Source organism: Pseudomonas sp. R3-57 (assembly GCF_051132065.1).
Lineage (GTDB): Bacteria > Pseudomonadota > Gammaproteobacteria > Pseudomonadales > Pseudomonadaceae > Aquipseudomonas.
The window spans coordinates 4348912-4405079 of the sequence record NZ_CP071655.1; the positions used below are offsets into that span (position 1 = coordinate 4348912).

Below are 56168 nucleotides of genomic sequence, written 5' to 3' on the forward strand. Positions count from 1 at the left end.
TCAATTACCCGCTGGGTATTCTGATGGATTTGCAGGGGCCGAAATTGCGGGTCGGCAAGTTCGCCGACGGCAAGGTGCAGTTGCATCGCGGTCAGGCGTTCCGTCTCGATCTCGACGCGACACCGGGCGATGAGCGCCGGGTGAATCTGCCACATGCCGAGATCATCGCCGCGCTGGAAGCCGGTATGGATTTGCTGCTCGACGACGGCAAGCTGCGTCTGCGCGTGGTCACCAAGTACGCCGATGCGATCGACACCACCGTGCTCAATGGCGGCGAACTGTCCGACCGCAAAGGCGTCAACGTGCCGCAAGCGGTGCTCGACCTCAGCCCGCTGACCGCCAAGGATCGCCGCGACTTGAGCTTCGGTCTGGAGTTGGGTGTGGACTGGGTCGCGCTGTCGTTCGTGCAACGTCCACAAGACATCGTCGAGGCACGTGCGCTGATCGGCGACAAAGCCTTTCTGATGGCGAAGATCGAGAAGCCGTCGGCGGTTGAGCAATTGCGTGAAATCGCTGCGCTGAGCGACGCGATCATGGTCGCGCGCGGTGACCTCGGCGTTGAAGTGCCGGCCGAGAGCGTGCCGCAGATTCAGAAGAACATCATCACCACCTGCCGCGAACTTGGCAAACCGGTGGTGGTAGCGACGCAAATGCTCGAATCGATGCGCTTCTCCCCGGCGCCGACCCGCGCCGAAGTCACCGACGTCGCCAACGCCGTGGCCGAAGGCGCCGATGCAGTGATGCTCTCGGCGGAAACCGCCTCTGGCGAGTACCCGCTGGAAGCGGTGCAGATGATGAGCAAGATCATCCGCCAGGTGGAGAACGGCCCGGATTACCAGACCCAGCTCGACGTCAGCCGGCCAAAAGCCGAGGCAACGGTGTCCGATGCGATCAGCTGCGCGATCCGCCGGATCAGCAACGTGCTGCCGGTGGCGGTGCTGGTCAACTACAGCGAGTCGGGCGCCTCGACGCTGCGCGCATCACGGGAACGGCCGAAAGCGCCGATCCTCAACCTGACGCCGAACCTGCAGACGGCCCGGCGCTTGAGTGTGGCGTGGGGGATTCATTCGGTGGTCAACGATCGCCTGCGCCAGGTCGATGAAGTCTGCTCGACCGCGCTGGAGATTGCTCAGGCGCAAGGCATGGCCGAGCGTGGCGACACGTTGCTGATCACTGCTGGCGTGCCGTTTGGCCAGCCGGGTTCGACCAACTCGTTGCGCATTGAGACGTTGATCTAGCCCCCCACTATGATCGTTCCCACGCTCTGCGTGGGAATGCCTCAATGGACGCTCTGCGTCTGCTCTTGGGACGCGGAGCGTCCCGGGCTGCATTCCCACGCGGAGCGTGGGAACGATCAGTACGATCAACTGCCCAGATTTTCTCAACATGCCTGCCAATCACTTCAACACCCACTGCCCCGACTGGGCCGAGGCTTTGCTCAACGGTTTCAGTCAGATTTTTCTTCAGCGCCACCCGCTGTGCGGTCTGCTGTGCCTGTTGGCGATCCTGCTGACAGCGCCGGTGCTGTTCGCCGGGGCACTGCTCGGTGGCGTCGCCGGTTTGCTCACCGCGCAACGGCGCAATTACGCCAAAGCTGATCGTCAGGCCGGCTTGTTCAGCTACAACGGCGTGTTGCTCGGTTTGCTGCTGAGCCTGTATTTCCCTTGGTCGCCACTGTTGCCGCCGCTGATTCTGGCTGCCGGCGGCCTCAGTGCGATGATCACCCAGCAATGGCTCAAACGCGTCTACCGCAGCCGGGCGATACCCGCGTATACCTCGCCGTTCGTTGCCTTGAGTTGGCTGTTGCTGCTGTTCGCCGAGCCGTCCGCGGCCGTCGCCTCTATCGATTTGCATACGGCGAATGTGCTGGCCGCGGAGTTGAGAGGATTCGGCCAGGTCATGTTTCTTGATCATCCATTGGCCGGTGGTTTGATTGCCTGCGGCTTGCTGCTTGCCGATCGCCGTGCGTTCTGCTGGGCGCTGCTCGCTTCGGCGCTCGGCCTCGCTTCCAGCCTGCTGCAGCATGAGCCCGCCACCGCACTGCTGGGCCTGGGCAGTTACAACGCGGTGCTCGCCGCCCTCGCCTTCTCTGCGCAACGCCAATATCCGTGGCTGCCGCTGGTTGGCATCGTCCTGGCGCTGCTGGTGACGCCGCTGTTTGCCGCCGCCGGGCTCGCGACGCTGACTGCGCCGTTCATCCTCGCCGGCTGGCTGATCCACGCCGGCATGCAGATGTTTGGTAAAGCGTCGTTTGCGCAGGAGCCTTGCGCTCACCGGGAGAATCACCCTAGGCTGCGCTGATCTTCGATTCAGGCGTTATCCATGGACAGCAGCAACAATTGGCGCGAACGGCTTTACGTGATGATTTTCCAGAGCGACACCCCGGCCGGGCGTCGCTTCGACGGCATCCTGTTGTTGATCATCCTCGCCAGTCTAGTGATCGTGATGCTCGACAGCATCGACAGCGTTCACCGTAACTACGCGGACCTGCTGGCCTACATCGAGTGGGGCTTCACGGCGATTTTTCTCGGCGAATACATCCTGCGTCTGTACTGCTCGCCGAAACCGCTGCGCTATGCGTTCAGCTTTTACGGGCTGGTGGATCTGCTGGCGATCGTGCCGGGGATTCTCGCGCTGTATTACAGCGATGCGCAGTATCTGCTGATCATCCGCATCATTCGGATGCTGCGGATTTTCCGCGTGCTCAAGCTCAGCCCGTACCTCAAGCAAGCCAATTACCTGATGTCGGCGCTGCGCGGCAGCAAACAGAAAATCGTCGTGTTTCTGGTCAGCGTCTGCACGTTGGTCACGGTGTTCGGCACGCTGATGTATGTGATCGAAGGCCCGGAACACGGTTTTACCAGCATCCCCAAAGGTATCTATTGGGCAATCGTCACGCTGACCACCGTCGGCTTCGGCGACATCGTGCCGAAGACGCCGCTGGGCCAGGTGATTTCGTCGCTGGTGATGATTACCGGTTATTCGATCATTGCCGTGCCCACCGGGATTTTCACTGCGGAACTGGCCAACGCCATGCGCGGCGAACAGCTGCAACATGACTGCCCGGGGTGTCAGAAAAAGAACCATGAGCAAAGCGCGGCGTTTTGTTCGCGATGCGGCAGTCAGCTATTCAAGAAACTGGAATAAGCACAGAGCTTTTTAATCTTTAAGCGACTATCTCGACACCGTTATAGTCGCTGGCAAATCGCCCACTATTGACTCGACACCCCCATAGAACAAGGAATGCGCAGTGAAAAAACTCTTTGGCGCCTCACTTCTCGCCGCCGGCCTGGCCTTGGCCAACATCGCTCAGGCAGCGCCGACGTTGCTTAACGTTTCCTATGACGTGATGCGCGATTTCTACAAGGACTACAACACTGCGTTCCAGAAACACTGGCAGGCCGAGCACAACGAGAACATCACCGTGCAGATGTCTTTCGGTGGTTCGAGCAAGCAGGCGCGTTCGGTGATCGACGGCCTGCCGGCCGATGTCATCACCATGAACATGGCGACCGACATCAACGCCCTCGCCGACAACGGCAAACTGGTGCCGGAGAACTGGGTCACGCGTCTGCCGAACAACAGCGCACCGTTCACCTCGGCCACGGTGTTCATCGTCCGCAAGGGCAACCCGAAAGCCTTGAAAGACTGGCCGGACCTGCTCAAGGACGGCGTGCAGGTGATCGTGCCGAACCCGAAAACCTCGGGCAACGGCCGCTACACCTACCTGTCGGCCTGGGGCTATGTGCTGAAAAACGGCGGTGACGAAAACAAGGCCAAGGACTTCGTCGGCAAACTGTTCAAACAAGCCCCGGTGCTCGACACCGGTGGCCGCGCCGCCACCACCACGTTCATGACCAACCAGATCGGCGACGTGCTGGTGACCTTTGAAAACGAAGCGGAAATGATCGCCCGCGAATTTGGACGCGATCAGTTTGAAGTGGTCTACCCGAGCGTGTCCGCCGAAGCCGAACCACCGGTGTCGGTGGTGGATAAAGTCGTCGACAAGAAAGGTTCGCGGGCGGCGGCGGATGAATATCTGAAGTACCTGTGGTCGCCGCAGGGTCAGGAGATTGCAGCAGCCAACTACCTGCGCCCGCGTGATCCGGCGGTGCTGGCGAAGTACACCGATCGCTTCCCGAAAGTGGATTTCCTTTCGGTGGAGAAGACGTTTGGTGACTGGCGCACGGTGCAGAAGACACACTTCAATGATGGTGGGGTCTTTGATCAGATTTACACCGGGCAGTGAGGCTTGATCTGATAAACCAAGAGGCGACCCACTGAGGTCGCCTTTTTGTTGAGCCCGGATACCCTCACCCCAGCCCTCCCGAAACGTCGGACCGCCCATAGGGAGAGGGGGCCGACCGAGGTGTCTTGCGTCAGACATCGACCCGCGAGACCGAGTCGATTATGGATCGAAGCGATTTTCTTGGTTCGAACCCATTCCGGATTCACAGAAGCACGTTCAGGTCGACGTAGCTCCCAAGCATCCCCCAATCGGTCCCCTCTCCCTTTGGGAGTGTATGTACCGGACACATGGTAGAGGGCTAGGGTGAGGGGCTTTTAGGCCGGACCAGTAATCAGCCTTTACCCACCCAGCCGGCGCGCAAGACCCAGTCATTACACAACGTAATAAGCGTTATCATCCGAAACTGTCTTCTGCCAACCCGCGTTGTCCATTAGCCTTCACCGCTTTCCCGTGCCCGACCCGAGTATTCCTATGCCCACCACTCACGCAATGACCCGAGGCATGGTGCTGCTGTTCGCCTTCTGCTGCGGCGCCATCGTTGCCAATATCTATTACGCACAGCCGATCATCGGCCTGATCGCGCCGGACATCGGCTTGTCCGACACCATGGCCAGTTTCATCGTCTCGTTGACGCAGATCGGTTATGCGCTGGGCCTGTTCTTCCTGGTGCCGCTGGCCGATCTGCTGGAAAACCGGCGGTTGATGATCGTCACCACCCTCGTGGCAATCGCCAGCCTGCTGGCGGCGGCGTTTACCGATCAGCCGAATGTGTTTTTACTGATTTCGTTGCTGGTGGGGTTCAGCTCGGTATCGGTGCAAGTCCTGATTCCGCTGGCCGCGCACCTGGCGCCAGAAGAATCCCGAGGCCGCGTGGTCGGCGGGATCATGGGCGGTTTGTTGCTGGGCATTCTGTTGGCCCGACCGGTGTCGAGCGTGGTCGCCGACCATCTCGGCTGGCGCGCGATGTTCATGATTGCCGCCGGGTTGATGGCAGCGATCAGCGTGGTGCTGGCGCTGACCGTGCCCAAGCGCCAACCGGATCACAGCGCCACCTACGGGCAACTGATCGGCTCGCTGTGGACCTTGCTGCGTCAGCAACCGGTGCTGCGTCAGCGTGCGTTATATCAGGGCTGCATGTTTGCCACGTTCAGCCTGTTCTGGACCGCCGTGCCGCTGGAACTGGCGCGCAATCATGGCCTGTCGCAAAGCGAAATCGCGATCTTCGCCCTGGTCGGCGCCATCGGTGCCATCGCCGCGCCGATCAGCGGGCGCTTGGCCGACGCCGGCCACACCCGCATCGCCTCGCTGCTGGCCATGCTGTTTGCCAGTCTGAGTTTCCTGCCCGCTTTCATCCACCCGGTGTACAGCGTCATCGGCCTGGCGGTCACTGGCGTAGTGCTGGATTTCTGCGTGCAGATGAACATGGTCCTCGGCCAACGCGCGGTGTATTCGCTGGACGCCAAAAGCCGTGGCCGTTTGAACGCGTTGTACATGACCAGCATCTTCATCGGCGGCGCGTTCGGCTCGTCGGTGGCCAGCGCCGTGTACGAACATGGCGGCTGGTTGTGGATCGTGATTGTCGGCAGTGTGTTTCCGCTGTTGGCGTTGTTGCGGTTCTTGAGCGCATCGCAAAACGCTTCACTGGCGCAACGAAAAATCGCGTCGTGAGCTGATTCAGTGTGGGAGCGAGCCTGCTCGCGAAGGCGTCAGTTCAAACGAGATTTGCGCTGACTGACACAGCGCTTTCGCGAGCAGGCTCGCTCTCACAATTGGCCGAGCCTTAGTATCGAACCAGTTTCTCCATCGCCGCATCCGCCAGAAACGAAGAGCGGCTTTTGACGTTATGTTCACGCACATAGCGGTCAATGCGCTGTATCACATAACCGGGCAGCGTGACGTTGACCTTCTCGGTCTTGCCCAGGTACGGCGAGATATCCAGCTCCAGCATGCCCCAGCCCATCTCGGCAAAATCCGCATTGCTGCGATGAGCCGACGCCGACGTCGGCAGCGGAATCGGCTCTCCTGCCGCGGCAATCTCCTGCAGCAGGATGTGGGCGACTTCAACGGCAGCGTTGTAGGCATCCTCAAACGTGTCCCCTGCCGTCACGGCCCCCGGAATATCGGGGATCTGAATACCGATCGCAGTATTTTCATCACCCCACTCGATGCAGATTGGATATTGCATTACGGATCTCCTTCATAACGGGCTGGCGGGTTGTACAACCCAGCCTGCGTCTTCAAGCTCCTTGATCAATAACCTGCTCTGCGCCCGGCGCCTCCTTGCCTTGGCTTGTCAAAAGTAACCCTAGAGTTATCTTTACTCAAGCACAGGATGGCGTGGAGTGACGGTTGGTTGTTTTACAAGATTCGTGGCGGCTGTTTCGTTTATTGCGATTTTCGTTTAATTCGAATACCGTTCGTGCATCGTCCATCAAATGCTGGAACAGTCTTATGTCCATCGCTATCCCCTCTGCCATCAACCTCCCGGTAGAACGTGAAGTCAAAGCTGCAATCGCAGGCCAGCGTGCTTTGACCGCTTTTCTCGCAACAGGCTTTGAAACTCAAAAAATCCAGATTTTTGATGATCAGAACGAAGCCCATGTCGTCGAGCTGCCTACATCCGCGCTGCGCTTGCTGAGCGATATCCTCGCGGCGCTGGCGCAGGGCAACGCTGTGAAGGTCGTACCGATCCACGCTGAGCTGACCACTCAGGATGCCGCCGACCTGCTCAATGTCTCACGTCCGCACATGATCAAACTGCTGGAGAGCGGTGAGATTTCCTACCACAAAACCGGCAAGCACCGACGTGTGCGTTTTGCCGATCTGATGGAATATAAAGCCCGGCGAGACACCGCCAGCGAGCAGGCAATGAAGCTTCTCGCAGAGCAGGCACAGGCGCTAAGGACAGGATACGAGTGAGGCACTCCTCTTTCACCGCTGTATACGATGCATGTGTTCTATACCCCGCCCCACTGAGAGACTTCCTGATGTGGCTCGCGTTGTCCGGACTCTATCGGGCGCGCTGGACTGAAGAAATTCACTGCGAATGGAAGCGCAATTTGTTAAAAAACCGGCCTGACCTGAGCATCGAGCAACTGGACCGGACATCGCAATTGATGGACCTCGCCATTCCGGATGCATGTGTTGATAGCTATGAAGATCTGATTGTCGGACTGAGCCTGCCCGACGAGGATGATCGCCATGTTCTTGCAGCAGCTATCCGGTGTGGCGCGGACGTCATCGTGACCTTCAACCTGAAGGATTTCCCCACTCGCTCTCTCGAACCCTATGGCATCGAAGCCCAACATCCGGATGAGTTTGTCGAAAACCTTTTTCATCTGGATTCATCCGCGGTCATTGCGGCTGCCCAAAGACAGCGCCAGCAGCTGAAGACGCCACCAATGGATGCGGATTGTTTTTCTTGTTCTCTTGCAACGCCAACGCCTGGACCAGTCAGTAAGTTCACTGAGCAGGTATCGTGCGATTCTCTGAAAACTCGGAAAAAACACGGCGATCCAAAGATCGCCGTTTTTCTTACTGACCGAACTGCTTGCCCAACCCCGGTGGCACGCCGTGGATGTCGGTGTCTTCCCATGGGCCGTTGGGGCTGACGGCGCGGCTCCAGCCGTTGTTCCAGCGGTAGTAGGTGCGCTGGCGGTAGAAGGTGTTGGACTGGTCGTCGAGCACGTAGACGCCGAGCTTCTGGTCCCAGTGGCTGTTGCCGCCCGGTGGTGGGGCGAAGCTGGCTGAGGTGCGGGGCACCGGTTTCGACGGTTTGGCCGGGATGCTCTTGCCCGGGGTCGGTGAGGTCGACGGGGTCGGGCTCGGTTGCGACGGCGGGATCGGCGGCAGGCTGGTGGTCGGTTCCGGTCGCTGGACCGCACATGCACTCAAGCCCAGGGCCAGTGTGAGGACTGTGATACGGGCGATGGTGTGCATGGCGGTGCTTTCCTGTGGTTCCGGTTATTGGTCCGGGCTGTCGATGGTCAGTTTTTGTGGCGCGGTGGTGCTGCTGGCCAGTGGGCCGCTGCGACCGATCCATTCACCGGCAGTGGGCTGGCCGGCGCGGGAAATGCGCGCAACCAGTTGGACTTCGGGAAAGTTGGACAGTTTCAACTGCGGCATCATCGCATCGGCATCGCCCAGTTCTACGGTCACCGGCAGATCGGCCACGGTCAGGCGTTTGGCCGCCAGCGGGGCCGGAGGGCCGGAGGTGGCGCGAGCAAAGATGAATACGCTGTCGCCCGGCTGCACTTTGCTTTTGAGCTCGCTGGCCAGATCGACGCTGACTTTCAGCAGCGCGCCTTTCGCCGCTGCGGGGGCCTGCGCGACTGTGCCGCCACTGGCTTGCAGGCGTTCGGCGGCGCGCTGGATGCCGCCTTGCAGCGCGGCGCGAGAGTTATCCTCCGGTGGCAGTTGCGCGAGCAGGCGGTTCCAATAATCGATGGCTTCCTGATAACGCTCGCCTTCAAACGCAGCGATGCCGAGCAGACCGAGGCTGGTGACTTCCTTCGGATCAGCTTTGAGCGCTTCGTCGGTCAGCGCCTGGATCTTCGGCGACCATTTTTTGCCATCGGCAAAATACTGCGCCTGCGCCCACTGGCCGAGCAGTTCCGGTTGGCGACCGGCAAGGCCCGCGGCGCGTTCGAACATCTTCGCCGCGTCCGCCGGGCGCTCCTGCGCCATGTAAGTACGACCGAGAAAATACAGCCCTTCGGCGGAGTCCGGTTGCGCGGCAACCGCACGTTCCAGGCGCTGGGTCATCTCTTCCATCGACTGCGGCGCCTGGGCGAATTCGCGGGTCAGCTCAACCTTGTCGGCAGCGCCGAAATGCAAGTACAAGCCCAAGCCCAGCAGCGGTACCAGCACGGCCGCGAGTAACGGCAACGGCTTGCCCAGCTTCGACACACGCGGCGCGGCAACCCCTTCGGTATCCGCCAGCAACTCCCGCGCCGCCTCGGCGCGACCGCTGTCCATTTGCGCCGCGTCGAGCACGCCTTCAGCCTGCTGCGCTTGCAACTCGGCGACACGTTCCTGATACAGGGCCACGTTAAGGGCGGTGCGATCCTCCTCGCGTTGGGCGCGACGACCACGCAACACCGGGATCAGCAGAAAACTCAGGGCGACCAGAAGCAGCAGCCCTGCGGCAAGCCAGAAATCAATCATTCTTGGGTTTTATCCAACAGTTGGTCGAGGCGCTGACGTTCTTCGATGGACAGCGATGACGGCGTTGCGGCGCGTTGCCCGCGACGTCGGCGGACGATCACCGCGATCACCACCAAACCGCCCAGCAGCAGGCCGGCCGGGCCGAACCAGAGCAGTGCGGTCTTGGCGTTGAGCGCCGGTTTGTAGCGAACGAAATCACCGTAGCGGTCGACCATGAAGTCGATGATCTGCTGGTTGTCCTTGCCCTCGCCGAGCATGCGGAAAATCTCTTTACGCAGGTCAGCGGCGATTGGCGCGTTGGAGTCGGCAATGTCCTGGTTCTGGCATTTGGGGCAGCGCAGTTCCTTGGTCAGTTCGCGGAAACGCTCGCGATCACCTTCTTTGGCGAATTCATAGGTGTCAATGGCCGCATGCGCGACACCGACCAGACTCAAGCCCAACACCACCGCAGCGAGAAAACGCTTCATGGCTTGGCCTCGTCGACCAGCGCCTGATATTTGGCCGCAAGTTTTTCGCGCCAGACCTGCTCGTCGATCACCCCGACAAACTTGTCGCGGATGATACCCTTTGCGTCGATGAAGAAGGTTTCCGGGGCGCCATAAACGCCTAGATTCAGGCCCAGCGAACCTTCGTCGTCGCGGATATCCAGCGCGTAGGGGTTGTGAAATTCCTTCAGCCATTTCAGCGCGTCGGCGTTGGTGTCCTTGTAGTTGATGCCGTAGATCACTACGCCGCGCTCGGCCAGTTTGTTCAGTACCGGATGCTCGACCCGGCAGGAGATGCACCAGGTGCCCCAGACATTGACCAGTGCCGGTTTGCCGAGAATGTCAGCCTTGGTCAGGGTCTTGTCGCCCTGCACGCTCGGCAGGGAAAACTCCGGGAACGGCTTGTTGATCATCGCCGACGGTAGCTCCGCCGGGTCGAGGTACAGCCCGCGATACAGAAACACCGCCACCAGCAGGAAAATCGCCAGCGGCACCAACATCAACCAACGTCTCATGCCGCGGCTCCCGTCATGCCCAGCGCTTCGCGCACTTTGCTTTTCACCTTGACCCGATAGCGCCGATCCAGCGCCGCCAGCAAACCACCGAAGCCGGTCAGCAAGCCGCCGAACCAGATCCAGCGCACGAACGGTTTGACGTGCACGCGCACTGCCCAGGCGCCGTTATCCAGCGGCTCGCCGAGGGCGACATAAATGTCGCGGGTGAAACCGGCGTCGATCCCGGCTTCGGTCATCACCGAGTTCTGCACGGTGTACAAACGTTTTTCCGGGTGCAGCACGCTGATTTCCTTGCCGTCGCGAATGACCCGAATCGTGCCTTTGTCCGACGTGAAGTTCGGCCCTTCGAAGTGCTTGGCACCTTCGAAAACAAAGTGGTAACCGGCCAGGTCCATCGACTCGCCCGGCGCCAGACGCAGGTCGCGTTCGGCACTGTTCTGGCTCGACAACACCACGCCGAGTGCGCACACGGCGATGCCCAGGTGCGCGATCTGCATGCCCCAATAACTGCGGGTCAGCGTCGGCAGCCCTTTGATCAGGCCTTTGTGGCGAGTCTTGTCGAACAAGTCACGAACACCGGCGAGCAACACCCACGCCGCCAGCAGGAACGTCGCGATCACCGCCCAGTTGAAATCGCCGTAAGCGACACCGGCAATTACCGCCAGCGCGACGCTGCCGAGCAACACCGGGGTGAGCATGCTCGCCAGCCATTTCACCGGGGTATCCTTCCAGCGCACGATCACGCCGACCGCCATGACCAGCATCAGCAACGCCATCAACGGAATGAACAGCGCATTGAAATACGGCGGGCCGACCGACATTTTCGCGCCGCTGAGGGCGTCGAGAATCAACGGGTACAGCGTGCCGAGCAGAATCATCGACGCGGCCACGACCAGCACCAGGTTGTTGCCCAGCAGCAGGGTTTCCCGCGACCACAGATTGAAGCCAACCTGACTTTTCACCACCGGCGCGCGCAGGGCGAACAGCGTCAGCGAACCACCGACGACGAACAGCAGGAAGATCAGAATGAACACGCCGCGCTCAGGATCGGAAGCGAACGCGTGGACCGACGTCAGTACGCCGGAACGCACAAGGAACGTGCCCAGCAGGCTCAGCGAGAAGGCGGCTATCGCCAGCAACACCGTCCAGCTTTTGAACACGCCGCGTTTTTCCGTCACCGCCAGCGAGTGAATCAGTGCGGTGCCGACCAGCCACGGCATGAACGAGGCGTTTTCCACCGGGTCCCAGAACCACCAGCCGCCCCAGCCGAGTTCGTAATACGCCCACCACGAACCGAGGGTGATGCCGATACCGAGGAACGCCCAGGCGACGATGGTCCATGGACGCGACCAGCGTGCCCAGGCAGCGTCAAGACGCCCGCCGAGCAACGCCGCGATGGCGAAGGCGAAAGCCACCGAGAAGCCGACATAGCCCATATAGAGCATCGGCGGATGCACGATCAGGCCGATGTCCTGCAGCAGCGGATTGAGGTCGCGACCGTCGGCCGGAATCTGCGGCAGGATCCGCGCGAACGGGTTCGAGGTCAGAATCAGGAACAACAGGAAACCGGTGCTGATCATGCCCATCACCGCCAGTACGCGGGCAAGCATGACTTGCGGCAACTGCCGCGAGAACACCGACACCGCGAAGGTCCAGCCGCCGAGAATCAACGCCCACAGCAGCAGCGAACCTTCGTGGGCGCCCCACACGGCGCTGAATTTGTAATACCACGGCAGCGCGCTGTTGGAGTTCATCGCCACATAGGCCACCGAGAAATCGTCGGTCATGAACGCGTAAGTGAGGATGCCGAAGGCAAACAGCAGAAAGGCAAACTGGCCCCACGCCGCCGGTTGCGCCAGGCCCATCCATAAACGGTCGCCGCGCCAGGCGCCGAGCAACGGCACCACGGCCTGCACCAAGGCAAAACACAGGGCCAGAATCATCGCCAGATGACCCAGCTCAGGAATGAATATCGCCGAGGTCATGTCAGCCCTCCTTGGCAGGGGTTGGCGCGGATTGACCGCTGTCTTTCAGCGCTTTGGTCACTTCTGGCGGCATGTACTTCTCGTCGTGCTTGGCCAGCACTTCATCGGCCACCACCACCCCGTCGGCGTTGAGTTTGCCGAGGGCAACGATGCCCTGCCCTTCGCGGAACAGGTCCGGGAGGATGCCGCGATAGGCGATGGTCACGGACTTGTTGAAATCGGTGACGACGAATTTGACGTCCAGCGAGTCCTTCGAGCGTTGCAGCGAACCCTTCTCGACCATGCCGCCAGCGCGGATGCGCGTGTCTTGCGGCGCTTCGCCGTTGGCGATCTGTGTCGGCGTATAGAACAGGTTGATGTTCTGCTGCAGGGCACTGAGGGCCAGGCCGACGGCAGCGCCGACCCCGACCAGAATGGCCAGAATGATGATCAGACGTTTCTTGCGCAGCGGATTCACTGGCCGTTCTCCCGGCGCAGACGACGCGCCTCTTGTTGCAGATAGCGCTTGCGGGCCAGGATCGGCGCCGCCACGTTGAGAGCCAGCACCGCCAGACAGATGCCGTAGGCCGACCAGACATACAGGCCGTGATGGCCCATGGCGAGAAAGTCGCCGAATGACGCGAAACTCATCGAGCGACCTCCAGACTGTGCTGCACTTCGGCTTTGACCCAACTGGCGCGGGCTTCGCGCTTGAGCACTTCGAGGCGCATGCGCAGCAACAGCACGGCGCCGAAGAAGCAGTAGAAACCCAGCACCGTCAGCAGCAGCGGCAGCCACATCTCCGCCGGCATCGCCGGTTTTTCGGTCAGGGTGAATGTCGCGCCCTGATGCAGGGTGTTCCACCACTCCACCGAGTATTTGATGATCGGGATGTTGATCACGCCGACGATGGCCAGCACGGCGCAGGCCTTGGCGGCGCTGTCGCGGTTGCTGATGGCATTGCCCAGCGCGATCACGCCGAAATACAGGAACAGCAAAATCAGCATCGAAGTCAGGCGCGCATCCCAGACCCACCACGAACCCCAGGTCGGTTTGCCCCAGATCGCCCCGGTGACCAGCGCCACGGCGGTCATCCACGCACCGATCGGGGCGGCGCATTGCAGGGCGACATCGGCCAGTTTCATTTTCCACACCAGCCCGACCACGCCGCACACCGCCAGCATCACGTAGATCGACTGAGCGAGCATCGCCGCAGGGACGTGGATGTAGATGATGCGGAAGCTGTTGCCTTGCTGATAGTCCGGCGGCGCGAAGGCCAAGCCCCAGACGACGCCGACCGCGATCAGCAGCAACGCGGCGATGCTCAGCCACGGCAGGAACTTGCTGCTGATGCCGTAAAACCATTTGGGCGAGCCGAGCTTGTGAAACCAGGTCCAGTTCATGTTGTTTCCATCACGGGTGCCGCTCCTCGATGTGAGCTGGCGCGGGTCATTCTTTTCGACAAAGTGGTTAAATTTTAACCAGACCTCATTATTATTCGCCGACGCTGATCTTCAGGCCAGCCGCTATTGCAAACGGTGTCAGGGTGATCGCCAGGGCGGTCAGGCTACCCAGCCACAGCAGATACCCGGTCGCCGGCATACCCTGCAAGGCGGCCTGCAAGGCGCCACTGCCGAGGATCAACACCGGGATGTACAACGGCAGAATCAGCAGCGCCAGCAACAGGCCGCCGCGTTTCAATCCCACCGTCAACGCCGCGCCCACCGCGCCGAGCAAGCTCAGTACCGGTGTGCCCAGCAGCAACGACAACAGCAAAACCGGCAGGCAGGCGGTCGGCAAACCGAGCATCAGCGCCAGCAACGGCGAGAGCAGCACCAGTGCCAGACCGGAGAAAAGCCAGTGTGCCAGCACCTTGGCCAGGACCAGAAGCGGCAACGGGTGCGACGAAAGGACCCACTGTTCCAGCGAGCCGTCTTCGAAGTCACTGCGGAACAGTCCGTCCAGCGACAGCAGGACCGACAATAACGCCGCCACCCAGACTAACCCCGGGGACAGGTTTTGCAAGACCTGAGTTTCCGGGCCGACGGCCAGCGGGAACAACGCAATGACGATGGCGAAGAAAATCAGCGGATTGGCCAGCTCCGCCGGACGGCGAAACAGCAGTCGGGACTCACGGGCGAGCAGCAGGCCGAAGACACTCATACGGCCCATTTCCCCAGATCGATATCGCGATAACCGGCCGGCATCCGGCTCAGCGTGTGGTGCGTGGTCAGCACCACCAGACCACCGCGTTCGCAGTGTCCCGCCAAGTGCTCTTCGAGTTGCGCGACGCCCTGTTTGTCGAGGGCGGTGAACGGCTCATCGAGAATCCACAGCGGCGGGCTGTCCAGATACAACCGCGCCAATGCCACGCGACGTTGCTGACCGGCCGACAGATTGTGGCAGGGAACATCTTCAAAACCGCGCAATCCTACTGCTGCCAGTGCTTGCCAGATCGCCTCGCGCTCGGCGGGCTGATGCAGGGCGCAGAGCCAGGACAGGTTTTCTTCCGCCGTCAGCAGATCCTTGATCCCGGCGGCGTGGCCGATCCACAGCAGGTTGCGGTCGAGTTCGTGGCGTTGTTCGGTCAGTGGCTGACCGTTGAGCAGGACCTGGCCGTCAGTCGGTTGCATCAGACCGGCCAGCAGACGTAAAAGACTGGTTTTGCCGCTGCCGTTGGGGCCGCTGATCTGCACCATATCGCCACCGGCCAGGCGCAATTCGAGGTTCTCGAAAAGCAGCCGCAGATCACGTTCACACGCCAGGGCAATGGTTTGCAGGACAGGACTGGTCAAGGGATCACGGGCCTTATACGGTTCAAGTCGGCTCTGGCGCGGCCGTTAAAGAGAGGCAGCATAGCTGCATTGACGGCTCGAACTGGCGAGCTGGATCAAACAATTGCTATGTTTTTTCAACGAAGCGCACGACGCGCGGCATTATACATGCCGTGCCTTACTCTCAAGAGCGCAATTTCCTCAGGTTGTGTCCGCGTATGACAGGCGAAATCAACATCCTCCCGCTGCCGCCCGCCTCTGCGGCGAGCGTGCGCCCGCAGGTCGGCGAACTGCTCAAGCTGCTGACTCCGGTTGAAGGCTTGATCGGCAGCGGCCAAAGCGCCAAGGCCGAGGTGTTGTCGCTCAAGCAGGCCGATCAGACCTTTGAATTGCTGCTCAAGGTGACCGTCGACGGCGGCCGCCAGACCACCGTGCAAGCGACCAGCAATCTGCCCTTGCCGCAAGGCACCAACCTGGCGATCACCCAGCCCTCGGCGGGCAATCTGGCGATCACCGTGCAACAGGCGATCGCCAGCAACGTCGCCGCCCTCACCCGCCTCGATACCGCGCAGTTGCCGGTCGGCACGCTGCTGCAGGGCAAGGTGCTGACCTCGCAGATTCTGCCGCAAACGCCGGGACAAGCGACGGTGTTTCGCTCGATGGTCAGCCTGCTCAACACCGCGTTGAGCGGCAGCACGTTGACCATCGACAGCCCGCAGCCGCTGCGCATCGGCACCTTGCTTTCAGCCATCGTTGAAGATGCGCAAAGCCTGAAATTCCTGCCGCTGAGCAACCGTCAGGAACAACTGGCGGTGAGCCAGCAACTGCTCGGCCAGCAAAGTCGCCAGGCCTCGTTGAGCGGCCTGCTGAACGCGCTGCAAAACCTGCCGCCGGCCACCGGTCAGACCTCCGGCGATTTGCGCGCGGTGGTCGACAAGCTGCTTGCCAGCCTGCCGGATGTGCAACAACTGAGCACCGCCAAAGGCGTGGCGCTGGCCCTGGCCAACAGCGGCGTGTTTCTTGAGACCAAACTGCTGACCGGACAAAACCCGAGCCTTGCGCCGGACATGAAAGCCGATCTGCTCAAGCTCATCGCGCAATTGACCCCGGGCCTGCCGAGCAGCACCAGTTTCAACGCGATCATTGCCGCCAACACCCTGGCGCAAGCGCTGCCGAGTTTCGTGCGCAACGCCCTCGGCATGCTCGGCCAGGTCAGCGCCAAACCGGTGCCGAGCAGCTTCCCGCTGCCCGAACGCTTGCTGCAAAGCCAGGACGGCGAAGGCGATCTGGAGCAGTTGCTGCGCCTCGCCGCTGCTGCGGTGTCGCGCCTGCAAAGCCATCAGCTGTCGAGCCTGGAACAGACCGGCGTCACTGACGACGGCCGCCTGCTCAGTACCTGGCAACTGGAAATCCCCATGCGCAACCTGCAGGACATCGTGCCGTTGCAGGTCAAGTTCCAGCGCGAAGAAGCGCCGGAACGCGAGCCGCAACCCAACGAGCGCCGCGACGAGCGCGAACCCAAACAGCAACTGTGGCGGGTCGATCTGGCCTTCGACATGGAACCGCTCGGACCCTTGCAGATTCAGGCGCAACTGGTGGCCGGCAGCCTGTCCGGGCAGCTGTGGGCCGAGCGCCCGTACACCGCCGACCTGATCGAAAACAACCTGTTCGCCCTGCGTCAGCGCCTGCTCGATCGCGGCCTGAATGTCGGCGACATCGACTGCCACCACGGCACCCCGCCGCAAGGCAACCAAACCCGCCTCGAACACCGCTGGGTCGACGAAACCGCATGAACGATTCCACTGCCCCACGCCAGGCCATCGCCCTCAAATACGACGGCAATCACGCCCCGACCCTCACCGCCAAGGGCGACGAAGAACTGGCCGAAGAGATTCTGCGCATCGCCCGCGATTGCGAAGTGCCGATTTACGAGAATGCCGAACTGGTGCGCCTGCTGGCGCGCATGGAACTGGGCGACAGCATTCCTGAAGAGCTTTATCGCACGATCGCCGAGATCATCGCGTTTGCGTGGAATCTGAAGGGGAAATTCCCCGAGGGACACGACCCGGACGCACCGATGGTCGAGAAGGATGTGACCGATCGCGGGGATGATTACTGATTCGTCAGGCCAACAAAGAGCAATTTCGTACCGTTTATCGCCACTGTCAGATCTGACAGTTGCGCGCCAGGTCGCCGCGGTCGCCAGATAGAAGGACCGCGCACATCAGTGTGATCGTTGCGCCCCTTTTGAAAGGAATGCTCCGATGACGACGGATCAGGCCGGTGACGATAGCCCCGAGGGCAGCGAACCACGGACCCTTTACCCCCCTTATATTCCCGCGATGATCACGCCCATCGACGGAGACGAAGGCTACGATGGTGGAGTTGGCGTTGCAGGCCTTGAAAACGACTTGCTCATTACAATTGATCCCTGGCTCGGTAATGCGCTCGACCAAAAGTGCCTGCTTTACTGGAATGACGAAACGACCCACGTACTCTCTGAAATCGTCGATACGCCCGAAGAACTTACCGAGCCTCTGCGGTTTCATTTACCCGCGAGCCAGATTCTCGATGGGCGCGCCTTCCCGGTTTACTACCGAATAGTATCGCCCAGCGGCAATGAAAGTTGTTCTCGCAAGCTCAACGTGCTGATCAAGCGCGCGTTACCGGGCGGCGTCCTCGACAATCCTGAACCGCTCGGCCATCCGGGTCTGCGCTACAGCCTTTCACCGGATATCAGCGGGGGAGTCGATGGGGAAATGGCGAAGCAAGGCATAGCCATGCTGATCAAGCCCTACGAGAACATGACCATCTTCGACCGCATCGTTGCGACATGGGGCGATGAGCAGGTCATGCATTATCCCGTCACAGCCGAACAGATCAGTGATCCAGACAAACATCCGATCACGTTGATCTTCGATGAACAACTGATTCACCGCGCGGGTAATGGGCCGCATGCAATCACCTATCAGGTCATCGATCGTTGCGGCAACCGCCCGCATGTTCATGCGCCTTGGGCAATTGCCACTAGAACCGTCGTCAATCTTGACCGGATACCGGCGCCCACCGTTTCAGGTGAGCAGGATGGCGTACTGGATCCCGCCTTCGTTACCTACATTCAAGCCGAGGCTTCAGGTACAGGTCTGATAGCCGGTGACGAAGTAAGAGTCCGCTGGCAGGGCCGAGTCGAACATGCGACAGCAGCCCAACGCTTCACGGCAAGTGCACTGCAATTCGCCATCCCGCTCATGTGGGCCAATGAAAGCGATCAAAGCACGGTCACCCTCACCTTGATCGTGACACGCGCAGGAGCCGACCTGACGTCCGATCCGAAATCCCTGGACATCAAAACGACAATCCGCTTATCCCCGCCCAAGATTCTGGAAGCCTACGGTGAGCGAGGTGATCGCCTGAAAATGTCCGACATTTATTATGCAAGGCACGTAACGATTCAGGTCCAGCAATATACGGGGATGGCCATAGGTCAAACCATCCGTGCCCGCTGGGCCGGGCCACGAAACACTTTTGACAGCGCAATCACGCCAGTAACAACTGTCGGCGCGATGAATCTTGAAGTGCCACGTATGGAAGTCGTGGATGCCATCGGTAGCACCGTACCCGTCGACTTCACGGTACGCACTTACATTGACGGCCCATTGCATCGCGCTGATCCGTTGCAGCTGACAGTAGATGCGCAGACGTTCGAATTACCCCCACCGAGACTTTCTTCTGATCGGACCATGGTCACCGTGCGTTATCCGGCAATGACTACCGGATACCAGGCCCGAGTGCGCTGGGGCGGGATCATCACACGCAGAACAGAATGGAAAAACGTGTTCCCCAATACCACCGCGGAGTTTTCGATCCCGATCGATTGGCTGAATGAGAACAAAGGAACAACCGTGCTGATCAACTACAGCGTGCATTTAACCGGGTCCAACGAACAGAGCCAGTTCTCACAGGTATTGAGAGTGGAGCTGTAAACAGTGCAATCCTCGATTGCGTGAACATTGATCAAGGGAGTCGCAAACATGGAAATTGAACAAGTGTCATGGGACCTGCGTCGGCCCACAGTAATCGAAGCGCCGACCAACCAGTTGAATTTCAACGCTGTCTACGGCAAACATTACATCTACGTGCAAATCCCGTACTACATCGGCATGCTCGCTGGTCATACAGTGAAAGTACGCTATGCCTCTGGCCGAAATACCCATCACACCGAGACATTGAAGGTCACTAAACCGTCCCCGTTAAATGTTGCCATTCCGATTTTAGAGGTCGTTGACTCAATCGACAGCAGCGTGTCGGTCAGTTATAGCGTTCGACCATATCCCGGAGCTCCGTTGCAGAACTCGGAAATACTGGATCTGACCGTAATGGAACAGACGTTTGACCTGCCCAGACCGAGACTTTCCAGCGACCGAAAAAACGTGACGGTAAAGTTTCTCAACATGGTGCCCGGCTACACCGTCAGGGTCAGATGGCACGGCGTGGTTGTGCGAGATACCGAAAGCCGCCCCATCCAGAATGACTCCTCAATGAGCTTCAGCATCCCGACGGGATGGGTCACGGAGAACTGGGGAAAACAGGTCATTATCAATTACAGTGTTCATCGATCAGGCTCTGACGACAATCTGATGTTCTCCAGATTGTTGCGAGTCATGCTTTGAAAAATTGTCGGACCATCCAGCGTGAAGCGCCAAGGATTGCGCTTCGCGCTTTTAAACCCGTGCGGTAAAAGTCAACCAGGCGATATTGTATAAATTTCTACTGCACCACCTGATCCACCGGGTGGTAACTGAATACTGCATCTTCGCCGGCAAAAGTTAATTTGATGACTGGAAGAAAATCTCCGGTTTGATTGAAATAATCACTTTGCATGAACTGCACACCTGCTTTAGCCGCGGCGGGCGCCGTGGCAACATAAACGAATGCTTCGATAGGCAGCATTTCGGGTATACCGCGCGGCCACGCAGCAATGACGACTTCGTTGGCCCAGTCCAGATTGTTTGCATTCTGAAAATTATTCCGGCCCTTCAGAAATATCGAAAACTGCTGTGTTTCAGCACCTAATGAACATTGCCGGGCATACCGCGTGCCATCATTCGGCGTCTGATGAAAATGGATCTTCCATTTATCCAGCGTATCGACACCGATCGCGAGACACGACTCTCCATCATCAGGGTAGTAAATATGGTGACCGCATGACTGTTCTCGGTTGACCGTTGCTCCATCTGTAGGGAACGCACACCGTACAGGCGGAACGTGAGCAGCGGCTTTAATCGCAGAATCATAATTCTTGAATATGAAAGCCTGTCCCTCACCAATGTAGAGACTGTCCATGCGAAGGTCTTTGCGCAAATAGGAAAAAGAAACCCCATTGCGCGCAACTGAACTGTCGCTAGGGTCCCATACGTGATAACTCGGCGTTCCTCTGGCAGACCGGATCAAGACACCATTGCAAAAATAGGCTGCCCTACCGGCGCAGTCATCAGATGTGGCTGCGTATCGCGCGTTCAAGCTTTGTGCTACCTGTGCTCCGAAAACCTGATCAGTATTCGAGAAGCTGAACGGCTGAGCGACACCAGCGCTCATGTTCAGCTTTACGATGGGTACATATAGCGATGTCGCCTGATGATAATCACGCTGAAAATTCTGCGCGTCTGCCAGTTTGGCGGGTGTTGACGCATCGTAAAAAACCGCTTCCAAAGGCAACTTCTCGGGTTTGCTTTCATCCCAGGTCTGCACCAATACTTCCATGGGTTTCGCTGTCCAGTCGGCGTCGACCAGTTCATGCGCCTCCAGGCTCGCTTTGAACTGACTCGCCACAAGCGTACTCAAAGAGCATTGGTTTTTCGGCAGCGAATCATGCTCACGGAAGTTCTTCAGCCACGCCGCTGCTGTGGTCGCGGGCACCGCCAACCTGGCGCAATTGGCCAGATCCACGCTGTCCTCTTCGACCTTGGGTGCAAACCCGCAGCCGTGGTCAGCGCGAACATCCAGCGACTCGGTGGGAAAAGGATAAATACAGCGCACATCAAGCGCCTTGTCTTGCGCCAGCGCCGATGTTTGATCCTTGAGAATAAAACCGCTTTTCCTGCCACCATTCAATGCACGACTACCGATATCCGAACGAATATAGGTAAACGCGACTGATCCTAACTCTGTGGCTTTCGAGCCGTAGTCCCAGAATTTGAAAAATGTGCTGTAGTCGACTGCGCGCAAAAGCACGCCTGAACAGTAATACGCTGGCGTGCCGTTGGAACAATTGGCGACATTGCTGCTGTATTTATTATTCAGATCCAGCACTAATGCTTCCCCGGACATGGCATTGGCACTGGACGTAAATAAACAAATCAAGGAAAGAAGGTATCTCATATTCATATCTGCCTGGAATTGAACTCCATGCTGAGTATGTTTTTAAGTAATTAGTGCTTGCCACTGTCAGATCTGACAGTCCCGACCAACGGCTATCCCTATACTTCAGTCGCTTAATCTTCTACGCCCTGCCATACACCGTTCGTCGTTACTGTCAGGTCTGACAGTAGCGCATGGCCGATGCCGCAGCGCTTGATGACGGACCAGACCTGACCCAGGTCGCGCACAGGTCCACCATCTCGAGTGATTGATTCCATGCCAAACGAAAAAGATGATTTGCCGCTGAACAGAAACGCTGAAGGCGAACTGCTGGTCATGGGCGCACGCGGCAATCGAGGTGGTCTGGGCAATTTCTACACGCGCAGCTGGCGACTTGTAGCGCTGGACGCCTCAACGCTCAACCCCTTGAACGTTACGTGGCAGTACGTCGCAGACAAGCAGTCCGTCACCGGTAGCGCGTTTTTTGATGTTCGGCCTTATGAGGAGCTGATCGTCTCGTCAGGCCAGAAACGCATAACCCTCAACCCATCGAATATCATCGGTACCTCATTTGCCCTGTGCGCTCGGCTGGACAGCGGAAAAGTCCATGCGTGGGGCTATGCCGACGCCGGCGGCACCTTGCCGGAACCGATAAAAGAAGTTCACGACGTCGTCGAGCTGTCGGCGGCGATGGGAGCCTTTGCGATCAGGCGCGCACAAGGCAACGTCCTCGCGTGGGGACATTACCCTAACGGCACCGTCCCCGAAGACATCGCACAGCTGGATACGATTGTCGCGGTCTCGGGCAGCACTTATGTGTTCGTGGCGCTGCTTGAGTCGGGCAGGATTGTCGCGTGGGGCAGGCCTGATACGGGAGGTGAACTTCCGGCGGAAATCGCCGATTTGACCGATATCACGCAGGCTTCGGGCGGGCAGTATGGTTTCGCGGCGTTGCGACGCAGCGGCAACGTCGTCTGTTGGGGCTATGAAGACCAATCACCGCAGCTGCCTGACGACATCGCATTGCTCACCGACATCACCAGACTGGCCTGCTCGACTCATGCTTTCGCAGTACTGAGCAACAATGGCCAGGTGCGGGCATGGGGAAGTGATTATGCCGGAGGCAAGGTCCCCTCGGACATCGAAGGACTGCGAGACATCGTCGATGTGGCCAGCTGCGGCTCAGCTTTTGCAGCACGCCGAAGCAATGGGACGCTGGTCGCATGGGGACACGTTCCACCCATGCCAGACGAAATTGCCAGTCGCAACGACATCGCCCACGTCATAGGCTCCGCGACTGGATTCGTCGTGCTGTGCAGGGATGGCGCAGTGCTCGCCTGGGCTGACACTTCCAGCGAAATCAATGACATTCCGTCCGACATTCGCGAGCTGAGGGATATTGTCGCCATTAACGCCAACCAACACGCGGCCGTGGCATTGCGCAGTAACGGCGTGGCAGTGGCGTGGGGAAGAGAGGCCGACGGCGGCGACACCAGCGCTGTTGCCGATTTGCTTACCAACGTACGTGCCGTGTACGGCGGAGGCGATACGTTCGTGGCACTCAGGGCCGATCGTCGAGTGGTAGCGTGGGGCAACGCCGCCTATGGCGGTAACGGTGAGCAGAAAGCCCTGCATCAATCGATCAGCTACACAAAAGCTCCGGCGAGCTGATCCGGACAACTGCAGATCGCGACGCCCTGCGATGCCATCAAGAAAAAAAAACGCAGCCTTCGCCAGCGCTTACATGAGATTCATGTAGGCGCCGTCGAAGGCTGCGATTTTTTGATCTCGCTTGCCGCTAAAAGCTCAAAGCTCCTAACTGTTTTTGTGCAGCTTGCGCATCAACTCCGCCTCAGCCTGGGTCAACCCACACGACTGCGTCAGTTCGTCAACGCTGGCGCCCATGCCCACCAGTTTCGCCGCTTGGGCGAATGACAGGCTCGACGGGTCGCGCTGTTCCAGGGCAACGATTTTGTCCGGCAAGGGGCCGACCACCGCGCGCAGCTCGTGCAGGGCTTCGCCCATGCGCACATTGCCGTTCTGGTAATCGTCGACACGCTTGGCCAGGTCCTTGATGCGCTGATCACGCAGCGCATCGCCCTGGGCCTGCTGCGCTGCGATCACCCGCTGCGCCTTGATGTACGAGACGAACATCGCCAGCGTGCCTGCCCAGAACAGGAACAGGACAATGACTGCAACCTCGAGAATCAAATCAGATGCTCTCCAGTTCCGACCACTCTTCTTCGCTCATCATCTTGTCCAGCTCGACCAGGATCAGCAACTCGTTGTTCTTGTTGCACACGCCCTGGATGAACTTGGCCGATTCTTCGTTACCGACGTTCGGTGCGGTTTCGATTTCCGACTGACGCAAGTAAACCACTTCGGCCACGCTGTCGACCATGATCCCGACCACCTGCTTGTCGGCTTCGATGATGACGATACGGGTGTTGTCGCTGATCTCACCGGTGCTCAGGCCGAAGCGCTGACGGGTGTCGATCACGGTGACCACGTTACCGCGCAGGTTGATGATGCCAAGCACGTAGCTTGGCGCACCCGGCACTGGCGCGATCTCGGTGTAGCGCAACACTTCCTGCACGCGCATCACGTTGATGCCGTAGGTTTCGTTATCCAGTTTGAAGGTCACCCATTGCAGGATCGGATCTTCAGAACCTTTTGCATTCGACGCCTGACTACTCATACCCTGACCCCTCGAAAAAACCGCCCCGGGCGGTGTGTGTTCTGTGTGGTGGCATTGAACAATGCCATCGCCTGATAGTTATGTCGGCTGCTAAGTCGGTTTATGTAGCGGCTTGTTGCCGCTCATGTGCTTCGCCCCGCCACTGGCGATCAACTCGGCCAGCGCGGAGACATCAAGCAATGCACACATGTGCTCGATCACGGTGCCGGCGAGCCATGGCCGCTGACCCCGGTGACTTCTCCATTTGATTTCATTCGGGTCCAGGCGCAACGAGCGGCTGACCTGATGCACCGCCAGGCCCCACTCGTAACCCTGCACCGAAATCACATATTGCAAGCCCTGGCGGAAATCATCGCGATAACGATCCGGCATGACCCAGCGCGCGGTGTCGAGCACCTTCAGGTTGCCGGCCTGGCTCGGCAGAATGCCGAGGAACCATTCCGGCTGCCCGAACAGCGGCGTCAGCTCGTGGCCGGCCAGCGAATAGATCGAACCGAGGCACACCAGCGGCACCGCCAAGGTCAGCCCGGCGACGTCGAACAGCAGGCATTCGAAGGCTTCGGCGGCCCACGCCGGGCGCCCGTCGGCTTCCACCGGCGGCGGTGGGTTGTTCGGCGGCAGGTGCACTTCGACCAGCGGCGGCACCAGCACCTGTGGTTCTTCTGGTTCTTCGACAACCGGGGCCGGCGCCGCAATCTGCTGCTCTGGCACTGTCAGTAATTGGGTTTGCAGCAGCGGCGCCAGGGTCGAGACCACGGCGCGCGGCTCTTCGAGCAAGGCCACCGGTGCCTTGGCCACTGGCGTGACAACGGGCGCAGCGGCAGGTCGGGCGGCTTTCTGCGCATCGCGGGCCTGCTCTTCCAGCACGGCGGCCTGGAACTCGTCCATGACCTCGGTGCTTTCGACGATTTCAGGCTGGGTCTGCTGCGCGACTGGCGCCGGCAACTCTTCGGGCACGTCGAGCAGCAAGTCTTCCAGATAAGACTGCAAGGCGCGTTGCGGACGTGAAGTGAGTTTCACTGGGCGGTTCATCGGTGATCAGCGCCTGGCAGGGAAACCGCGTTGCCTGCTTCGCGAGCAGGCTCGCTCCCACAGGGTTCGGGCAAGCGAATGGAGATCATGTTCACGCCACCTGCGCGACGAGTTGCTGCGCGAGCAGATGCTTGAGCAACGCGCGGTAAGCCAGGACGCCACGGCTCTTGCCGTCGAACTGCGAAGGCGTGACACCGGCGCGGCTGGCGTCGCGCAGACGCGTGTCGACCGGGATGTAACCCTGCCAGATCTCCTCGGGGAATTTGTCACGCAGCACACGCAAGGTGTGCATTGAGGCTTGCGTACGACGGTCAAACAACGTCGGCACGATGCTGAACGGCAACGCCTGTTTGCGCGAGCGGTTGATCATCGCCAGGGTGTTGACCATGCGTTCCAGGCCTTTGACGGCCAGGTGTTCGGTCTGCACCGGGATCACCAGTTGCTGGCTCGCCGCGAGGGCGTTGACCATCAACACGCCGAGCAACGGCGGGCTGTCGATGATGGCGTAATCGAAGTCCTGCCACAGTTGCGCCAGACTCTTGGCGATCACCAGCCCCAGACCACTTTGCCCCGGCGACTGGCGCTCGAGGGTGGCCAGTGCGGTGCTCGACGGCAACAGGGAAATGCGTTCGTCGCTGGTCGACAGCAGCAACTGCCCAGGCAGGCCTTGCGGCACGCTGCCCTTGTGCAGAAACAGGTCGTAGTTGCTGTGTTCCAGACTGTCGGGATCGTAGCCGAAATAGCTGGTCATCGAGCCGTGCGGGTCGAGATCGACCACAACCACGCGCTTGCCCGCCTCGGCCAGCAACCCGGCTAAAGCGATGGAGGATGTGGTTTTACCGACACCACCCTTTTGATTGGCGACTGCCCAGACTCTCATTCAGTTCGTTCCTCCCGGCCCATTGGCTCGGCCGAGACATGCTTCAGCGTGTTAATGCGGGCGACGGAGAATTGACGACACTCTCGCGTCCCGGCGTCTTGACCGGGGTCGGTGCAGTTTGTGTGCCAGCCCGCTTGAGTGCGGCATCCGGTTGCGCATTCGCCGTGCCGGTGCCCGTCAGGCTGCGGCGCACATCAAGATTGCGCGACACCACCAGCACCACGCGACGGTTCTTCGCCCGGCCTTCGACCGTGGCGTTATTGGCCACCGGCTGGAATTCACCGTAACCCACCGAAGCGAGCCGGCCAGGGTTTACGCCCTGCATCGCCAGCATGCGCACGATGCTCGCCGAACGCGCCGAGGACAGCTCCCAGTTGGTCGGGTACTGCGCGGTGCGGATCGGTTGGTCATCGGTGAAGCCTTCGACGTGGATCGGGTTGTCGAACGGTTTCAGAATCGCCGCGACCTTGTCGATGATGTTGAACGCGATGTCACTCGGCATCGCATCACCGCTGCCAAACAACAGGCTGGAGTTGAGTTCGATCTCGACCCACAGTTCGTTGCCGCGCACGGTCATCTGATTGGAGCTGATCAAATCGCCGAACGCGGCGCTGATGTCATCGGCGATGCTCTTCAGCGGATCGCTGGCGCCGGCGATACCGGCGTCGACCTGCTCGGCATCCTTGACCAGCGGCTTGGCCGGGGTCACGGTTTTCGGCCGCTCGTCGCCGATCGGGATCGGTTTGAGCGAGCGATCGGAGTCGGTAAACACCCCGATCAGCGCTTCGGAAATGACTTTGTACTTGCCTTCGTTGATCGACGAGATCGAGTACATCACCACGAAGAACGCGAACAGCAATGTGATGAAGTCGGCGTACGACACGAGCCAGCGCTCGTGGTTAACGTGTTCTTCCTGGTGCCTGCGACGAGCCATAGTCCATTACCCCCATCAATCCATGAAGCCCTGAAGCTTCAACTCGATAGAGCGCGGGTTTTCACCTTCGGCGATCGACAGGATTCCTTCCAGCAACATTTCGCGATAACGCGACTGCCGCAACGCGATGGACTTCAGCTTGGCGGCCACCGGCAACAGGATCAGGTTGGCACTGGCCACACCATAGATTGTTGCGACGAACGCCACGGCAATGCCGTTGCCCAGTTGCGACGGATCAGCCAGGTTGCCCATGACGTGAATCAGGCCCATCACCGCACCGATGATGCCGATGGTTGGCGCGTAGCCGCCCATGCTTTCAAAAACCTTGGCCGCTTCGATATCGCGCGATTCCTGGGTGTAGAAATCCACTTCGAGAATGCTGCGAATGGCTTCCGGCTCGGCACCGTCGACCAGCAATTGCAGGCCTTTGCGCGAGTAGGCGTCGGGTTCGGCATCGGCTACGCCTTCGAGCCCGAGCAAGCCTTCCTTGCGCGCGGTGAGGCTCCAGTTGACCACGCGGTCGATGCCGCCAGCCAGATCCACCCGCGGCGGGAAAAAGATCCACGCGAGAATCTGCATGGCGCGTTTGAACGCACTCATGGGCGATTGCAGCAGCGCCGCGCCGACGGTGCCGCCGAGCACGATCAGCGCCGCCGGGCCGTTGGCCAGCGCGCCGAGATGGCCGCCTTCAAGGTAGTTGCCGCCGATGATGGCGACGAACGCCATGATCAGGCCGATAAGGCTGAGAACATCCATCAGAGACACGCCTCGACGATGTGTTTACCCATGTCATCGAGGCTGTACACCGCGTCGGCCAGATCAGCTTTGACGATGGCCATCGGCATGCCGTAGATCACACAACTGGCTTCGTCCTGCGCCCACACCGCGCTGCCGCCCTGCTTGAGCAGACGCGCGCCTTCGCGGCCGTCGGCGCCCATGCCGGTCAAGACCACCGCCAACACTTTGTCGCCGTAGGATTTCGCCGCCGAGCCAAAGGTGATGTCGACACAAGGCTTGTAGTTCAGACGCTCGTCGCCCGGGAGGATTTTCACCGCGCCACGGCCGTCGACCATCATTTGCTTGCCACCCGGCGCCAGCAGAGCCAGGCCTGGACGCAGGATGTCGCCATCCTCGGCTTCCTTGACGCTGATGCGGCAGAGCTTGTCGAGGCGTTCGGCGAACGCCTTGGTGAACGCCGCCGGCATGTGCTGAATAAGCACGATCGGCGCCGGGAAATTCGCCGGCAATTGCGTCAATACACGTTGCAGCGCGACCGGGCCGCCCGTCGATGTACCGATGGCAACCAGTTTGTAGGCTTTGCGTTTCGGTGCCGCAGACGCAGCGCTGGCCGCCGAGGTGCGCGCAGGTGCGGGCGCCGGCGCCGGACGTGTCGGAACAGGGCTGCTGTGACTGCCGTAGCTCGATGCTGCCGGAGCAGGCGTCGGTGCTGGCGCAGCGGCAGGCGCCGGGGCGCTGTAGGCACTGAAACGACGGTTGCTGCGCGAAATGCTGTGAACCTTCTCGCACAGCAGTTGCTTGACCTTCTCGGGATTGCGCGAGATGTCTTCGAAATTCTTCGGCAGGAAATCCACCGCGCCGGCGTCCAGCGCATCGAGGGTTACCCGCGCGCCTTCGTGCGTCAGCGAGGAGAACATCAACACTGGGGTCGGGCAGCGCTGCATGATGTGCCGCACCGCCGTGATGCCGTCCATCATCGGCATCTCATAGTCCATGGTGATCACGTCCGGCTTGAGCGCCAGCGCCTGATCGATCGCCTCTTTACCGTTGGTTGCAGTGCCGACCACCTGAATGCTCGGATCCGCAGAAAGAATTTCCGAGACGCGGCGGCGGAAAAACCCCGAATCGTCCACCACCAGGACTTTGACTGCCATAAACACTCCATTAGGTGCAGCGGGACGTCAGCGCCCCGCCGCCCCGGATTCAAATACGCCGTGCGGCGTAACGCTTGAGCATGCTTGGAACATCGAGAATCAGTGCAATGCGGCCGTCACCGGTGATGGTGGCGCCGGACATGCCCGGAGTGCCCTGCAGCATTTTGCCCAATGGCTTGATGACCACTTCTTCCTGACCGACCAGTTGATCGACGACGAAGCCGATCCGCTGGGTGCCCACCGAAAGGATCACCACATGGCCTTCACGCTGCTCTTCGTGAGCGGCGGAGCTGACCAGCCAGCGCTTGAGGTAGAACAGTGGCAGCGCCTTGTCCCGTACGATCACCACTTCCTGACCGTCGACGACGTTGGTGGTCGACAGGTCGAGGTGAAAGATCTCGTTGACGTTGACCAGCGGGAACGCAAACGCCTGGTTGCCGAGCATGACCATCAGCGTCGGCATAATCGCCAGGGTCAGCGGCACCTTGATGACGATCTTCGAGCCCTGGCCCTTGGTCGAGTAGATGTTGATCGAACCGTTGAGCTGGGAAATCTTGGTCTTCACCACGTCCATGCCGACACCACGGCCGGACACGTCGGAGATCTCGGTCTTGGTCGAGAAACCCGGGGCGAAAATCAGGTTGTAGCACTCGGTATCGCTCAGGCGATCGGCCGCGTCCTTGTCCATCACGCCGCGTTTTACCGCGATCGCACGCAGCACGTTCGGGTCCATGCCTTTGCCGTCATCGGAAATCGACAGCAGGATATGGTCGCCTTCCTGCTCGGCCGCCAGCACCACACGACCGCCACGGGCCTTGCCCGACGCTTCGCGTTCTTCCGGCGACTCGATGCCGTGGTCGACGGCGTTGCGCACCAAGTGGACCAGCGGGTCGGCCAGGGCCTCGACAAGGTTTTTGTCGAGGTCGGTTTCTTCACCCACCAGTTCCAGGTTGATCTCTTTCTTGAGCTGACGCGCGAGGTCGCGAACCAGACGCGGGAAGCGCCCGAAGACCTTCTTGATCGGCTGCATCCGCGTCTTCATCACGGCGGTCTGCAGGTCAGCGGTGACCACGTCGAGGTTCGACACGGCCTTGGACATGGCTTCGTCGCCGCTGTTGAGGCCCAAGCGCACCAGACGGTTACGCACCAGCACCAGCTCGCCGACCATGTTCATGATTTCGTCGAGCCGCGCGGTGTCGACACGTACGGTGGTCTCGGCTTCGCTGGCCGGTTTTTCCGCAGGCGGCGCGGCAGGCGCACGGGCCGGAGCCGGTGCAGCAGCAGCGGCCGGTTTTGGCGCTTCGGCTTTTGGTTCTGGCTTCGGCGCAGCTTTTGGTGCAGCAGCGGCAGCAACCGGAGCCTTGGCGGCCGGCGTGGCCACGCTGGATGCGGAGCCAGCCGTCGCGGCACCGGCGTCGAACTTGCCCTTGCCGTGCAATTCGTCGAGCAGCGATTCGAATTCGTGATCGCTGATCAGGTCGCTGCCGGCTGCGGCGGCGGCCGGAGCGGCCGGAGCAGGTGCCGAGGCGATTGCCGATTCCAGCGCATCGACAGCAAAGTTGCCCTTGCCGTGCAACTGATCAAGCAGCGCTTCGAATTCATCGTCGGTGATGTCGGAGCTGTCGCCCTTGGCCGGTGCGGCGGGCGCCGCGGCGGTCGGTGCGACTGCGTCTACTGCGAACTGGCCTTTGCCGTGTAATTGATCGAGCAACGACTCGAACTCGGCATCGGTGATTTCATCGCTGGCCGGCGTCTCGGCGGCTGGCGCCGGGGCCGCAGCGGCCGGGGCTTCGGCTTCGGCCTTGACGGCGTTCAGCGAGTCCAGCAACTGCTCGAATTCGTTATCGGTGATGTCGCCGGATGCGTCGCCTTCGACGACCAGTTCTTCGATCATCTCGGCCACTGGCGAAGGCGGAGCTTCGTCGGCGGTTTGCGGCTCGGCCAGACGCGCCAGCGCGGCCAGCAGTTCTGGCGTGGCGGCCGTGATCGGTGCACGCTCGCGGACTTCGCTGAACATGCTGTTCACCGCGTCCAGTGCTTCGAGCACGACGTCCATCAGTTCTGCATCAACGCGACGCTCACCCTTACGGAGGATGTCGAACACGTTTTCGGCGATGTGACAGCACTCCACCAGCTCATTGAGCTGAAGGAAGCCGGCGCCCCCTTTTACAGTGTGGAAACCGCGAAAAATTGCGTTGAGCAGGTCTGCGTCATCCGGGCGGCTTTCCAGCTCGACCAGTTGTTCGGACAGTTGCTCAAGAATCTCGCCGGCCTCAACCAGGAAATCCTGAAGGATCTCTTCATCGGCGCCGAAGCTCATTAATGGGGTGCTCCTACAGGTCTAAAAACCCAAAAAACCCGAAATTCCGAAAATCTAGAATCCAAGGCTGGATAACAAATCGTCCACATCGTCCTGACCGGACACAACGTCTTCTCGTTTATCGGCATGAATCTGCGGACCTTCACCCTGCGAGAGATGTTTTTGTGGATCTTTTTCGGCAAGCATCGCGGCACGGTCATGTTCGATGCCCGCAAAGCGGTCGACCTGACTGGCCATGAGGACGAGTTTGAGCAGATTGCTTTCGACTTCGGTGACCAGTTGGGTCACGCGCTTGATCACCTGACCGGTGAGGTCCTGGTAATCCTGGGCCAGCAGGATGTCGTTGAGATTGCTCGACACCGCACGGTTGTCCGTGCTGCTGCGTGACAGAAAACCGTCGACCCGGCGCGCCAGCTCGCGGAACTCTTCAGCCCCGACCTCGCGACGCATGAAGCGACCCCAATCGGCGCTCAACGTCTGGGCTTCATCGGCCAGACTGTTGACCACCGGCGTGGCGCTTTCCACCAGATCCATGGTGCGGTTGGCCGCGGCTTCCGTCAGCTTGACCACATAGCCCAGGCGTTCGGTGGCGTCGGTGATCTGCGACACTTCCTCGGCCTGCGGCATGTGCGGATCGATCTGGAAATTGACGATCGCACTGTGCAGTTCACGCGTGAGCTTGCCCACTTCCTGATACAGGCCACGGTCACGGGTCTGATTGAGCTCATGGATCAGTTGCACCGCGTCGCCGAACCTGCCTTTTTCAAGGCTTTCGACCAGTTCGACCGCGTGTTTTTTCAGGGTCGATTCAAAATCGCCCTGTGAAGATTCGTTATGCTCCATAGCTCCCCCGCGCGTTCTCAGCCGATGCGTTCGAAAATCTTCTCGATTTTGTCTTTCAACGCCTGAGCCGTGAAAGGTTTGACCACGTAGCCGTTCACACCGGCCTGAGCGGCTTCGATGATCTGCTCGCGCTTGGCTTCAGCGGTCACCATCAGCACCGGCAGGTGCTTGAGTTTTTCATCGGCGCGCACGTGGCGCAGCAGGTCGATACCGGTCATGCCCGGCATGTTCCAGTCCGTTACCAGAAAGTCGATGCTGCCGCTGTTGAGGACCGGAATGGCGGTGACGCCATCGTCGGCCTCGACGGTGTTGGTGAACCCAAGATCGCGCAGCAGGTTCTTGATGATCCGCCGCATCGTTGAGAAGTCATCAACGATGAGGATTTTCATGTCTTTGTTCAATTCGACCTCCAAGCAGTCTTAAACGCGCCCAGCACCTGGACGCGCCACTTCAATCAATTGGCGCAACACTTAAAGTTTGTCTGGAGCACAACGGATCGAGACCGGCGCCGCTCATCACCGCACCAGCCTCGTTTCGCAGTGTCCCCACACTGCCTTCAGCGCGCTCGCCACTCCCCCAAACGCCCCCGCAAACGGGCCGCGCACTGGCTGTGTAACTGGCTGACCCGCGATTCACTGACGCCAAGGACTTCACCGATTTCCTTGAGGTTCAGCTCTTCGTCGTAGTACAGCGCCAACACCAGTCGCTCACGCTCCGGCAAATTGGCAATCGCGTCCGCCAGCGCCGTCTGGAAACGTTCATCTTCCAGATCGCGTGACGGCTCCATGTGAGCACTGGCGCCATCTTCGTGCAGCCCTTCGTGTTCGCCGTCCTGCAAGAGGTCGTCGAAACTGAACAGGCGGCTGCCCAAAGTGTCATTCAGAATCCCGTAATAATCGTCGAGACTCAATTGGAGTTCGGCCGCAACCTCGTGATCTTTAGCGTCACGGCCGGTTTTAGCTTCAATCGAGCGAATTGCGTCGCTGACCATCCGGGTATTGCGGTGGACCGAGCGTGGCGCCCAATCCCCTTTGCGCACTTCATCGAGCATCGCGCCGCGGATTCGAATGCCCGCGTACGTTTCGAAACTGGCGCCCTTGCTGGCGTCGTATTTGGTCGACACTTCGAGCAGGCCGATCATCCCGGCCTGGATCAGGTCTTCGACCTGCACACTGGCCGGCAACCGTGCCAGCAAGTGATAGGCAATGCGCTTGACCAGTGGCGCGTAACGCTCGATCAATTCGTACTGCGCGTCACGCGCCGACTTCTTGTAAAGATTCATGCCACTGGCGGTCATATCACAGGCCCTGCGGTTTGCTGCACGAGACGCTCGACGAAAAACTCCAGATGGCCGCGCGGGTTGGCCGGTAGCGGCCAGGTGTCGACCTTCTGCGCGATGGCCTTGAAGGCCAGGGCGCATTTGGAGCGTGGAAAGGCTTCGTAGACGGCGCGTTGTTTCTGCACGGCCTTGCGCACGCTTTCGTCATACGGGACGGCGCCGACGTATTGTAGGGCGACGTCAAGGAAACGGTCCGTGACCTTGGTCAACTTGGCGAACAGGTTGCGCCCTTCCTGCGGGCTCTGCGCCATGTTGGCGAGGACGCGGAAGCGGTTCATGCCGTAATCGCGGTTGAGCAGTTTGATCAGTGCGTAGGCGTCGGTGATCGAGGTCGGCTCGTCACACACCACCAGCAGCACTTCCTGCGCGGCGCGGACGAAACTGACCACCGAGTCACCAATGCCCGCAGCGGTGTCGATCACCAGCACGTCGAGATTGTCGCCGATGTCGCTGAACGCCTGAATCAGGCCGGCATGTTGCGCCGGGCTCAGGTGCACCATGCTCTGGGTGCCGGACGCCGCCGGCACGATGCGAATCCCGCCCGGGCCCTGCAACAGCACGTCGCGCAGTTCACAGCGGCCTTCGATCACGTCGGCCAGTGTGCGTTTGGGGGTCAGCCCCAGCAGAACGTCGACGTTCGCCAGACCGAGGTCGGCGTCCAGCAGCATGACCCGACGGCCAAGCTCTGCCAGCGCCAGCGACAAGTTCACTGACACGTTAGTCTTGCCGACGCCACCTTTGCCGCCGGTCACCGCGATCACCTGTACGGGATGCATGCTGCCCATGTTATTTCTTTACCTTGTCTTGCATAGACGGAGGCCACATTACTGGCTGCGCGTTCCGGATCGGAACAATGCGTGGCAGACCATCGATGTAGGTACAAAAACTGTTCATGATTACCTCAGCCAACCTGCTTGGTCGGGCTGTGATAGATATCAGCGAACATGTCAGCCATGGCTTCTTCGCTGGGTTCTTCCTGCATTTGCACGCTGACGGCGCGGCTGACCAGTTGATGACGGCGCGGCAGATGCAGATCATCCGGAATCCGTGGGCCATCGGTCAGGTACGCGACCGGCAATTCATGACTGATCGCCAGGCTCAACACTTCACCAAGACTGGCTGTTTCATCCAGTTTAGTCAGAATGCAGCCGGCCAGCCCGCAACGCTTGTAACTATGATAAGCGGCGGTTAGAACCTGTTTCTGGCTGGTGGTTGCCAGGACCAGATAATTTTTTGAGCGAATGCCACGCCCGGCGAGACTTTCCAGCTGCATGCGCAACGCCGGATCGCTGGCCTGCAGGCCGGCGGTATCGATCAGCACCACGCGCTTGCGCAGCAGTGGATCGAGCGCCTGCACCAGCGACTGGCCCGGATCGACGTGGGTCACCGGCACATTGAGAATGCGCCCCAGCGTCTTGAGTTGTTCCTGCGCACCGATGCGGAAGCTGTCCATGCTCACCAGCGCGACATTCTGCGCGCCGTACTTGAGCACATAACGCGCCGCCAGTTTCGCCAGCGTGGTGGTCTTGCCCATGCCCGCCGGGCCGACCATCGCAATCACACCGCCCTCTTCCAGCGGCTCGACTTCCGGCACGGCAATCATCCGCGCCAGATGCGCGAGCAACATGCGCCAGGCCTGACGCGGCTCTTCGATGCCAGTGATCATCGCCAACAGATCGCGCGACAGCGGGCCCGACAGGCCAATGCGCTGCAGACGACGATACAGATTGGCTTGCGCCGGGCGGCTGCCCTGCAACTGATTCCACGCCAGCGTGCCGAGCTGGACTTCCATCAGCTCGCGCAGGCTGTTCAATTCAAAACGCATCGAATCCAGCGCACGCGGATCGACGCCCGACGAGGCTTGCGCAGGCGCTGCGGCCGGACGCGCCGGCGCGGCGTAGGTCGGCTCGGTCAACGGCTCGGCGGCGGTCAGCGGCAGGCCGGCCGTCAATGGCAGCCCGGCCGTCAATGGCAGCCCGGCGAACAACTGCTGATTAGTGTTGCCGTCGGCTTCGCCACGCAGGCTCAATTCGGCCTGAGCGGTGACGATGCGCGACTGGGTCTTGCGCAGCTCGTCCTCAAGTTCCATGTTCGGAACCCGTGGCGCCAGCGCCGACAGTTTGTAATCCAGTGCCGCCGTCAACTCGACGCCGCCGGCAATGCGGCGGTTACCGATGATGGCGGCATCAGCGCCCAGCTCATCGCGAACCAGCTTCATGGCCTGACGCATATCGGCGGCGAAAAAACGCTTAACTTGCATAAACCACTACCTCAGCCGTTGGGCCCTACTGTCGCAACGATGGTCACTTGCTTGTTGTCCGGTATTTCCTGGTAGGCCAGCACATGCAGTCCAGGGACGGCGAGGCGACCAAAGCGCGAGAGCATCGCGCGGATCGGGCCGGCAACCAACAGGATCACCGGCTGACCTTGCATTTCCTGACGCTGCGCCGCTTCGATCAACGACCGTTGCAGCTTCTCGGCCATGCTTGGCTCCAGCAGAACGCCCTCTTCCGAGCCTTGTCCTGCCTTCTGCAGACTATTGAGCAATATCTGTTCCAACCTGGGTTCCAAGGTGATCACAGGCAGCTCGGACTCAGTGCCTACAATGCTTTGGACGATTGCACGGGATACGCCGACCCGCACGGCAGCCACCAGCGCGGCGGTATCTTGACTCTTGGCGGCGTTGTTGGCGATGGCTTCGGCGATGCTGCGGATATCGCGCACCGGCACGTGTTCGGCAAGCAACGCCTGCAGCACTTTGAGCAACTGCGACAACGAGACCACGCCCGGCACCAGCTCTTCCGCCAGTTTCGGCGAGCTCTTGGCCAGCAATTGCATGAGTTGCTGGACTTCTTCGTGGCCGATCAGCTCGCTGGAGTGCTTGTACAGAATCTGGTTCAAGTGCGTTGCGACCACAGTGCTGGCGTCGACCACGGTGTAGCCGAGCGATTGCGCCTGGGCGCGCTGGCTGATTTCGATCCACACCGCCTCCAGACCAAAAGCCGGATCTTTGGCGTTGATACCGTTGAGCGTGCCGTAGACCTGGCCCGGGTTGATCGCCAGTTCGCGATCCGGGTAGATCTCGGCTTCCGCCAGAATCACGCCCATCAGGGTCAGGCGATAGGCGCTCGGCGCCAGATCGAGGTTGTCGCGGATGTGCACGGTCGGCATCAGGAAGCCCAGATCCTGCGAGAGCTTCTTGCGCACACCCTTGATCCGCGCCAGCAACTGCCCACCCTGATTGCGATCCACGAGGGGAATCAGGCGATAACCGACTTCCAGGCCGATCATGTCGATGGGCGTCACGTCGTCCCAGCCCAGTTCCTTGGTTTCCATGGCACGGGCCGGCGACGGCAGCAGTTCCTGCTGACGCTTGACCTCTTCCAACGCCACGACCTTAGCGACGTTCTGCTTTTTCCAGAACAGGTAGGCGCCACCCGCGGCCAGCGCGGCCATGCTCAGGAAGGAGAAGTGCGGCATGCCCGGCACCAGGCCCATCACCGCCATCAAACCTGCGGCCACGGCCAGCGCTTTCGGCGAGGCGAACATCTGCCGGTTGATCTGCTTGCCCATGTCTTCCGAACCGGAAGCACGGGTCACCATGATCGCCGCAGCTGTCGATAACAACAGTGATGGCAATTGCGCCACCAAACCGTCACCGATGGTCAACAAGGCATACACCTTGCCGGCGTCAGCAAAACCCATGTTGTGCTGGAAGATACCGACAGCCATGCCGCCGATGAGGTTGATGAACAGAATCAGCAGGCCAGCGATGGCGTCACCGCGCACGAACTTGCTGGCACCGTCCATCGAACCGTAGAACTCGGCCTCTTGCGCGACTTCCTGACGGCGCGCCTTGGCCTGGGCCTGATCGATCAGGCCGGCGTTGAGGTCGGCGTCGATCGCCATTTGTTTGCCGGGCATCGCATCGAGGGTAAAACGCGCGCTCACCTCGGAAATCCGCCCGGCGCCCTTGGTCACCACGACGAAGTTGATGATCATCAAGATCGCGAACACCACGATACCGACCACGTAGTTACCGCCGATCACCACCTCACCGAAGGCCTGAATCACCTTACCGGCGGCGGCGTGGCCGTCCTGACCGTGAAGCATCACCACCCGCGTCGAGGCCACGTTCAGCGCCAGTCGCAACAGCGTCGCCACCAGCAGAATGGTCGGGAATACGGCAAAATCCAGCGGCCGCAGCGCATACACGCAGACCAGCAGGACCACGATCGACAGCGCAATGTTGAAGGTAAAGAACACGTCGAGCAGGAACGGCGGCACCGGCAACATCATCATCGCCAGCATCACTAGCAGCAACAACGGCACACCCAGATTGCCTCGACTGAGGTCGGCAACGTTTGTGCGAGCAGTGTTGAATAACTGAGAGCGATCCACCGGTTTTCCCCGTTCCTTTAAAGCAAACTTTTGACGCCCCGAGTGGGCGCACGGCGGCTATTGCAAGAAGCCTTCCAACTTTTGCCATTGATTGAAACAGAGCGGGAGGTGAACGCGATCAATGTAGGAGTGAGCCTGCTCGCGATAACGGTGTGTCATCCAAAAAATTCGCCAACTGACACGCCGCTATCGCGAGCAGGCTCACTCCTACACTGGTTTGCATTCCATTCCAAAATTGGAATGCGTTCACTTGTAGGAGCGAGCCTGCTCACGAAGAGGCCCTTATGTCCGGCACAAATTTCCTGATTTAAACGAAGCTGTTTAAAAGACACCTCCAGACACGCCTTCAAGGCTACAAATCCTTGCGCCATTGCCTACAGCCAAGCCAGAATCCGCCGGCTTGTGCGCTTTGGGGCCGGGTTCTATTGTGGTCCGGTCGCTGACGAATCAGCGATCGGGTTTAGCGACTCGAACTCATGTCAAAGGTGCATCAGCGTTCCAGGCTTTGTTGCGGATCTGTATGTTCGCGATTTCGTCATGGTGGCTGTATGCGGGAGACCTTCGGGTCTGCCGGGTGCCTTTGACCGGTTCGCTAACCCGCGTACAGCCGCCACCCTCCCTGTTTAGCGACAGGTTGTCGCGGCTCCATTTCAAAGGAGCTTCACCATGACCAAACCAACGCCGAACCCGCCGGAAACCGACCCCACCTCCCCCTACGAATCCCTCGACTCCAACAAACTCCACGACGCCGCCGACCGCGCGCTTGACCACTACCTCTGCCCGCCCGGCTCGCCGCCACCGCCGCGTAAAAAACGCACGATGTACGCCGTCACCGCCGACTTCAAGAACGAAGAACTGCTGGCCAACGCCTGCGAAACCCTCGCCTCGGCCAGAACCATCGCCAATGACTTCGCCAACCTCATCCCCGCGTCGCAACGCAGAACCCTGCTGGGCATCGCGCAATTGATCATGCTCGGCGAGCTGGCGATGAATCGGGTGCTGGATAATCTCGAGTTGCCCCAATAGCCGCGCCCCCATGATCGTTCCCACGCTCCTGCGTGGGAATGCCTCAACGGACGCTCCGCGTTCGGCCTTGGAAGGGACGCGGAGCGTCCCGGGCTGCATTCCCACGCAGAGCGTGGGAACGATCAGAAGACGATCATCAAAAACCGCCGTCCCGTTTTCAGCGGCTTTGTGGTCGAGTGGTCAATACCGGAGATTTTTTACTTTTCCGTTGTTGTTCCGTGGCAAATCAAACTCGACCTCGCCGCCCACTGTGATGTTCGCCTGACGGGCATCTGCCAATGGAATGCTGAACCGGTACTTTTTTGCAGTGAGAAAAAAACCTGTGGCTTCGGCAAAGGAAATACATCGGCCCGAGGGCTTCGGTGTGATGGTGCCTGTGCCGGTTTTTTCATCGTAACTGCTGAAGATACCTTTCATTGCCTTGCTCCCTTGCACTCGCTCGCCTGACCGCGCCAGGTTCGCGGCGCCACCTTGTATCAAACTGCAAAATCAGCGCGAGCGCACCTGTCAGAGTTGACAGTAAAGGGAGGTCTCAGACCGGTGGCTGCACAGTAATTTCCCGATAAGGGGACCAGAAAAGAGGCCGGATTTATCGACCTGAGCACTTGCCTGCGTCAGAACCATCGTCAATGACTTTGCCGATCTCATACTGGCGTCGAAGCGCAGAACGCTGCTGGGGATTGCGCAACTGATCATGCCTGGCGAGCTGGGGGTGAGTCGGGCGGTGAATAATCTGGAGTTGCCGCAGTAGCGGGGATTTTTGACAAGTCCTGGTTAAGTGCTGAGGCGGCTGACGTCTTCGCGGGCAAGCCCGCTCCCACAGGTGATTGGTGTCGATCACAAACCTTGTGTGTAGACGCCGGACCTGAGGGACGCGGAGCGTCCCGGGCTGCATTCCTTTGCTGCGCGTGGGAACGATCACCACGTAAAGCGTGGGAACGATCAACGGGGTGCATTTTGATCGTCATGGGCGATCCTTGGCGGTTAGCCTGGATCACTTCGCGATCAGGACCTGCTTCGCCGTGATTTCGCCGAAATCAAGACCGTTGCGATCAAAATACTGCGTGCCTCGCAAGATCGACTGGCCTTCGACCTCGACGAAGTCTTCGTCCATGTACATCAGAACGACCTTGGTAACAGGCCCGGTGATATCAGGGGTTGTGAGGTCACTTTGCAGCAGGTTCAGCGCCCAGTGAAATTCAATGATCGGTAGATCACCAATTTTGATCATGCCGCTATCATCCAGCAGCTTGAAATCCTTAATGGCTTTCACGCGTAACGTTTGCTCAACAATTTCGAACGCCGGCTTTCCATGACGGACCTTCAAATCAGGCCCGGTCGCCCATTGATCCATGTAGTAGCGTGGCGACGTGAATAGCTGAAACAAGGCGAACTTGTCGCGGATATTTCCTGCCGCATCGAACAGATAATTGTAAGAGTAGTGATAAGCCAGCCCATCCAGCTCAGGCCTGATCGCATTGACCGGGTTGTTCAGGTAACCGTGAATATAGACGTTAGCCATTTGCGCGAAGTGCGTGAAATCGAGATCCAGATCGAATTTCACCGTGTAACGGATAGACTCCTCCTTGATGTTCCTTTCCAACATCCCGGAAACATACTTCAGTGTCATTCCTTCGAGTTTTTTATAGATTCGCTCTGCCATGATCACAATCTCTGGGCGCGGGATTATTCCCATGTGCATAGCAACGCGACCAGTGAACAGCGTCTACTGTCAGAGTTGACAGGTAGCGACGCTTTTCAGACAGACGGCCCCATCAAGAATCCCGCCGTAAATCCGGCGGAATCGGCAAGTCATCCTTGAGCGGATCCGGCCGTTTGCCCTTGCCCGCGCGGTACTGGCGGATCTGGTAGACGTACGCCAACACCTGCGCCACGGCCAGATACAGCCCGCCAGGGATCTCCTGATCCAGCTCGGTGGAGTAATAGATCGAGCGCGCCAGGCCTGGCGATTCGAGAAGCATGACGTTGTTGGCGACGGCGATTTCGCGGATCTTCAGGGCGAGGAAGTCGCTGCCCTTGGCCAGCAGCACCGGTGCGCCGCCCTTCTCCGAGTCGTACTTGAGCGCGACGGCGTAGTGGGTCGGGTTGGTGATGACCACGTCGGCGTCGGGGATCGCGGCCATCATGCGGCGCTGGGACATTTCGCGCTGGGTCTGGCGGATGCGCTGTTTGACTTCCGGGCGGCCCTCCTGATCCTTGTGTTCGTCGCGCACTTCCTGCTTGGTCATCAGCAGTTTCTTGTGCGCTTCCCACAGCTGCACCGGCACGTCGACGGCGGCGATGATGATCAGGCCGCAGGCCAGCCACAAGGTGCTCCAGCCGACCAGCAACACACTGTGAATGATTGCCTGGTCGAGCGGTTCATGGGCAATGCGCAACAGGTCATCGACGTCGGCCGACAGCACCACCAGCGCCACGCCGAGGGTGATCAGAAACTTGGCCAGCGCCTTGAGCAGTTCGACCACGGCCTTGAATGAGAACATTCGCTTGAGGCCGGCGGCGGGGTTCATCCGGCTGAACTTGGGGGCCAGCGAGCCGGCGGCGAACAGCCAGCCACCGAGGGAGATCGGCCCGACGATGGCGGCGATCAACAAGGTGATCATCACCGGCTGAATCGCCAGCAGCGCCATCAGACCCGACTGCATCAAGAAGCGGCCCATGGCGCCCTGATCCATCACCACTTCACGGGACAAAGTGAAGTTCAGGCGCATCAGGTCCATCAGGTCTTCGGCAAGCATGCCGCCGAAGATCAACAGTGCCGCGGCGCCGGCCATCATGACCGCGAGGGTGTTGAGCTCTTTGGAGCGGGCGATCTCGCCCTTCTCACGGGAATCCTTTTTGCGTTTCTCCGTGGGGTCTTCTGTTTTGTCCTGACCGCTTTCGCTCTCTGCCATGACTCAGCGCGCCCGTGCCAGTTCGCGTAGCAACTGCAAGGCCTCGCTGGCCAGCGGTTGATACTGGTTGAGAATGTCCGCCAGCCCGACCCAGACAATGAAGAGACCGAGCACCAGGGTCAGCGGAAAACCGATCGAGAAAATGTTCAGCTGCGGCGCGGCGCGGGTCATCACGCCGAAAGCGATGTTGACCACCAGCAGCGCCGTCACCGCCGGCAACACCAGCAACAACGCCGCGCCGAGCACCCAGCCGAGCTTGCCGGCCAGCTCCCAATAGTGCGCGGTCATCAGACCGCCGCCGACCGGCAGCGTGGTGAAGCTTTCAGTGAGGACTTCGAAGACCACCAGATGGCCGTTCATCGACAGGAACAGCAGCGTCACCAGCATGGTGAAGAACTGCCCGATCACCGCTACCGAGACGCCGTTGGTGGGGTCGATCATCGAGGCGAAGCCCATGCCCATCTGGATCGCGACGATCTGCCCGGCCACGGCGAATGCCTGAAAAAACAGCTGCAGAGAAAAACCCAATACCGCGCCGACCAGAATCTGCTCGGCGATCAGCAGCAGGCCGCTCAGATCCAGCGGGCTGACGGCGGGCATCGGTGGCAGCGCCGGGGTAATCACCACGGTAATCGCTACGGCGAAATACAGGCGCACGCGCCGCGGAATCAGGGTGGTGCCGAAAATCGGCATGACCATCAGCATCGAGGCGACGCGAAACAGCGGCAACATGAACGACGCCACCCAGGTACTGATCTGGGTGTCGGTCAGCTGAAGCAGCGATTGCATGGCTTAGCCGATGACCATCGGAATGTTTTTGTACAGCTGGATGATGTATTCCATGAACGTCTGCACGATCCACGGACCACCGATGATCAACGTCACCAGCATCACCAGCAGACGCGGCAGAAAGCTCAGGGTCTGTTCGTTGATCTGCGTCGCGGCCTGAAACATCGACACCAGCAGACCGACCAGCAGGCTCGGCACCACCAGTATGGCGACCATCATGGTGGTCAGCCACAGCGCTTCACGAAAGATATCGACCGCAACTTCCGGCGTCATGGCGAGACACCTCCAAAACTGCTGGCGAGGGTGCCGATGATCAGCGCCCAGCCATCGACCAGCACGAACAGCATGATCTTGAACGGCAGCGAAATAATCAGCGGCGAGAGCATCATCATACCCATGGCCATCAGCACGCTCGCGACGACGAGGTCGATGATCAGGAACGGGATGAAGATCATGAAGCCGATCTGGAATGCGGTTTTAAGTTCGGAGGTGACAAACGCCGGCACCAGAATGGTCAGCGGCGCCTGATCCGGGCTGGCGATGTCGGTGCGCTTGGACAGGCGCATGAACAGCTCCAGATCGCTGGTGCGGGTCTGGGCGAGCATGAAGTCCTTGATCGGCACCTGGGCCTTCTCCACCGCCTGCTGCGCGGTGAGGGTTTCGGCCAGATACGGTTGCAGCGCGTCCTTGTTCACCCGATCGAACACCGGGGCCATGATGAACAGGGTCAAAAACAGCGCCATGCCGGTGAGGATCTGGTTCGACGGCGTCTGTTGCAGGCCGAGGGCCTGACGCAGGATCGAGAAGACGATGATGATCCGGGTGAAGCTGGTCATCAGGATCACGGCCGCCGGAATGAAACTCAGGGCGGTCATGATCAGCAGGATCTGCAGGCTGACCGAGTATTCCTGCGCGCCGTCGGCATTGGTGCCCAGGGTGATCGCCGGGATCGACAACGGATCGGCAGCCAATGCCAACGGCGCGGCCAGCATCAGGGCCAGCGTCAAGACGATGCGGAGCGCAGCCATTACTTCGTATCCTTTTGATCCTTGCCGAGAATCTTCAGCAGATGCTGGGCAAATTCCGGTGTGGCTTTTTCGCTGGCGGTGGGCACTTCGACCGGCTCCTTGAGCACGTGCAGCGCAGTGATACTGCCAGGGCTGAGGCCAAGCAGAATCTGCTCGTTGCCGACCTGCACCAGCATCAAGCGGTCACGCGGGCCGAGCGCGCGCGAACCGATCAGCTCGATGACCTGGCCCTTGCCCGCCGGACCTGCCTGCTGCACCCGGCGCAACAGCCAGGCAAGGAAGAAGATCAGGCCCAGCACCAGCAGCAAGCCGAACACCAGCTGCGTCAACTGTCCGGCCACGCCGCTGTTGACCATCGGCGCGGTGGCGGCAGGCGCAGCAGTGGTTGCGCCCGGCTCGGCGGCCAGCACGCTCAACGGCAATGCCAGCAGAGTCCAGAGAAACCTTTTCACTCAGCGCAGCTTCTTGATGCGTTCGCTTGGGCTGATCACGTCGGTCAGGCGGATGCCGAATTTCTCGTTGACCACTACCACTTCGCCGTGGGCGATCAGGGTGCCGTTGACCAGCACGTCCAGCGGCTCGCCGGCCAGACGATCGAGCTCGATCACCGAGCCCTGGTTGAGTTGCAGCAGGTTGCGGATGTTGATGTCGGTGCTGCCGACTTCCATCGAGATCGACACCGGAATGTCGAGAATCACGTCCAGGTTCGGGCCGTCGAGGGTTACCGGGTCGTTGTTTTTCGGCACGCTGCCGAACTCTTCCATCGGCAGGCGATTGGAGCTCGCAGCACCGGCATCGGCGGCCAGCAGTGCATCGATGTCAGCCTGGCCAGCGTCACCGGTTTCTTCCAGGGCCGCAGCCCATTCATCGGCCAGTGCCTGATCGTCCTGCGCGTTCATATCGTCGTTCATCATGTGTCCTCGGCGGGCAACAATTCGGTTAAATGCGGGGGTGGAAAGCGCCGCCTCAGCGACGCTCGATCGGCTCGATCACTTGCAACGCGAGGTTGCCTTTGTGCGAGCCCATCTTGACCTTGAAGGCCGGCACGCCGTTGGCGCGCATGATCATGTCTTCCGGCATCTCGACCGGGATCACGTCACCCGGCTGCATGTGCAGGATGTCGCGCAGCTTCAACTGACGGCGGGCCACGGTGGCGTCGATCGGCACGTCGACATCGAGCACGTCCTGGCGCAGGGCATTGACCCAGCGTTCGTCCTGATCGTCGAGGTCGGACTGGAAACCGGCATCGAGCATTTCGCGCACCGGCTCGATCATCGAATACGGCATGGTGACGTGCAGATCACCGCCACCGCCATCGAGTTCGATGTGGAAGGTGGAAACCACGATCGCTTCGCTCGGGCCGACGATGTTGGCCATGGCCGGGTTCACTTCCGAGTTGATGTACTCGAAATTGACTTCCATGATCGCCTGCCAGGCTTCTTTCAGATCGACGAAGGCCTGTTCCAGCACCATGCGCACCACGCGCAGTTCGGTCGGGGTAAATTCACGCCCTTCGATCTTCGCGTGACGGCCGTCGCCGCCGAAGAAGTTGTCGACCAGCTTGAACACCAGTTTGGCGTCGAGGATGAACAGCGCGGTGCCGCGCAACGGTTTGATCTTGACCAGGTTGAGGCTGGTCGGCACGTACAGCGAGTGTACGTATTCGCCGAACTTCATCACCTGCACGCCACCGACGGCAACGTCCGCGGAGCGGCGCAGCATGTTGAACATGCTGATGCGGGTGTAGCGGGCGAAACGCTCGTTGATCATTTCCAGCGTCGGCATGCGTCCACGGACGATGCGATCCTGGCTGGTCAGGTCGTAGCTTTTGACACTGCCGGGTTCGGCAGCGTTATCGGTCTGTACCAGACCATCGTCGACGCCATGCAACAGCGCGTCGATTTCATCCTGGGACAGCAGATCCTGCACGGCCATGTCGTGTTCCTACTGCAGTACGAAATTAGTGAAGAGCAACTGTTCGATGACCACTTTGCCCAGCTCTTTCTGCGCCACTTCCTGGACGCTGGCGGTGGCCTTCTGGCGCAACATCTCTTGACCGACCGGGGTCGCCAAAGTGGCGAAATCCTGACCGGAGAACAGCATCACCAGGTTGTTGCGGATCACCGGCATGTGCACTTTGAGCGCGTCCAGATCGGCCTGATTGCGTGCCAGCATGGTGATGCTCACCTGCATGTAGCGCTGACGGCCGTTCTGGTTGTAGTTGGCAACGAAGGCCGGTGCCATCGGCTCGAAGATCGCCGCCTGCTTGCCGACCGGCACAGCTTCGGCGGCCTCGGCAGGCTTGCTCTGGGCGCTGTGCATGAAGAACCAGGTCGCCCCTACGGACGCGCCGATGGCCAACAGCAAGGCCAGCACGATCACAATGATCAGCTTGAGTTTGCCTTTGGTTGCCGGGTCTTTTACCGCTGCTGCTTCGCTCTTCGCCATGCCAATAATCCGTCACTAATCGGGGGTTTTACAGTTGCACGGCTAGGCAAGAGCAAGTGTTATGCCAGAAGTGTCGGAGCGTGCGCAGACAACGCCAAAGTCAAAAGCCACCCTCACCCCAGCCTCTCCCGGAGGGAGAGAGAGCAGATTGAGTCGGGTTTTGGTTATGCGCCGGCCTGACAGACCGAGTTCAGGCAAGAGCAAGCGTATGCCAGAAGTGTCGGAGGCGGCGCAGACAGCGCCAAAGTCAAAAACCACCCTCACCCCAACCCTCTCCCGGAGGGAGAGGGAGCAGACCGAGTGGGGTTTTGGTTATGCGTCGGCCTGACAGACCGAGTCGATTACGGGTCGGACGACGAGATTCAGCAATGGGATTCAGCGCAAAACCATCAGGACGGCAAACATCCTGAGCATCCCCCCAATCAGTCCCCTCTCCCTCTGGGAGAGGGCTAGGGTGAGGGGCTTTTGATCTGAAGCGATCAGGCGTAATAATCGACCGCGCTGCTGCCAATCACGCTGGTGGTCTGAGCCGCCACTTCAGCCACGCTGGCCGGTGCCAACTCTTCGTCCAACGCATCAAGGCGACCGCCGGCAGCGCTGGTGCGCCCGCTCTGGCCCTGCTGCGCCTGTTCCTGGCCTTGCTGGCCCTGCCAGCCACGGTTCTGGTCGGCGACATTGACGTCGACCTGGCCCATGCCCTGCTGGTTGAACATGTCGCGCAGGCGATGCATCTGGCTGTCCAGCGCTTCACGTACGCTTGGGTGCGCACTCATGAACGTCACCTGCGTCTGCTGGTCCGGGACCATGTTCACGCGGATGTCCAGACGCCCGAGTTCGGCCGGTTGCAGCTGAATGTCCGCCGCTTTCAGGTTGGCACTCGACAGATACATGACGCGGTTGACCACTTCTTCGGTCCAGCCGCTCTGGTGCATGGCGATCGGCTGATTCACCGGCACCGCATTGGCGGTCTTCGGCGTGGCGGCCTGGGTCAACGCTGCCAAGCGGTTGGCGAAGTCATCGACGCGGGTGTCGCTGGTTGCTGATGTCAGATCCTTGAGACCATCGTCAATCAAGCCGCTGAAGGCTTTCTCGCCACCCTGGCTGGTGCTGTCCTTGTCAGCCTGCACATCGAGCATGCTGGCCATGCCGGCCGCGAAGTTCTGTGCCGCAGTCAATTCGCCGTCGGCCTGAGCCTGAGCCGGCGGGGCTTTCGGTTGTGCCTGGCTGGCGGCGGAAATATGCCCGCCCTGCTCCATCGCCATACGCACCGCGGGGAGCGAATCGAGTGGATCGGCGGACGGGTCGAAATCGCTGGCAGGGGTAGCCGCCGGATCTTTGACCATGCCCGGCAAAGCAGCCAGCGCAGGCGTCTCGACTTCCGGCTGGGCAGTGGCGACGACGGCCGGCGCCTGTACGACAGGCGCGGCGATCAGCGGTTGCGCAGCGGCAACCAATGCCGGATCCAGCGCCGGATCAACCGGTGTAGTTTCAGCGACCGGCGTCTGTGGGGTGTCCGCACTGGCGTCGCTGCCGGCGGCCGTGTCGTCACTGACTGCGGTTTTATCGGCAGGCAAGTCATTGCCGCTATCGGCAACCGCCGGCTGCGCAGCGGCAGACTGATCCTTGCCGAGGTCTTTTTTGCCGCCGGTATCGGCGACCTTGTCGCGCGCCGGTTTGGGCGAATTGTCAGCGCTGGCGACGGGCTTGTTCGAGCCCTGATCGGCGAACACTTTGGCGAAGCTGGAGGCTTTATCCCCGGTGTCTGCGGCCATTGCCGGCGTTTTGGCCGAGGCGGCTTGCGCCTTGGCCTGAGCGGCATTCTGAATAAGGATGTTAGGGGTCGCAGGCATGAAACGGGTCTCCGCTGCACTGGGATCGTAGGTACAGTTGCGGAGTTATCTGCAAGTGCCGGGCCAGATATCGCCGGCGCTTGGAAAAAGCGCCGGACGGCCGGATCAGTGGGTATGGGCGTGGTGCTTTTCGTTTTCGTACACAGGACGCACGTCGGCGAACTCACCGGCGATGCGAGCGACCAGTTGCGCCCGTGCTTCAGGCGTCTGATCTTTGGCGCTCGACTCCAGATCCTCGCACAACGCGGCCAGGCGAACCGCGCCCATGTTACTGGCGCTGCCCTTGAAGCTATGGGCAACTTCCGATAACGCCTTGGCATCCACCGCATTGCGCAGCTCGGCCAAGCGACTTTCTGAATCCGCCAGAAAAGTATCCAGAAGCTCTGTATAGCCCTCCTCCATGACCTCACGCAACACGCACAGCGCTTCGCGATCTATGTGTAAGTCAGTCACTTGCTCACTCCTTGATCAAGAATTTCGCGGATTATGCCTCAATCCCCCAGAAAAACTCCACGCAGGCACTACGACCTTCGTCCGCCCAGCGAGCGTTATGCCCCAGTTGCCGGACCAGACCGACACCGCGACCCGACAGACGGAGCCCTTCCAGCGGCCGCTCCATGACCTTGGCGACATCGAAACCCTTGCCGCTGTCCTCGACCCGAATCAGCAGACTGCCACCCGAGTCGCGCGGCTGCACCTGCAGATGCACACGAACAAAACCGTCCTGCAGCGCTTCGAGGCGGTCATTGCGTTGCTGATAATAAAGAGCAAAGCCGGCTGCATCGCGCTTGAGACTGGAGTCCAGGCCAAGCACGCCATGCTCCAGCGCGTTGGAATACAACTCGGCCAGCACGCTGTAGAGCGCACCACTTTGCGTGCGCAGCCCGTGCACCTCCTGCAACAGTTGCAGCAGATAAGGCAGGGGATTGAAGCGCTTGAGCGTGGCACCACGGAATTCGAAACTCACCGACCAGTCCAGCGGGCTCGACTGCCCACTGTCGGAATACACCGGCGCCAGCGTCTGCGCCGGCACGGACTCAAGCAGGCTGACCTCGACCATACTGACATCGTCACGCGCCTCGCCACCAAAATCGCGCAGCGCCTGCTCGATGTCCTCGAACAAACGATCTGCCTGGCGATTGGCGGCGAACACCTGCTGCAAGCGCTCAACGCCGAACAACTGGTCATGACCATCGCCGGTATCGATCACCCCGTCAGATAAGAGAAATACCCGATCGTCGACGGCCATCGGATACACGTCGGTGCGGTCGTCGAACGCCTCAGCGCTGAGAATCCCCAGCGGTAAGTGCGCCGACGGCAACGGCACCCGCTCGCCCGTAGCCATGCGGTGCAGATAACCATCCGGCATGCCGCCATTCCACACCTCCACCGAACGGCTCTGGAAACTCAAACAGAGCAGTGTGGCGCAGCAGAACATGTCCACCGGCAGAATGCGCTTGAGCTTGGCGTTCATCTCACGCAGGGTTTCGGCCAGACCGTAGCCTTTGGCGGTCATTCCGTAAAACACCTCGGCCAGCGGCATCGCCCCCACCGCCGCCGGCAAGCCGTGGCCGGTGAAATCTCCGAGCATGACGTGCATGTCACCGGCCGGCGTGTACGCCGCCAGCAACAGGTCACCGTTGAACAGCGCATAGGGCGATTGCAGATAGCGAATGTTCGGCGCATTCAGGCAACCGGAATGCGCGACTTTGTCGAACACCGCTTTGGCGACGCGCTGTTCATTGAGCAGGTAATCGTGATGCCGGGCGATCAGGTCGCGCTGTTGCAGAACCGTCGCCTGCAAACGGCGCAAGCGATCCATCGCCTTGATTTTGGCGGCGAGGATCACCTGGTTGTACGGCTTCGCCAGAAAGTCGTCACCACCCGCCTCCAGGCAGCGAACCAACGCTTCGCTTTCGGTCAGCGAGGTGAGGAAGATGATCGGCACCAGCGTCTCGCCCGCCAGCGCCTTGATCTGCCGCGCAGCTTCGAAGCCGTCCATCACCGGCATCAGCGCGTCCATCAGGACCAGATCGGGATGTTGCCGCTTGAAGGTATCGACCGCCTCGGCACCGTTCGCTGCTGTCAGCACGTGATGACCCTGACGACGGACGATGGTCGACAGCAGCAAGCGATCGGCGGCACTGTCTTCGGCGATCAGAACGGTCAGCGGCTCTTGCGCCTGCATGGCCGTCAACTGATGTCGAACAGTTTGTCGAAGTTGGAGATCGCGAGGATTTTCTTCACATCGGAACTGCTGTTGACCACGCGGATATCCGACTGGTCGCCACCGGCGTGATCGCGTAGCAAAAGCAGCATGCCCAGTGCCGAACTGTCGAGGTAGGTGGCTTCTTTCAGGTCGACGACGATGGACTCGGGTTTGGTATCGAGCTTTTCATACGACTCGCGAAATTCCTGATGGCGACCAAAATCGAACCGCCCCTTCACCGCTATCGTGAGTTTTTTCTGGTCTGGAGAGACTTGTGTAACGACTGACATTGACTGGCTTCCTTGTCATTGACGAACCTGTACAAGGTTTAGCACCTGGATAGGGATGGGGCAAGGCGCAACGGTTGATCATATGTGGATGTCAGTGTGGGAGCGAGCCTGCTCGCGAAAGCATCCTGTCAGTTGACTAAAGGGTGACGGACACTGCGCTTTCGCGAGCAGGCTCGCTCCCACAGGGGTTCAGCGGTGAGTTTAGAAGGCATCACGCCGCGGCAGGCGCTGGGACAATTCGTCGAGCAGCTTCTGTTCGCGCTTGTCTTCCAGACGCTGCGCCTCGTCGCGATAACGCTGGACCAGTTTGCGCAAACCCTCGACGCGAGCGAACGCCTGTTGCCACTCATTGCGTGCCTTGTCGAGATTGTTCTGGTGCCAGACCAGACTCTGGCGCTGCTGGTCGACGGCGGTGTCGAGCTGCGCCAGAAAGCCCTGGAACCCGAGCAGCCATTGACCGGACACGCCGGTGCTGCCGCGCACGATCCACTGCTGCGAGTAATCCAGACGAAAGGCATTGAGGTCGGCGAGTTTGCTCTCGGCGACTGTCACCTGCCCCTGGAAATAAGCCATGCGTTGCACGGCGGTTTTCTCGGCCTTCTCGGCCATTTCCACCACCGGTGCCAGGCGCGCGGCGCGGCTGACGGCCATGACCGCTTACCCGCCCGCCGCCGGGGCGAACAAGGTCTCGAGGTAGGCCTGGCTTTCGCCCATGGTGATCTTGTCGTTGAGACCCTGCCGCTGATAGCGGACCAGTTGCGCTTGCAGGGAAATCGCCAGATCGGTCTCGCGATCGCCGCCAGCGACGTAGGCGCCGACGCTGATCAGGTCGCGGCTCTGCTGATAGCGCGACCACAGTTGTTTGAAGTATTGCGCACGCTGCATGTGTTCCGGCGAGACCACCGCCGGCATCACCCGGCTGATCGACGCTTCGATGTCGATGGCCGGGTAATGCCCTTCTTCGGCGAGGCGCCGGGACAGCACAATGTGGCCGTCGAGCACGCCTCGCGCCGAGTCGGCAATCGGGTCCTGCTGGTCGTCGCCCTCGGAGAGCACGGTGTAGAACGCTGTGATCGAGCCGCCGCCCTTCTCCGCGTTACCGGCCCGTTCGACCAGTTTCGGCAGTTTGGCGAACACCGACGGCGGATAACCCTTGGTCGCTGGCGGCTCGCCGATGGCCAGGGCAATTTCCCGCTGGGCCTGGGCGAAACGGGTCAGCGAGTCCATCAGCAACAGGACGTTCTTGCCCTTGTCGCGAAAATACTCGGCGATGCGCGTGCAGTACATCGCCGCGCGCAAACGCATCAGCGGCGCATCGTCCGCCGGCGAGGCGACCACCACGGAACGCTTGAGGCCTTCCTCACCCAGGCTGTGCTCGATGAATTCTTTAACTTCGCGACCGCGCTCGCCGATCAGGCCGACGACAATAATGTCGGCTTCGGTGAAGCGGGTCATCATGCCCAGCAGTACCGATTTACCGACGCCGGTACCGGCGAACAGGCCCAGGCGCTGCCCGCGACCGACCGTCAACAAACCGTTGATGCAACGGATACCGACGTCCAGTGGCTCGCTGATCGGGTCACGGTTGAGCGGGTTGATCGTCGGGCCATCCATCGGCACCCAGTCTTCGGCTTTCATGCCGCCCTTGCCGTCCAGCGCGCGACCGGCACCATCGAGCACGCGACCGAGCATGCTCATGCCCATCGGCAAGCGACCGGTCTCGGCCAGCGGCACCACGCGGGCGCCCGGGGCAATCCCGGCGACGCTGCCGACCGGCATCAGAAAGACTTTGCTGCCAGAAAAGCCCATGACTTCCGCTTCGACCTGCGAGGGGTGATAGCTGTCGTCGTTGATCACCAGGCAGCGCGTGCCCATGGCCGCGCGCAAGCCCTCGGCTTCGAGCGTCAGGCCGACCATGCGCAGCAGACGCCCTTCGAGAATCGGCGCGCCGGCCATTTCGGTGGCCTCGGCATAGGTGCTCAGGCGCTTGGCGAAGCTGGTGCGTTCAAGGCGCATCGGGGTGATCCGCGAGCGGCTCTTCAGCAGCAGCCGTCGGCTTGATGTCGTCGGGGATGTCCAGGCTCAGGTCGGCCTCGGCCGGGTGCAAGGCCTGCTCGTGCAACTGGTCGAACAGCTTGTCCATGACCTGCGCGACGCGGGTCTCGATGCTCGCATCGATGCGGCTGTGCGCGGTTTCAACCCGGCAGCCACCCGGCATCAGCGCTTCGTCTTCGACGATGCGCCAGGTTTCTTCGTGACGTTCGCGCAGGCTTTTCGCTTGCTCGAAATCCTGCGGATTGACGTACAGGCGCACGTTATCAACGCCCAGCGGCAACAGCTTGAGGGCGTCGCGCATGACGAGTTCGATCTGGCTCGAGTCGATGGCCAGCTCGCGCTTGATCACCTGTCTGGTGATGTGCTGCACGAGGTCGACCAGCGACTTTTCGATCTGCGTGTCCTGCTCGGCGATCGGCTCGAACAGGTGCGCCATCAGTTGCTCGAGGCTGGCGAGTTTCGCCGCCAGCGCCACTTCGGCTTCTTGACGCACCTTCAGCGTGGCGCTGTGGAAACCTTCCTTTTCGCCGATGGCGAAGCCCTCGTTGTAAGCCTCCTGGCGGATGCTTTCGAGTTCTTCCAGGGTCAGTGGCTGGACTTCCTCCAGCGGCACTTCTTCCATCTCCGGCGGTTCGGGTTCCGGCTCGGGCTCGGGTTCCGGTTTTGGCGGGTCGAAGCTGGGCAGCGCCCACGATTCGAAACCACGAACATCGCGGGCGCGGATCAGATCCGTCACAGACTCGTCAGGCTTGTCCATGGGCTTAGATCATTTCCTCGCCGCCCTTGCCACCGAGCACGATCTCGCCGGCTTCGGCCATGCGGCGGGCAATGGTGAGGATTTCCTTCTGCGCGGTTTCGACGTCGCTGACGCGCACCGGGCCCTTGGCTTCGAGGTCGTCGCGCAACAGTTCGGCGGCACGCTTGGACATGTTCTTGAAGATCTTTTCCTTGACGCCTTCGTCCGAACCCTTGAGGGCCAGCACCAGCACATCGGACGAGACTTCGCGCAGCAGCGCCTGAATCCCGCGGTCGTCGACGTCCGCCAGGTTGTTGAACACGAACATGAGGTCTTCGATCTGACCGGACAGGTCTTCGTCGACTTCGCGGATCGAGTCCATGAGCTGGCCTTCGATCGAGCTGTCGAGGAAGTTCATGATGTCGGCCGCCCGCTTGATGCCACCCAGAGTGGTGCGCGAGGCATTCGAGTTACCGGAGAACTGCTTCTCGAGAATCTGGTTGAGCTCTTTCAATGCCGCCGGCTGCACGGTGTTCAACGACGAGACGCGCAGGATGATGTCCAGACGCACCTTGTGGTCGAAGTTGCCGAGCACCTCACCGGCCTGATCCGGGTCGAGGTACGCGACCACGATCGCCTGGATCTGCGGGTGTTCGTAACGGATGACGTCGGCGACCGCGCGCGGCTCCATCCATTTCAGGCTGTCCAGGCCACTGGTGTTGCCACCGAGCAGGATGCGGTCGATCAGGCCGTTGGCCTTGTCTTCGCCCAGCGCCTGGGTGAGCATTTTGCGCACGTAGTCGTCGGAGCCGACGCCGAGGCTGGTCTGATCGCCGACGATGTCGACGAACTCGCTCATGACTTGCTCGACCTGCTCGCGATGGACGTTGCCCATCTGCGCCATGGCCACGCCGACCCGCTGCACTTCTTTCGGGCCCATGTGGCGCAGCACTTGCGCAGCATCGGTCGAACCGAGGGACAGCAGCAGAATCGCGGCTTTGTCGACCTTGGTCAGTTTGAGGGTGGCGGCTCGGTTATCACTCATCTGCGTTAATCCACTCTTTCACGACCTGAGCCACGCGACCCGGGTCTTCAGCTACCAGACTCTTGATTGCATTCAGCTGCGCGTCATAACCCTCGCTCGGGCTCGGCAACAGAATGCTCTGCGGACCACCGAGGCTTACGCGGTCGTTGGCCAGTTCGCCGTCCAGGCCGCCCATGCCACCGAGTTCCACGTCGCTGCCCAGACCGGCCAGCTCCTTGCCTTTGCCACCGCCGGTGATGTTGTTGAGCACCGGACGCAGCACACCAAACACCAGCACCAGGATGAACAACACACCCAGCACTTGTTTGACGATGTCCCAGAACCATGGCTGGGAGTAGAACGGAATATCGGCAATCACTTCGCCGCGCTCGGCGGAGAACGGCATGTTGATCACGCTGACGCTGTCGCCACGGCTGGCGTCGAAACCGACGGCGTCCTGCACCAGACGGGTGAAGCGCGCCAATTCGTCGGCGGTCCACGGTGCACGGCTGGTTTCGCCGTTGGCCGCGTTGACCTTGACCTGATCGTCAACCACCACCGACACCGACAGGCGATTCAGACGGCCCTGTTGCTGTTTGGTGTGGCTGATCGAACGGTCGAGCTCAAAGTTCTTGGTGGATTGTTGACGCTTGTCTGCCGGGTATGGCGCGAGCATCGGCTGGCCGGTGGCCGGGTCCATGATCTGCTGACCGTTGGCATCGACCAGTGGCTGACCTGGCTGGATCATCCCCGCCGGAGCAGCAGCGCCGCCGGTAGTTTGCGGTGCCGAGGCTGGCGACGGTGGCTGGTTGCTCAGGGCACCCGGCACACCTTGCGGGCCATTGCTGGCGGTGCGTTGTTCGTTGACCGACTGCTCGCTGCGCAGCGCCGGTTGATCCGGGTTGAACTGCTCGGCGGTCGACTCGACGGCACTGAAATCGATGTCGGCGGAGACTTCAGCCTTGTAGCGATCGTTGCCCAGTACCGGTTGCAGAATGTTGTGCACGCGCTGGGTGAGCATGCTTTCCATGCGGCGGCTGTAATCGAACTGCTTGCCGGCCATGGTCATTTCGGAGTTTTCCGCCTGATCGGAGAGCAGGTTGCCCTTCTGATCGACGACGGTGATCTGCGATTTGCTCAGCTCGGGAACGGACGTCGCCACCAGATTGATGATCGCCACCACCTGGCCCGGCTCCAGCGAACGACCGCTGTAGAGCTCGACCAGTACCGAAGCGCTCGGCTTGCGCTCGTCACGCACGAACACCGAACTTTTCGGAATCGCCAGGTGCACGCGGGCGCCCTTGACGTTGTTCAGGCTGGAAATGGTCCGCGCCAGTTCACCTTCGAGGCCGCGACGATAACGGGTCGCTTCCATGAACTGGCTGGTGCCCAGACCCTGTTCCTTGTCGAGGATTTCGAAACCGATATTGCCGTCGCTGGGAGTGACACCAGCGGCTGCGAGTTTCATCCGCGCACGGGACAGGTCATCGGCCTTGACCAGCAAAGCACCAGAATTGGGTTCTACGTTGTAAGGAATGTCAGCGGCGGCCAGGGTTTCCATGACCTGCTTGGCGTCCAGCCCGGCGAGGCTGCCGTACAGTGGACGGTAATCCGGCTGCTGCGACCACAGCACCACGGCAAAGCCAATCGCCACGCTTGCAGCCAGACCGACCAACAGGCCGACCTGACGCAGCACGGTCATCTGGGAAAGGTTTTCCAGAAAGGACAGGCCGAACAGCGGCGGTTTGCCGTCGATCGGGGTGGCCTTGGCCGGAACGTTATCAGCGACTGCTTCTGCCATGACTCAATCTCGCCCTTATACCGGCATCTGCATGATGTCTTGATACGCCTGAACCAGTTTGTTGCGCACCTGGGTCAGAGCCTGGAACGACACGCTGGCTTTCTGCGACGCGACCATCACGTCGGTCAGATCGACGCCGCTCTTGCCG

58 protein-coding genes and 2 pseudogenes (2 of these 60 only partly in view) are annotated in these 56168 nt (G+C 60.4%); 14 read left to right on the top strand and 46 right to left on the bottom strand.

What is annotated here, in order from left to right; genetic code table 11:
• The 5 genes from pyk to J3P93_RS19545 form a co-directional block, all read left to right on the top strand.
• Positions 1–1238, top strand: partial view of a pyruvate kinase gene (gene pyk / locus J3P93_RS19525; protein WP_434590892.1) — the 3' portion only. The gene continues 178 nt to the left of window position 1, outside the view; only the last 1238 of its 1416 coding nucleotides appear in the window; its start codon lies off the left edge, out of view; the stop codon is at positions 1236–1238.
• 148 nt (positions 1239–1386) lie between these two features.
• A complete protein-coding gene (locus J3P93_RS19530) occupies positions 1387–2301 on the top strand; it encodes an urea transporter (RefSeq protein WP_434590895.1) in 915 nt (304 codons plus the stop codon).
• A gap of 21 nt (positions 2302–2322) precedes the next feature.
• A complete protein-coding gene (locus J3P93_RS19535; RefSeq protein WP_093103382.1) occupies positions 2323–3147 on the top strand; it encodes an ion transporter in 825 nt (274 codons plus the stop codon).
• A gap of 103 nt (positions 3148–3250) precedes the next feature.
• Entirely contained in the window at positions 3251–4249 is a 999-nt protein-coding gene (locus tag J3P93_RS19540; protein WP_394598948.1) for a sulfate ABC transporter substrate-binding protein, read from the top strand.
• 471 nt (positions 4250–4720) lie between these two features.
• Positions 4721–5917 (top strand): MFS transporter, encoded by a 1197-nt coding sequence (locus J3P93_RS19545; protein ID WP_434590900.1) that lies wholly within the window; start codon positions 4721–4723, stop codon positions 5915–5917.
• A gap of 112 nt (positions 5918–6029) precedes the next feature.
• Here the strand turns inward: J3P93_RS19545 and J3P93_RS19550 are convergent, their stop codons facing one another.
• Positions 6030–6434 carry a type II toxin-antitoxin system HicB family antitoxin gene (locus tag J3P93_RS19550; RefSeq protein ID WP_434590903.1) on the bottom strand — a complete coding sequence of 135 codons (405 nt, stop codon included), beginning with the start codon at positions 6432–6434 and terminating at the stop codon, positions 6030–6032.
• Between the two features lie 266 nt (positions 6435–6700).
• On the opposite strand from J3P93_RS19550, the gene J3P93_RS19555 reads away from it, so the two are divergent.
• On the top strand, positions 6701–7168 hold the full coding sequence (locus tag J3P93_RS19555; RefSeq protein WP_434590906.1) for a helix-turn-helix domain-containing protein: 468 nt from the start codon (positions 6701–6703) through the stop codon (positions 7166–7168).
• Positions 7165–7741, top strand: a pseudogene (locus J3P93_RS19560) (PIN domain-containing protein). The gene J3P93_RS19555 and the pseudogene J3P93_RS19560 overlap by 4 nt, the downstream one beginning before the upstream one ends.
• Positions 7742–7783: 42 nt before the next feature.
• On the opposite strand, the gene J3P93_RS19565 reads toward J3P93_RS19560, so the two are convergent.
• The 10 genes from J3P93_RS19565 to ccmA all read right to left on the bottom strand — a co-directional run bounded on the left by J3P93_RS19565 (position 7784) and on the right by ccmA (position 15174).
• Complete coding sequence (locus J3P93_RS19565) at positions 7784–8188, bottom strand: hypothetical protein (protein WP_434590909.1); 405 nt, start codon at positions 8186–8188, stop codon at positions 7784–7786.
• A 24-nt stretch (positions 8189–8212) separates the two neighbouring features.
• The gene (gene ccmI / locus J3P93_RS19570; protein WP_434590911.1) at positions 8213–9415 is read right to left on the bottom strand and encodes a c-type cytochrome biogenesis protein CcmI; all 1203 of its coding nucleotides are present in this window, start codon (positions 9413–9415) and stop codon (positions 8213–8215) included.
• Complete coding sequence (locus tag J3P93_RS19575) at positions 9412–9882, bottom strand: cytochrome c-type biogenesis protein (RefSeq protein ID WP_434590914.1); 471 nt, start codon at positions 9880–9882, stop codon at positions 9412–9414. Before J3P93_RS19575 ends, ccmI begins: the two co-directional genes overlap by 4 nt.
• Positions 9879–10415 carry a DsbE family thiol:disulfide interchange protein gene (locus tag J3P93_RS19580; protein WP_434590917.1) on the bottom strand — a complete coding sequence of 179 codons (537 nt, stop codon included), beginning with the start codon at positions 10413–10415 and terminating at the stop codon, positions 9879–9881. Before J3P93_RS19580 ends, J3P93_RS19575 begins: the two co-directional genes overlap by 4 nt.
• Positions 10412–12400, bottom strand: coding sequence for a heme lyase CcmF/NrfE family subunit (locus J3P93_RS19585; protein ID WP_434590920.1), 1989 nt, complete (start codon positions 12398–12400; stop codon positions 10412–10414). The genes J3P93_RS19580 and J3P93_RS19585 overlap by 4 nt, the downstream gene beginning before the upstream one ends.
• Before the next feature lies 1 nt (position 12401).
• Entirely contained in the window at positions 12402–12857 is a 456-nt protein-coding gene (ccmE, locus tag J3P93_RS19590; protein WP_090282386.1) for a cytochrome c maturation protein CcmE, read from the bottom strand.
• On the bottom strand, positions 12854–13030 hold the full coding sequence (gene ccmD / locus J3P93_RS19595) for a heme exporter protein CcmD (RefSeq protein WP_007939192.1): 177 nt from the start codon (positions 13028–13030) through the stop codon (positions 12854–12856). Before ccmD ends, ccmE begins: the two co-directional genes overlap by 4 nt.
• Positions 13027–13782: a heme ABC transporter permease gene (locus tag J3P93_RS19600; protein WP_434590925.1), complete on the bottom strand. Its 756-nt coding sequence runs from the start codon at positions 13780–13782 to the stop codon at positions 13027–13029. The genes ccmD and J3P93_RS19600 overlap by 4 nt, the downstream gene beginning before the upstream one ends.
• Before the next feature lie 91 nt (positions 13783–13873).
• A complete protein-coding gene (ccmB, locus tag J3P93_RS19605; RefSeq protein ID WP_093103412.1) occupies positions 13874–14542 on the bottom strand; it encodes a heme exporter protein CcmB in 669 nt (222 codons plus the stop codon).
• Entirely contained in the window at positions 14539–15174 is a 636-nt protein-coding gene (gene ccmA, locus J3P93_RS19610) for a cytochrome c biogenesis heme-transporting ATPase CcmA (RefSeq protein WP_434590928.1), read from the bottom strand. The genes ccmB and ccmA overlap by 4 nt, the downstream gene beginning before the upstream one ends.
• A 197-nt stretch (positions 15175–15371) precedes the next feature.
• Between ccmA and J3P93_RS19615 the strand changes: the two genes are divergently transcribed.
• From J3P93_RS19615 to J3P93_RS19630, 4 genes are all read left to right on the top strand, one after another.
• Positions 15372–16946: a flagellar hook-length control protein FliK gene (locus J3P93_RS19615; RefSeq protein ID WP_434590931.1), complete on the top strand. Its 1575-nt coding sequence runs from the start codon at positions 15372–15374 to the stop codon at positions 16944–16946.
• Positions 16943–17272, top strand: a complete 330-nt coding sequence (locus tag J3P93_RS19620) for an EscU/YscU/HrcU family type III secretion system export apparatus switch protein (protein WP_434590934.1) — start codon at positions 16943–16945, stop codon at positions 17270–17272. The genes J3P93_RS19615 and J3P93_RS19620 overlap by 4 nt, the downstream gene beginning before the upstream one ends.
• Before the next feature lie 145 nt (positions 17273–17417).
• Positions 17418–19136, top strand: coding sequence for a hypothetical protein (locus tag J3P93_RS19625; protein WP_434590936.1), 1719 nt, complete (start codon positions 17418–17420; stop codon positions 19134–19136).
• Between the two features lie 48 nt (positions 19137–19184).
• Complete coding sequence (locus J3P93_RS19630) at positions 19185–19823, top strand: hypothetical protein (protein ID WP_434590939.1); 639 nt, start codon at positions 19185–19187, stop codon at positions 19821–19823.
• A gap of 97 nt (positions 19824–19920) precedes the next feature.
• Here J3P93_RS19630 and J3P93_RS19635 read toward each other — a convergent pair whose 3' ends face one another.
• The gene (locus J3P93_RS19635; RefSeq protein WP_434590942.1) at positions 19921–21531 is read right to left on the bottom strand and encodes a hypothetical protein; all 1611 of its coding nucleotides are present in this window, start codon (positions 21529–21531) and stop codon (positions 19921–19923) included.
• A 255-nt stretch (positions 21532–21786) separates the two neighbouring features.
• On the opposite strand from J3P93_RS19635, the gene J3P93_RS19640 reads away from it, so the two are divergent.
• Positions 21787–23181: an RCC1 domain-containing protein gene (locus tag J3P93_RS19640; RefSeq protein WP_434590944.1), complete on the top strand. Its 1395-nt coding sequence runs from the start codon at positions 21787–21789 to the stop codon at positions 23179–23181.
• 144 nt (positions 23182–23325) lie between these two features.
• On the opposite strand, the gene J3P93_RS19645 is transcribed toward J3P93_RS19640, so the two are convergent.
• The 14 genes from J3P93_RS19645 to flhA all read right to left on the bottom strand — a co-directional run bounded on the left by J3P93_RS19645 (position 23326) and on the right by flhA (position 37849).
• Positions 23326–23721, bottom strand: a complete 396-nt coding sequence (locus tag J3P93_RS19645; RefSeq protein WP_434590947.1) for a DUF2802 domain-containing protein — start codon at positions 23719–23721, stop codon at positions 23326–23328.
• 1 nt (position 23722) lies between these two features.
• Positions 23723–24208, bottom strand: a complete 486-nt coding sequence (locus tag J3P93_RS19650; protein ID WP_090282380.1) for a chemotaxis protein CheW — start codon at positions 24206–24208, stop codon at positions 23723–23725.
• A gap of 90 nt (positions 24209–24298) precedes the next feature.
• Entirely contained in the window at positions 24299–25240 is a 942-nt protein-coding gene (locus J3P93_RS19655; RefSeq protein ID WP_434590951.1) for a chemotaxis protein CheW, read from the bottom strand.
• A gap of 91 nt (positions 25241–25331) precedes the next feature.
• The gene (locus J3P93_RS19660) at positions 25332–26120 is read right to left on the bottom strand and encodes a ParA family protein (RefSeq protein ID WP_208938224.1); all 789 of its coding nucleotides are present in this window, start codon (positions 26118–26120) and stop codon (positions 25332–25334) included.
• Positions 26121–26163: 43 nt separating this feature from the next.
• Positions 26164–27054 carry a flagellar motor protein MotD gene (gene motD / locus J3P93_RS19665; protein ID WP_434590955.1) on the bottom strand — a complete coding sequence of 297 codons (891 nt, stop codon included), beginning with the start codon at positions 27052–27054 and terminating at the stop codon, positions 26164–26166.
• Positions 27055–27069: 15 nt separating this feature from the next.
• A complete protein-coding gene (locus J3P93_RS19670) occupies positions 27070–27810 on the bottom strand; it encodes a flagellar motor protein (protein ID WP_090282377.1) in 741 nt (246 codons plus the stop codon).
• On the bottom strand, positions 27810–28946 hold the full coding sequence (locus J3P93_RS19675; RefSeq protein WP_434590959.1) for a protein-glutamate methylesterase/protein-glutamine glutaminase: 1137 nt from the start codon (positions 28944–28946) through the stop codon (positions 27810–27812). The genes J3P93_RS19670 and J3P93_RS19675 overlap by 1 nt, the downstream gene beginning before the upstream one ends.
• A 49-nt stretch (positions 28947–28995) precedes the next feature.
• The gene (locus J3P93_RS19680; RefSeq protein ID WP_434590961.1) at positions 28996–31266 is read right to left on the bottom strand and encodes a chemotaxis protein CheA; all 2271 of its coding nucleotides are present in this window, start codon (positions 31264–31266) and stop codon (positions 28996–28998) included.
• Between the two features lie 54 nt (positions 31267–31320).
• Positions 31321–32109, bottom strand: coding sequence for a protein phosphatase CheZ (locus J3P93_RS19685; RefSeq protein ID WP_042607546.1), 789 nt, complete (start codon positions 32107–32109; stop codon positions 31321–31323).
• A 17-nt stretch (positions 32110–32126) separates the two neighbouring features.
• Positions 32127–32498: a chemotaxis response regulator CheY gene (locus J3P93_RS19690; protein WP_161986607.1), complete on the bottom strand. Its 372-nt coding sequence runs from the start codon at positions 32496–32498 to the stop codon at positions 32127–32129.
• Positions 32499–32665: 167 nt separating this feature from the next.
• Positions 32666–33406 carry an RNA polymerase sigma factor FliA gene (gene fliA, locus J3P93_RS19695; protein ID WP_090282374.1) on the bottom strand — a complete coding sequence of 247 codons (741 nt, stop codon included), beginning with the start codon at positions 33404–33406 and terminating at the stop codon, positions 32666–32668.
• Complete coding sequence (fleN, locus tag J3P93_RS19700) at positions 33403–34233, bottom strand: flagellar synthesis regulator FleN (RefSeq protein ID WP_016771060.1); 831 nt, start codon at positions 34231–34233, stop codon at positions 33403–33405. The genes fliA and fleN overlap by 4 nt, the downstream gene beginning before the upstream one ends.
• A 116-nt stretch (positions 34234–34349) precedes the next feature.
• A complete protein-coding gene (flhF, locus tag J3P93_RS19705) occupies positions 34350–35708 on the bottom strand; it encodes a flagellar biosynthesis protein FlhF (protein ID WP_434590968.1) in 1359 nt (452 codons plus the stop codon).
• An 11-nt stretch (positions 35709–35719) separates the two neighbouring features.
• Positions 35720–37849: a flagellar biosynthesis protein FlhA gene (gene flhA, locus J3P93_RS19710; protein WP_090282372.1), complete on the bottom strand. Its 2130-nt coding sequence runs from the start codon at positions 37847–37849 to the stop codon at positions 35720–35722.
• A gap of 666 nt (positions 37850–38515) precedes the next feature.
• Here flhA and J3P93_RS19715 point away from each other — a divergent pair.
• Positions 38516–38875, top strand: coding sequence for a DUF6124 family protein (locus J3P93_RS19715; RefSeq protein ID WP_434590971.1), 360 nt, complete (start codon positions 38516–38518; stop codon positions 38873–38875).
• Positions 38876–39055: 180 nt separating this feature from the next.
• Here the strand turns inward: J3P93_RS19715 and J3P93_RS19720 are convergent, their stop codons facing one another.
• On the bottom strand, positions 39056–39292 hold the full coding sequence (locus J3P93_RS19720) for a hypothetical protein (RefSeq protein WP_434590974.1): 237 nt from the start codon (positions 39290–39292) through the stop codon (positions 39056–39058).
• 187 nt (positions 39293–39479) lie between these two features.
• On the opposite strand from J3P93_RS19720, the pseudogene J3P93_RS19725 reads away from it, so the two are divergent.
• A pseudogene (locus J3P93_RS19725) lies at positions 39480–39626 on the top strand (DUF6124 family protein); the annotation flags it as partial.
• Positions 39627–39869: 243 nt separating this feature from the next.
• On the opposite strand, the gene J3P93_RS19730 reads toward J3P93_RS19725, so the two are convergent.
• From J3P93_RS19730 to fliE, 19 genes are all read right to left on the bottom strand, one after another.
• Positions 39870–40538 (bottom strand): hypothetical protein, encoded by a 669-nt coding sequence (locus J3P93_RS19730; RefSeq protein ID WP_434590977.1) that lies wholly within the window; start codon positions 40536–40538, stop codon positions 39870–39872.
• A gap of 112 nt (positions 40539–40650) precedes the next feature.
• A complete protein-coding gene (gene flhB, locus J3P93_RS19735) occupies positions 40651–41790 on the bottom strand; it encodes a flagellar biosynthesis protein FlhB (protein WP_434590980.1) in 1140 nt (379 codons plus the stop codon).
• 3 nt (positions 41791–41793) lie between these two features.
• Positions 41794–42579 (bottom strand): flagellar biosynthetic protein FliR, encoded by a 786-nt coding sequence (gene fliR / locus J3P93_RS19740; RefSeq protein WP_090282367.1) that lies wholly within the window; start codon positions 42577–42579, stop codon positions 41794–41796.
• A gap of 3 nt (positions 42580–42582) precedes the next feature.
• Entirely contained in the window at positions 42583–42852 is a 270-nt protein-coding gene (gene fliQ / locus J3P93_RS19745; RefSeq protein ID WP_016771067.1) for a flagellar biosynthesis protein FliQ, read from the bottom strand.
• Entirely contained in the window at positions 42849–43607 is a 759-nt protein-coding gene (gene fliP / locus J3P93_RS19750) for a flagellar type III secretion system pore protein FliP (RefSeq protein ID WP_394508390.1), read from the bottom strand. The genes fliQ and fliP overlap by 4 nt, the downstream gene beginning before the upstream one ends.
• The gene (fliO, locus tag J3P93_RS19755; protein ID WP_434590983.1) at positions 43607–44059 is read right to left on the bottom strand and encodes a flagellar biosynthetic protein FliO; all 453 of its coding nucleotides are present in this window, start codon (positions 44057–44059) and stop codon (positions 43607–43609) included. Before fliO ends, fliP begins: the two co-directional genes overlap by 1 nt.
• On the bottom strand, positions 44060–44518 hold the full coding sequence (fliN, locus tag J3P93_RS19760; RefSeq protein WP_053118377.1) for a flagellar motor switch protein FliN: 459 nt from the start codon (positions 44516–44518) through the stop codon (positions 44060–44062).
• Between the two features lie 55 nt (positions 44519–44573).
• The gene (fliM, locus tag J3P93_RS19765) at positions 44574–45542 is read right to left on the bottom strand and encodes a flagellar motor switch protein FliM (protein ID WP_434590986.1); all 969 of its coding nucleotides are present in this window, start codon (positions 45540–45542) and stop codon (positions 44574–44576) included.
• Positions 45543–45551: 9 nt separating this feature from the next.
• Entirely contained in the window at positions 45552–46055 is a 504-nt protein-coding gene (gene fliL, locus J3P93_RS19770; protein ID WP_434590988.1) for a flagellar basal body-associated protein FliL, read from the bottom strand.
• Between the two features lie 479 nt (positions 46056–46534).
• Complete coding sequence (locus tag J3P93_RS19775; protein WP_434590991.1) at positions 46535–47905, bottom strand: flagellar hook-length control protein FliK; 1371 nt, start codon at positions 47903–47905, stop codon at positions 46535–46537.
• A 105-nt stretch (positions 47906–48010) separates the two neighbouring features.
• Entirely contained in the window at positions 48011–48358 is a 348-nt protein-coding gene (locus J3P93_RS19780) for an Hpt domain-containing protein (RefSeq protein WP_434590994.1), read from the bottom strand.
• Between the two features lie 31 nt (positions 48359–48389).
• The gene (locus tag J3P93_RS19785) at positions 48390–50093 is read right to left on the bottom strand and encodes an ATP-binding SpoIIE family protein phosphatase (RefSeq protein ID WP_434590996.1); all 1704 of its coding nucleotides are present in this window, start codon (positions 50091–50093) and stop codon (positions 48390–48392) included.
• A 5-nt stretch (positions 50094–50098) separates the two neighbouring features.
• On the bottom strand, positions 50099–50404 hold the full coding sequence (locus J3P93_RS19790) for an STAS domain-containing protein (protein WP_434590998.1): 306 nt from the start codon (positions 50402–50404) through the stop codon (positions 50099–50101).
• A gap of 201 nt (positions 50405–50605) precedes the next feature.
• On the bottom strand, positions 50606–51055 hold the full coding sequence (fliJ, locus tag J3P93_RS19795) for a flagellar export protein FliJ (RefSeq protein WP_090282358.1): 450 nt from the start codon (positions 51053–51055) through the stop codon (positions 50606–50608).
• A 6-nt stretch (positions 51056–51061) separates the two neighbouring features.
• Positions 51062–52420, bottom strand: a complete 1359-nt coding sequence (gene fliI, locus J3P93_RS19800) for a flagellar protein export ATPase FliI (protein WP_394508396.1) — start codon at positions 52418–52420, stop codon at positions 51062–51064.
• A complete protein-coding gene (gene fliH / locus J3P93_RS19805) occupies positions 52410–53216 on the bottom strand; it encodes a flagellar assembly protein FliH (protein ID WP_434591002.1) in 807 nt (268 codons plus the stop codon). The genes fliI and fliH overlap by 11 nt, the downstream gene beginning before the upstream one ends.
• 4 nt (positions 53217–53220) lie before the next feature.
• Complete coding sequence (fliG, locus tag J3P93_RS19810) at positions 53221–54240, bottom strand: flagellar motor switch protein FliG (protein ID WP_016984305.1); 1020 nt, start codon at positions 54238–54240, stop codon at positions 53221–53223.
• Entirely contained in the window at positions 54233–56020 is a 1788-nt protein-coding gene (fliF, locus tag J3P93_RS19815; RefSeq protein ID WP_090282355.1) for a flagellar basal-body MS-ring/collar protein FliF, read from the bottom strand. The genes fliG and fliF overlap by 8 nt, the downstream gene beginning before the upstream one ends.
• Before the next feature lie 15 nt (positions 56021–56035).
• Positions 56036–56168, bottom strand: partial view of a flagellar hook-basal body complex protein FliE gene (fliE, locus tag J3P93_RS19820; protein WP_090282354.1) — the 3' end only. The gene runs 197 nt beyond the window's last position; 133 of the gene's 330 nt are visible here — the last part of the coding sequence; its start codon lies off the right edge, out of view; it ends in the stop codon at positions 56036–56038.

What these genes read in the sequence shown, in the direction of transcription:
- J3P93_RS19530 (WP_434590895.1), top strand. Translation starts at nt 1,387, where the DNA reads ATGCCTGCCAATCACTTCAACACCCACTGCCCCGACTGGGCCGAGGCT.
- J3P93_RS19535 (WP_093103382.1), top strand. Translation starts at nt 2,323, where the DNA reads ATGGACAGCAGCAACAATTGGCGCGAACGGCTTTACGTGATGATTTTC.
- J3P93_RS19545 (WP_434590900.1), top strand. Translation starts at nt 4,721, where the DNA reads ATGCCCACCACTCACGCAATGACCCGAGGCATGGTGCTGCTGTTCGCC.
- J3P93_RS19550 (WP_434590903.1), bottom strand. Translation starts at nt 6,434, where the DNA reads ATGCAATATCCAATCTGCATCGAGTGGGGTGATGAAAATACTGCGATC.
- J3P93_RS19555 (WP_434590906.1), top strand. Translation starts at nt 6,701, where the DNA reads ATGTCCATCGCTATCCCCTCTGCCATCAACCTCCCGGTAGAACGTGAA.
- J3P93_RS19565 (WP_434590909.1), bottom strand. Translation starts at nt 8,188, where the DNA reads ATGCACACCATCGCCCGTATCACAGTCCTCACACTGGCCCTGGGCTTG.
- ccmI (WP_434590911.1), bottom strand. Translation starts at nt 9,415, where the DNA reads ATGATTGATTTCTGGCTTGCCGCAGGGCTGCTGCTTCTGGTCGCCCTG.
- J3P93_RS19575 (WP_434590914.1), bottom strand. Translation starts at nt 9,882, where the DNA reads ATGAAGCGTTTTCTCGCTGCGGTGGTGTTGGGCTTGAGTCTGGTCGGT.
- J3P93_RS19580 (WP_434590917.1), bottom strand. Translation starts at nt 10,415, where the DNA reads ATGAGACGTTGGTTGATGTTGGTGCCGCTGGCGATTTTCCTGCTGGTG.
- J3P93_RS19585 (WP_434590920.1), bottom strand. Translation starts at nt 12,400, where the DNA reads ATGACCTCGGCGATATTCATTCCTGAGCTGGGTCATCTGGCGATGATT.
- ccmD (WP_007939192.1), bottom strand. Translation starts at nt 13,030, where the DNA reads ATGAGTTTCGCGTCATTCGGCGACTTTCTCGCCATGGGCCATCACGGC.
- J3P93_RS19600 (WP_434590925.1), bottom strand. Translation starts at nt 13,782, where the DNA reads ATGAACTGGACCTGGTTTCACAAGCTCGGCTCGCCCAAATGGTTTTAC.
- ccmB (WP_093103412.1), bottom strand. Translation starts at nt 14,542, where the DNA reads ATGAGTGTCTTCGGCCTGCTGCTCGCCCGTGAGTCCCGACTGCTGTTT.
- J3P93_RS19615 (WP_434590931.1), top strand. Translation starts at nt 15,372, where the DNA reads ATGACAGGCGAAATCAACATCCTCCCGCTGCCGCCCGCCTCTGCGGCG.
- J3P93_RS19620 (WP_434590934.1), top strand. Translation starts at nt 16,943, where the DNA reads ATGAACGATTCCACTGCCCCACGCCAGGCCATCGCCCTCAAATACGAC.
- J3P93_RS19625 (WP_434590936.1), top strand. Translation starts at nt 17,418, where the DNA reads ATGACGACGGATCAGGCCGGTGACGATAGCCCCGAGGGCAGCGAACCA.
- J3P93_RS19630 (WP_434590939.1), top strand. Translation starts at nt 19,185, where the DNA reads ATGGAAATTGAACAAGTGTCATGGGACCTGCGTCGGCCCACAGTAATC.
- J3P93_RS19635 (WP_434590942.1), bottom strand. Translation starts at nt 21,531, where the DNA reads ATGAGATACCTTCTTTCCTTGATTTGTTTATTTACGTCCAGTGCCAAT.
- J3P93_RS19640 (WP_434590944.1), top strand. Translation starts at nt 21,787, where the DNA reads ATGCCAAACGAAAAAGATGATTTGCCGCTGAACAGAAACGCTGAAGGC.
- J3P93_RS19650 (WP_090282380.1), bottom strand. Translation starts at nt 24,208, where the DNA reads ATGAGTAGTCAGGCGTCGAATGCAAAAGGTTCTGAAGATCCGATCCTG.
- J3P93_RS19655 (WP_434590951.1), bottom strand. Translation starts at nt 25,240, where the DNA reads ATGAACCGCCCAGTGAAACTCACTTCACGTCCGCAACGCGCCTTGCAG.
- J3P93_RS19660 (WP_208938224.1), bottom strand. Translation starts at nt 26,120, where the DNA reads ATGAGAGTCTGGGCAGTCGCCAATCAAAAGGGTGGTGTCGGTAAAACC.
- motD (WP_434590955.1), bottom strand. Translation starts at nt 27,054, where the DNA reads ATGGCTCGTCGCAGGCACCAGGAAGAACACGTTAACCACGAGCGCTGG.
- J3P93_RS19670 (WP_090282377.1), bottom strand. Translation starts at nt 27,810, where the DNA reads ATGGATGTTCTCAGCCTTATCGGCCTGATCATGGCGTTCGTCGCCATC.
- J3P93_RS19675 (WP_434590959.1), bottom strand. Translation starts at nt 28,946, where the DNA reads ATGGCAGTCAAAGTCCTGGTGGTGGACGATTCGGGGTTTTTCCGCCGC.
- J3P93_RS19680 (WP_434590961.1), bottom strand. Translation starts at nt 31,266, where the DNA reads ATGAGCTTCGGCGCCGATGAAGAGATCCTTCAGGATTTCCTGGTTGAG.
- J3P93_RS19685 (WP_042607546.1), bottom strand. Translation starts at nt 32,109, where the DNA reads ATGGAGCATAACGAATCTTCACAGGGCGATTTTGAATCGACCCTGAAA.
- J3P93_RS19690 (WP_161986607.1), bottom strand. Translation starts at nt 32,498, where the DNA reads ATGAAAATCCTCATCGTTGATGACTTCTCAACGATGCGGCGGATCATC.
- fliA (WP_090282374.1), bottom strand. Translation starts at nt 33,406, where the DNA reads ATGACCGCCAGTGGCATGAATCTTTACAAGAAGTCGGCGCGTGACGCG.
- fleN (WP_016771060.1), bottom strand. Translation starts at nt 34,233, where the DNA reads ATGGGCAGCATGCATCCCGTACAGGTGATCGCGGTGACCGGCGGCAAA.
- flhF (WP_434590968.1), bottom strand. Translation starts at nt 35,708, where the DNA reads ATGCAAGTTAAGCGTTTTTTCGCCGCCGATATGCGTCAGGCCATGAAG.
- J3P93_RS19715 (WP_434590971.1), top strand. Translation starts at nt 38,516, where the DNA reads ATGACCAAACCAACGCCGAACCCGCCGGAAACCGACCCCACCTCCCCC.
- J3P93_RS19720 (WP_434590974.1), bottom strand. Translation starts at nt 39,292, where the DNA reads ATGAAAGGTATCTTCAGCAGTTACGATGAAAAAACCGGCACAGGCACC.
- J3P93_RS19730 (WP_434590977.1), bottom strand. Translation starts at nt 40,538, where the DNA reads ATGGCAGAGCGAATCTATAAAAAACTCGAAGGAATGACACTGAAGTAT.
- flhB (WP_434590980.1), bottom strand. Translation starts at nt 41,790, where the DNA reads ATGGCAGAGAGCGAAAGCGGTCAGGACAAAACAGAAGACCCCACGGAG.
- fliR (WP_090282367.1), bottom strand. Translation starts at nt 42,579, where the DNA reads ATGCAATCGCTGCTTCAGCTGACCGACACCCAGATCAGTACCTGGGTG.
- fliQ (WP_016771067.1), bottom strand. Translation starts at nt 42,852, where the DNA reads ATGACGCCGGAAGTTGCGGTCGATATCTTTCGTGAAGCGCTGTGGCTG.
- fliP (WP_394508390.1), bottom strand. Translation starts at nt 43,607, where the DNA reads ATGGCTGCGCTCCGCATCGTCTTGACGCTGGCCCTGATGCTGGCCGCG.
- fliN (WP_053118377.1), bottom strand. Translation starts at nt 44,518, where the DNA reads ATGAACGACGATATGAACGCGCAGGACGATCAGGCACTGGCCGATGAA.
- fliM (WP_434590986.1), bottom strand. Translation starts at nt 45,542, where the DNA reads ATGGCCGTGCAGGATCTGCTGTCCCAGGATGAAATCGACGCGCTGTTG.
- fliL (WP_434590988.1), bottom strand. Translation starts at nt 46,055, where the DNA reads ATGGCGAAGAGCGAAGCAGCAGCGGTAAAAGACCCGGCAACCAAAGGC.
- J3P93_RS19775 (WP_434590991.1), bottom strand. Translation starts at nt 47,905, where the DNA reads ATGCCTGCGACCCCTAACATCCTTATTCAGAATGCCGCTCAGGCCAAG.
- J3P93_RS19785 (WP_434590996.1), bottom strand. Translation starts at nt 50,093, where the DNA reads ATGCAGGCGCAAGAGCCGCTGACCGTTCTGATCGCCGAAGACAGTGCC.
- J3P93_RS19790 (WP_434590998.1), bottom strand. Translation starts at nt 50,404, where the DNA reads ATGTCAGTCGTTACACAAGTCTCTCCAGACCAGAAAAAACTCACGATA.
- fliJ (WP_090282358.1), bottom strand. Translation starts at nt 51,055, where the DNA reads ATGGCCGTCAGCCGCGCCGCGCGCCTGGCACCGGTGGTGGAAATGGCC.
- fliI (WP_394508396.1), bottom strand. Translation starts at nt 52,420, where the DNA reads ATGCGCCTTGAACGCACCAGCTTCGCCAAGCGCCTGAGCACCTATGCC.
- fliH (WP_434591002.1), bottom strand. Translation starts at nt 53,216, where the DNA reads ATGGACAAGCCTGACGAGTCTGTGACGGATCTGATCCGCGCCCGCGAT.
- fliG (WP_016984305.1), bottom strand. Translation starts at nt 54,240, where the DNA reads ATGAGTGATAACCGAGCCGCCACCCTCAAACTGACCAAGGTCGACAAA.
- fliF (WP_090282355.1), bottom strand. Translation starts at nt 56,020, where the DNA reads ATGGCAGAAGCAGTCGCTGATAACGTTCCGGCCAAGGCCACCCCGATC.